The following is a 56,001-nucleotide window of genomic DNA, read 5'->3' on the forward strand; positions in this document are numbered from 1 at the left end:
ATCGTCATCGTGACGGAGGCGGCCCCGGCGTGGCGCAGCACGTTGGTGAACGCCTCCTGCACGATGCGGTAGGCGGCCCTGTCGACGTCCGCGGGCAGGTCCCTGCGTGTGCCGACCGTGACCGTCCGCACCGGCAGCCCCGCCGCCGCGGCCCGGTCCACCAGCCGGGGCAGCGTGGACAGCCCCACCTCCGAGCCGTCGGGATCGGCCTGGCGCAGGACGCCCAACGTGGCGCGGAGTTCGCGCATCGCCTCATGGCCCGACTCCTTGACCGCGAGCAGAGCCTGGCGGGTCAGCGCCGGATCACGCTCCAGCGACTGCAGGGCGACCGAGGTCTGCACGTTGATGACGGAGATGGTGTGCGTCAGCGTGTCGTGCAGCTCCTGGGCGATCCACAGGCGTTCCTCCCCGGCCCTGCGCAGCGCGGCCTCCTCCCTGGTCCGCTCGGCCTCGACCGCTCGCCGTTCCACCTCGCCCAGGTAGGCGCGCCGGTTCTTCGTCACCTCGCCGAACACCACCATCGCCACCAGCCAGCCGCTGAGCAGGCTGAGGCCACCGGGTTCCGGGTCGGGCTCGGCCAGCGCGACCAGGATCCCGATGCCGGCGACCAGCGTCACGGCGAGGCCGATCGCCAGGCGGCGCCGCCCCAGGGTGGCCGCCGTATAGATCGCGACCAGGGCGGGAACGAGGGCGAAGATTCCCGGATAACGCCAGCCGTAGTAGGCGGTGGCGCAGCCGACCGCGACCGCTCCCACCGGCACCGGAGCGCTTCGCCGCCAGGTGAGCGCCAGCGACGACACGACGATCAGCGTCAGGCCGAGCGAGTCCAGCGGGCGTTCCGTCAGACCGGAGCTGGACAACCTCCCGTAGGTGCCGGCCACTCCGAGCGTGAGCACGGCCGCCGTGAGCAGCGCGTCGGTGTTCCAGGGCTTCACGCTGTCACGCTAGGCCACCGAGTCCGCGCTGCCGACCCGCGGACGGATGAGGCCGCGCCTACATCCCTGGTCGTACTGGCGCTCCGTAGCGCCATGCCGTACGCCCCGGGAGGTACGGCGAAGCGCCGACCCCGGGCTGACGATCTTCCGGTCGTGGCGCGGCAGCATCAGGTCCATGAGCGTTTCACCTGGTCTGGCCCAGGCCGACCGTACTCGTGCGCCCGGCTGGATTGTCTGGCCGCTGCGGTCGGCCGCCGTGCTGCACCTGCTCGGCGTGCTCGCCCAGGCCGCCCTCGCCGGACTGTTCGTGACCGGCGACGTCGACATGCTCGCCTGGCATCGCACCAACGCCGGACTCACCCACGGCATGCTCTACCTCCAGCTGGTGGCCTCGATCCTGCTGTGGCGACCGGCACGGGGACCGGCGTGGCCCGCCCTGGCGGCGGCCGCGCTGGTGGCCGCCGAGACATTCCAGGTCATGGTCGGGCAGGACCGCGTCCTGGCGGTCCACTTCCCCCTCGGCATGGCCGTCTTCGGTGCCACGGCCGTGCTCACCCTCCTGGTCTGGCGGGTGACCCGGTGATCTCCCGCCGGGGCTTTCTCTGGATGGTGGGCGGGGCCGGGTTCGCGGCCACCGGATGCGGTGTCCTCACCGGCGAGGTCGCCGGGGAGAGCCTGACGAGCGCGTTGCCGTTGCCCGCCAGGTTCACCGTGCCGCTCCCCATCCCGGAAACCGCCGTTCCGGTACGGCCCGGGCAGTACGAGATCGTTCAGCGGGCCGCCAAGATGGAGATCATTCCCGGGACCACGACCGAGATCTGGGGGTACGGCGGCACGTTCCCCGGACCGACCTTCGACCTGCGCCGCGGCAGCCGTACCGTCATCCGGGTCCGCAACGAACTGCCCGTGCCCACCTCGACGCACCTGCACGGCGGCGTCACCCCCGCGCACTCCGACGGCTACCCCACCGACCTGGTGGTCGCCGAGGGCCGGGGATTCCGCCCGCACGGCGGCGACCACGCCCAGCACGACCTGTCGCAGTGGACCTTCCACCACGGGGCCAGGGACTATGTGTACCCACTGGAGCAGCGGGCCGCGACGCTCTGGTACCACGATCACCGGATGGACTTCACCGCGCCGCAGGTGTGGCGTGGCCTGGCCGGTTTCCTGCTGGTCAGGGACGAGGAGGATGACGCGCTGCCGTTGCCGAGGGGAGAGCGGGACATCCCCTTGATGATCTGCGACCGGGCCTTCGAGGAGGACGGCTCGTTCCGCTACCCGTCACTGGATCCGACGCTGCTGGTCCGCCCCGGCGTGCGGGACGCCTTCATGGCGGGAGTCGAGGGCGACGTCATCCTGGTCAACGGCGCCCCCTGGCCCTTCCTCGACGTCGACGCGGTCCGGTACCGGCTGCGGCTGCTCAACGCCTCCAACGCCCGCCGCCTCCGGCTGCGGCTGACCCCCGGCGGCCGGTTCGTCCAGATCGGGAGTGATCAGGGGTTACTGGCCACGCCTCTCGCGCACGACGAGATCACGATCTCCCCGGGGGAACGCTGCGACGTGATCGCGGACTTCTCCGGCTACTCTGCCGGCACCGAGGTGACCATGGTCAACACCCTGGGCGTGGGTGCGGCACGCGACATCATGCGGTTCCGCGTGCGGCGCGGCGCCCCGGACGACAGCAGGATTCCGGAACGACTTTCCCCGGTGGAGCCGGCCGGGGCGGCGGTCGCCGTACGCGCCTTCGACTTCCGCCGCACCGGCCAGGGCGGAGCCGGTGCCTGGACGATCAACGGGCGGCGCTTCCGGCCGGGGGAGCCGCTTGCCACCCCCCGGCTGAACACCAGCGAGATCTGGAGGTTCACCAGCGACTTCCACCATCCGGTACACGTCCATCTGGCGCGATTCCAGGTGCTCTCCAGGAACGGCCGGCCGCCCGCGCCGGCCGACGCGGGCTGGAAGGACACCGTGGACGTCCGACCCTACGAGGTTGTCGACGTCCTGGTCCGCTTCGAGGGCTACCGGGGGCGCTACATGATGCACTGCCACAACCTTGAGCACGAGGACATGGCGATGATGGCCGACTTCGAAGTGATCTGAACGTCCCCGCGCCTGTGCCCGAGGTACTCGATCGTGGTGGTGTCGAGGTCAGCCGACCACCTTTTCCACGAACGCGGTCACCCGGACCTGGGTGCGCTCGATCAGTTCCTCCAGGGTCCACGATTCCTCGAAGCGGCCGCCCACCTCGGGGACCTTCTTGCCGCGGACGTACAGGGAGCAGGCCAGGTCGGTGCACATGTAGACGCCGACCGAGTGGTGTTCCCTCGTGGCGGGACCGGCCTTGCGGGCGGTCAGCAGGGAGACGCCGTTGCCGGGGTGGGTGGTCTGGCAGAGCGAGCACATGGTGTTCTGCAGGATGCTGCGGCGCTGCGCGGAGGAGCGCAGCGTGATTCCGACCAGCCGGCCCTGGTGCTCGGTGACCAGATAGCTGCGGTCGGGGGCGGAGCCGTCCGACCAGCCGAGGAAGTCCAGATCCGGCCAGGGCTGCCCGGCCAGGTCGCGCGGCATCGGCAGCCGGTTGGCCTCACCTTTGGAGCAGTTGACGAAGGATGTGCGGATCTCCCGCTCGGTTACCGGTTTCACCCGGCGCACGTTACGTCACGGCCCCGACCGGGGCCAACTGTTTTTCCCCTGGTCAGCCGTCCAGGCCGGCCCGTGCGGGCCGACCTGGACGTCGTGATCAGACCAGGTCGAACCGGTCGAGGTCCATCACCTTGGCCCACGCCGCGACGAAGTCGTTCACGAACTTCTCCTTCGCGTCGTCGCTCGCGTAGACCTCCGCGAGCGCGCGCAGCTCGGAGTTGGACCCGAAGACCAGGTCGGCGCGGCTGCCGGTCCACTTGACCTCGCCCGTGGCGGCGTCGACACCCTCGAAGGTGTTGGCGTCCGCGGACGTCGCCTTCCACGTCGTGCCCAGGTCGAGCAGGTTGACGAAGAAGTCGTTGGTCAGCGACCCGGGGGTCGCGGTGAAGACGCCCAGCGAGGACTGCTGGTGGTTGGCGCCCAGCACGCGCAGGCCACCGACGAGGACCGTCAGCTCGGGGGCGCTCAGGGTCAGCAGGTTCGCCCGGTCGATCAGCAGGTACTCGGCCGGCAGCCGGTTACCCTTCCCGAGGTAGTTGCGGAACCCGTCGGCGATCGGTTCGAGCGCGGCGAACGACTCCACGTCGGTCTGCTCCTGGGAGGCGTCCGCGCGGCCCGCCGTGAAGGGAACCTCGACGTCGAAGCCGGCGTTCTTGGCGGCCTGCTCGACGGCCGCACCGCCGGCGAGCACGATCAGGTCCGCCAGCGAGACCTGCTTGCCACCGGTCTGGGCGGCGTTGAAGGTCTCCTGGATCCCCTCCAGGGTGCGCAGCACCGTCGCCAGCTGGTCGGGGTCGTTGACCTCCCACCCGCTCTGCGGCTCCAGGCGGACGCGCGCGCCGTTGGCGCCGCCACGCTTGTCGCTGCCGCGGAAGGAGGAGGCCGACGCCCACGCGGCGGACACCAGCTGGGACACCGACAGGCCCGAGGCGAGGACCTGGCCCTTGAGCGCGGCGACGTCCGCGGCGTCGACGAGCTCGTGCGTCACCGCGGGGATCGGGTCCTGCCACAGCAGCGTCTCGGCCGGGACCTCCGGGCCGAGGTAGCGCACGACCGGGCCCATGTCGCGGTGGGTCAGCTTGTACCACGCGCGGGCGAAGGCGTCGGCGAACTCCTCGGGGTTCTCCAGGAAGCGCCGCGAGATCTGCTCGTAGACCGGGTCCACGCGGAGCGCGAGGTCGGTCGTCAGCATCGTCGGAGCGTGGGTCTTCGACGGGTCGTGGGCGTCGGGGACGGTGCCCGCCCCGGCACCGTCCTTCGGCTTCCACTGGTGCGCGCCGGCGGGGCTCTTGCTCAGCTCCCACTCGTAGCCGTACAGGATCTCAAGGAAGCTGTTGTCCCAGGTCGTGGGAGTGTTCGTCCACGCACCCTCGAGACCGCTGGTGATCGTGTCGCCGCCCTTGCCGGTGCCGAAGCTGTTCTGCCAGCCCAGGCCCTGCGCCTCGATCGGGGCGGCCTCGGGGTCGGCGCCGACGTTGTCGGCCGGGCCCGCACCGTGGGTCTTGCCGAAGGTGTGACCGCCCGCGATCAGGGCGACCGTCTCCTCGTCGTTCATCGCCATCCGGCGGAAGGTCTCGCGGATGTCGCGGGCCGCGGCGAGCGGGTCCGGGTTGCCGTTCGGGCCCTCCGGGTTGACGTAGATGAGGCCCATCTGGACCGCGGCGAGCGGGTTCTCCAGCTCCCGGTCGCCGGTGTAGCGGCCGTCGCCGAGCCAGGTGGACTCGGGGCCCCAGTAGACGTCCTCGTCGGGCTCCCAGACGTCCGCGCGGCCGCCGCCGAAGCCGAAGGTCTTGAAGCCCATGGACTCCAGGGCGACGTTGCCGGCGAGGATCATGAGGTCGGCCCAGGAGAGCTTCTGGCCGTACTTCTTCTTGACCGGCCAGAGCAGGCGGCGGGCCTTGTCCAGGTTCCCGTTGTCCGGCCAGCTGTTGAGGGGGGCGAAGCGCTGCTGCCCGGCCCCGCCGCCGCCACGGCCGTCACTGATCCGGTACGTGCCCGCGCTGTGCCAGGCCATCCGGATGATGAACGGGCCGTAGTTGCCGTAGTCGGCCGGCCACCAGTCCTGCGAGGTCGACAGCACCTCCGCGATGTCCCGCTTCACGGCCGGGAGGTCCAGGCTCTTGAACGCCTCGGCGTAGTCGAACTCCTCGCCGAGGGGGTTGGCCACGACGGGGTTCTTGGCGAGGATCTTCAGGTTCAGCCGCTCCGGCCACCACTGCCGGTTGCCGCCGCCCTGAGTCGGGTGCGGGGCCCGCTCGTGCGCGACCGGGCAGCCACCCGCGCCCTCCGTCTTCGCGTCTACCACGATTGCATCATGATTCTCAGACATGGGAATCCTTCCAGACTAGATATCACGGTGTTCAGGAACTGCGGGCGCTGGAACAGCCGGGACACAGGCCCCAGTAGACGACCTCGGCCTCGTCGATCGAGAAGCCGTGGTCGTTGGAGGCGGCCAGGCAGGGCGCGTGACCCACCGCACAGTCGACGTCCGCGACGACACCGCACGACCGGCACACCAGGTGGTGGTGGTTGTCCCCGATACGTCCCTCGAACCTGGCCGGGTGGCCGGCCGGTTCGATGCGGCGTATGAGTCCCGCCGCGGTGAGCGTGTGGAGGGCCTCGTATACGGCTTGCAGGGAGATGTGGCCCACGCGGTCGCGCACGCCGGAGGCGATCTCCTCGACGTCCAGGTGGTCGCCGTTGCGGACGGTCTCCATCAGCGCGACACGGGCGGCCGTCACCCGCAGGCCGGCCCCGCGCAGCTCCTCGGCGGTGGTCGGAGTGTTGGGCGCGGTCATAGCCTCAACCTACCGCCATAAACACGAACTCTTCAAGACAATGAATAGTCCAAGTCTGGACTGTGGGGTTACCTTTGCTCCGTGGTGGTGTGATGTGCCCGGCGTGTACGACTGTGGGCGTTACCTTTGCCTTGTTGCGGCGCCGGCGCCGCCCGCACCCTGCTTGAGGGGATCACTCAACCGGGCCCAGGTGGACCTGGCCGCTCTCGTCGACGCGCCAGCCGGGGTTGTGGCAGATCTCCCAGACGACGCCGTTGGGGTCGGCGACGTGCCCGTGATAGCCGCCGAAGTCGGCACGCTGCGGGCTCTTGATCAAGGTGCCGCCCGCGTCGACGGCTTGCTGCACGACGGCATCGACCTCGGCCCGGGTGGCCACATTGTGGGACAGGGTGAGCCCGCCGAGTTTGCCGTCGGCCGGGGTGCCGTGCATGTCGGCCACGAAATGAGCGGTGTCGTAGAGCCCGAGCACCAGTCCGGGGGCCACCTGGAAGAAGATGATCTCGCCCGGCACGTCGAGCAGCGGCGTCCAGCCCAGGCCGCCGCGGTAGAACGCGCGAGCGGCGTCCAGGTCGGCCGCCGACAGGGTGATGAAGTGAACTCGCTGGTCCATGGTCAACATGCCTTTCCGGGTGAACGGGTTCGCTTACCGCCGGTCGCGCAACCGTCCGGCCGTCCTGATGCGCAGGGCAATGCCTGTGACCGGCAGCTCTGGTCGTGACGGCCGACAGTGTGGATCAAGCCGCCGCCGCCCGCGCGAGAAGCTCGGCGGCCAGTTCGCGCTGTTGTTCGGGATCCAGACGCATATGCACGGTGCCGACCGGCACCAGGATGATGTCCCCGGTGACCGGACAGGGCAGCAGATTGAGCGGGAGGGCCATGACATGCGATCCTGCCAGGCCCCACTGACAATTCCGCCCTGCCGCCGGGCCCGTGCCGCGGCAAAGTCGCCGGTCGGGTCGGCGTGGGACGGCGAGTCGTCCGCTGGCGGCGAATTCGGCCCGTGGCAGCCTTGGGTTTGTTCCAGAATCAGGGTCACTTGGGTGATGGCGTCATCTGCGAGCAGTTCCAGACCTCCGCGGGGCGTCGCCGCCGATCGCGTCGGAGGGAGGGTCAGTGGGGACGCCGTCCGAGCATCAAGCGTTCTGGATGGATGGCCGGGGAGACCGGGAGCGGGCGCACGCGGGGATCAGCCGCTATTCGGAGCTGGTCCAGGAGTACGTCGGGGCGTTCGCGGGTGTCTGGGGGGACGTCGCGCCGGTCGCGTTCGCCTGTGCGGCCTGGATGGTGGCCACGCCACCGCTCGCCGATCCGGGATTCGTCCGCTGGCATCGGCGGATTCTCTCCGCCGAGTGCGTACGCAACAGCTGGGACGGCACGCTGATCGCCCGGATCTCCATGGTCTCGCCGGCTCCGGCCGCCCTCACGGCTTCGCGGGCCTGGTGGCAGGACCGGGGATGGCACGGCTGGCCGGAGATCTTCGGCCAGTACGTGGAGCCCGCCGAGCGCGAACTGAGCAAGATCCCGTACCTACGCCCGGTCCTGCTGGTGGACGCGCCCCTTCCCCTCGACGACCTTCCCCCGGCCCCGGACGGCCCCGACGAGGGCCTGACCGAATCGGCACACCGGGCGCTGCTGGTCCTGGTACGAGAACTGAACGCCCTCGTCGAGCCGATCATCACCCAACTCGACCAGATTCCCTGATATGTCGGGAAGCCTTCCTGCCCGGCTGCTTCTGGCGCCGATGGTCGCTGATCGCGAGATCCCCGCCTCTCGGCTGCCGCGAAGACGCGCTGACCCTGAACAACGGCTGGCGGTCGCCCGCCCAGACCCGGGCGGGCGACCGTGGCGTCGGGCGCGAGGCCGCCACGCCGTCCGGCAGGGAGCCGTCACCGCGTTCGCCCGGGTCAGCCGGTCCCGCCGCCCGGCAAGAGCTGCAGGTCGGTGGTGACCGTGGCCAGCGAGGTGGCCACCGCGCGCAGGCGTTCGTGGACCTCCCGCTCGATGGCCTCGGCCCGGGCCCGAGCCTCGGCGATGATCACGTCTGCCTCGGCGCGGGCGGCGGCCACCAGCTCGGCGGCCTGTTCGGGGGAGGCCGCCCGGTGCCGCTCGTTCTCCCGGTGCAGTCGGGCGAGGGTGGCCTCCACCTGCCCGAGGAAGACGTCGACCTCCGCCAGGTCGTAGCCCTCGCGGAGGCGCACGGTGGTGAAGACCATGTTCCGCACGTCGTCGGCAGACAGCAGCTTGTGTCCGGTCATGGGATGGCCTTTCCGGTGTCGGAGATCGCGTCGAGCAGGGTGCGCCGCTGGCGGCGGGTCAGCTCGCCGAGGGTGTGGCGGGGGCCGATGCCGGTGGCCTTCAGCAGCGCGCTGACGTCGGCCTCCTCGTAACCGGGGAGGGCGCCGAGCAGCCAGGCGATGTAGGTGCCCCTGGTCACCAGGTCGGTGCGGTCCATCAGCTGGCTGAGGGACAGACGGCCGGAGGCGAGCGCCGCCCGCAGGTACCACCGGTCGACCGGGGAAGGGCTGGGGGTCGGCGTCGGCGTCGGGGCCGGTCTGGGGGTGGGCGACTGCACGGGGGTGCGGGCCATCGCGCCGCCGCCGGGGTGCGCGGCACCGGGCATCAAGTGCAGCAGACCCGTGACGGCGACCATCGCCCCCGCGGCGCCGCTCGCGATCCACAGGTACCGCCGGGGCAGCCGCCCGTTCTTCTGGCGGCTGGACAGCATCTGCAGCCCCACCACCGCCGTACGCAACAGGACACCGGTCACCATGCCGAGCAGGATCGGCACCAGGCGGCCGGGCAACGGGCGGATGGTGGCGATCACCACGCCCACCGCGGGGCTGGCGCAGGACAGGGCCAGCCAGGGCCCCAGCGGCTGGCGGGCCATGTCGAGCAGCGCGGCCAGCGCGAGCCCTTCACTGGCCGAGTGCACCATCAGGGCGATCACGATGACGGCCGAGGCGGAGACGGCCAGCGTCGCCCCCTCGATGGCGCGGTGCACGGCGAGCGCGGCGGCCGTGCCCATGCCGCCGAACAGCGCGGCGCTGACCACCTCCTTGACTCGGCGGTGCGCACCGGGGGAGTGCAGCCCGCGCCGGGCGGGGGTGAAGCCGCCTTGCCCGTGGCCGTGGCCGCCCCGGGTGAAATAGGTGACCACCACGAAGCCCATGGCGGTGGCCAGACCCACCCACCAGAGCGGCACGCCGTTGTCGGTGGCGTGATGCCAGGCGTCAGGAAGCAGGTCGGCCAGCGCGGTCACCAGCATCAAGGCGGAGGCGACGGCCAGCCAACCGCTCAGCCGCCGATGTTCGAGCCTGGCCAGCCAGGCGCCGCCGAGGGTGGACAGTGAGACCAGACCGACGGCCAGCCAGGCCGTGGTTCCGGAGGATAGGTCGTCCATAAGGCACCACCTCTACCAGCAATGATTACCCAGAGTTGATATCCAGTTACTCTGAGCTTACACGCGCTTGGCTATTCCGAGCGCAACTGGGTGGCGAGGGGGAACCGCGCGGCCCGCCGGGCGGCGGGGGCGGCCAGCAGGTTGTTGACGGCCAGCGCGACCGGTGCCGCCAGCAGTACGGCGAACAGGGCCAGCGGCGGGACGTACAGCAGCGGGGTGAGGTCGGCCACCACCCGCCAGAGCGAGCGGCCCAGCGCGATTCCGAGCGGCATCCCGACCAGCAGGCCGATCACGGCCAGCGTGGTGGCCTGGGTGACCACGGCCAGTCGGCACTGCGCACGGGTGAACCCGAGCGCCCGCAGTACGGCCACGTCCTGGCGGCGCCGCCGGATCGCGGTGGCCAGCGCGTGGCCGTTGGCGGCGATGGCCAGCAGCGCCAGGAACCCGCCGAGGGCCAGGGGCGGGACGAGAATGTTGCCGATCTGCTTGACCTGCATCGGCACCGCGGCCGGCTCCAGCCCGGCCGCCGTCCATTTGGCAAGGTCGGCCCCTGGACGCAGGGCGAACAGGCTGAAATGGAACTTGAAGTAGCCGTCCGGGAACAGACGCTGGAATCCGTCGCCGGTCAGCCAGCCGCCCACGGCGTACCCGTTGTGCGGGCCCTCGGGCACGAAGGCGATCCCGGTCACCTGGAGCGAACCGGTCGCCCGGCCCTTGACCGGCAGCAGGTCGCCGATCTTGGCTCCGATCTGCCGGGCCGAGTCCGGGGCCAGCGCGATCTCCCCGGGCGCGCCCGGCATCCGACCGCTGAGCACGACCACCGGGAACGGCTGCTCGTGGGTGAACACCGGAACCGAGGCCGAGCGGGTGGAGATCACCCCGACCCGGGTGTCGTTGATCGCACGTACGTCCGGGTCGCGGGACCACTCCGCCGGCGGCCGCGGGTTGAAGTCCTCCCCGCCCGCGCCGATCCAGCCCATCAACTGGAAGGTCTGCCCGAAACGGGCCGGATCCCCGGCCGCGTCCACGGCGCCCGCCCGGAACGTGAACGCGGCCAGCACCCCCAGCACGCCCACGATCGCCCCCGCCAGCGCCGGCCGTACCGGCACGGCGGTGCCGCCCCGCCCAGGCTCCAGTGCCAGCCGGATGCCGAGCACCACCGGCGTCGGCAGTCCGAGCCGATCCGCGGCCTTGGCGACGGCGGACGCCCGCCCCCGTCCCGCCCGCCGGGCGACCACGGCCAGCCCCGCCGACAGCGTGACCAGCACCACCATCAGCACGGCCACCGCCGCGAGCACCACCCCGTCCACCGACACCCCGGGGTACGGTTCCACCTCCTGCGCGCTGCCGATCGGAAACAGCGGCGAGACGGCCACGGCGGCCCCCGCGCCCAGCGCCACCCCGGCGATCGCCGCCAGCGCCGGACCGGTCACCGTGGCTGTCAGCGCCTGTCTGGGAGTCAGCCCGAGCACCCGCAACACCGCCAGATCCTCGGTGGAGGCCGCCGCGTACCGGACCACCGCCTGGCTGATCAGCACCATCGAGGCGGCCAGCGCGGCCAGCGCCATGCCGAGCAGCACGGTGCCCTCGAAGTCGCCCGCCTTCGCGTGCTTGGCGTTCATCGCGGCCATGTTGTTGATCTCGATGTCGTCCTGTCCGGTGAGCCTGGCGAAATCCCGCTGGAAGGCGGGTAGCCCGGCCTCGCCGTCGCTCAGCCTTACGACGGCGTTGTTCACCCCGCCCGAGTTCTGCATCAGCGCCGCATGATGTTTGACGGCGAACGCCCGAGTGGTGATCAGTTCTGTGAAGTTCAACATGATCGGCGTGCGGACGACCCCCACGATCCGCAACGGTTGCCGGGCCCCGTCCGGCAACTTGGCGACGACCTGATCCCCCAGCGCCAGCCCGGTCTCCGCCAGGAAAGGCTCCGGCGCCGTCGCCTCGTCCGGGCGCGTCTCGTCGGGTAGTCGTCCCGCCAGCACCACCGCGGTCTCGAGCGAGGACATGAACTCCACATCCGTCGACGGAAGCGTGACCGCAGCCTCCGGGTACCCCTCCAGCGTGATGTCGGCCAACAGGAAGGAACCGACCGCCGCCACCCCCGGCAGCCGCCGAACCGCGTCCCAGTCGAAGTTCTGCTGATTGGGCTGCACCATCGCCGTCACCGGCTGCGTGACCGCCAGCAGCCGATCCATCGCCGACATCCCCCGCCGCGCCCCCGCCGTGGTCGCCATCACCGCCCCCGCCCCCAGGGCCACCAGCACCCCAAGCGCGACCAACGACCGAACCCGCCGCCGCAGGTCCACCCTCAGCCACTCCCAGACAGCCGACACAGGACCTATTCACCCGCAGACCTGCTCACCTCGCCCAGGGGGTTAACCCCCAGGACCCACTACAGAGATCGCGACAAGTCGAACAGACCTGCACATCATGATCCGTACGGTAGGAAGACATCGTGACTGACGATCAGCGACAGCACGGTCGACCGCAGGGCCGCTCGCGTGTGACCCGCGCCGTGGGAATCCTGGTTGCCGCCCTGGCAGTCGGCGCGGGATTCGGCGCGGCAACCTCCCTCGTGAACGCCCTCTCCCACAGCTACGCCGATCTTGAAAGCCGCGCCTACACCACCAGCGGGTGGTCAATCGCGGAAATCATCAGCGTGCTACTCGACTCCGGCTGGGCCTGGGCGGGCTTGGCCGTCGCAGTGGGCTGGCTGGTCACACGCACCGAGGAGAACCGCCCCGCAGGACTGTTGCGGGGCGCTGCCGCCGGCGCTCTGGCCCTGCTTGCGGCCACGGCCGCCTACAGCGTCGTGGACACCATCCGCAACGGCATGGACTTCCCCTGGTACCAATCCGAACCACTCGTGTGGTGGTTCGCCAGCGTCATCTTCGGAGCGCCCTTGGGCGCCATCGGTGCATGCGTCAAACGACCAGGAGTGATCGGTCTGCTCGCCAGATTGACCGTCCCGATCGGCGCCACCGTACAAATGATTCTGCTGCCGCCCGGCAGAAACGAGGTGATCGAGACCATAGGAAAAACGATCGTATGGACGTTGGCCGCCACCAGTATCGGCTTCGCCGTCATCCGCTTCCTCCGCCTGGGTTGGACTCGCGGTTCTACGCGACGTGCTTCGTAGCCCCAGAACACCCTCGGTACCTTCACAAGGCCGACGATCCGCTGCGGGTCGTATCCACCTATCAGCGGGGGCGGTCGACTCGTGCCTCATTCCACACCGGTTCGGGGGTCTCATAGACGGTTCCGTCTGTTCCGAAGATGAGGAAGCGGTCGAAGTCGGCGGCGAACCAGCGGTCGTGGGTGACGGCCAGGACGGTGCCGGCGAAGGAGGTCAGGCCCTGCTGCAGGGCCTCGGCGCTGGCCAGGTCGAGGTTGTCGGTCGGTTCGTCGAGCAGCAGGAGGGTCGCACCGGACAGTTCCAGCAGGAGGATCTGCAGCCGGGCCTGCTGGCCGCCGGACAGGGTCTCGAAGCGTTGGTCCCGGGCCGGCGCGAGTTCGTAGCGGGCGAGCGCGGCCATGGTTTCGTCCAAGGCGCGGGCGTACCCGGTCATCACCAGTTCGGCGGGGGTGCGGCCGTACAGGTCGGGTCGTGTGTGGGTCTGCGCGAAGTGGCCGGGCACCACCCGGGCTCCCAGCCGTGCCGAACCGGTGTGCCGCACGGAGGGTGCAGTGCCCTCCGTCGCTTCGGCCAGCAGTCGGAGGAACTGAGATTTGCCCGAGCCGTTCGAGCCGAGGACAGCCACGCGTTCGCCGTACCAGATCTCGATGTCGAAGGGCCGCATCAGTCCGGTGAGTTCCAGGCCTGCGCAGATGACGGCGCGACTGACCATGCGGCGGCTGGCCGAGCGCCTCGGCACCGGCTCCACCACGCTTTACTGGCACGTGAAGACCAAGGACGACGTTCTCGATCTCGCCCTCGACGCGATCTTCGCGGCGGTCGAGATCCCGCGCTCGGGTGGTCGGGACTGGCGCGCCGACATCACCGCGCTGATCACCGGATGGCATGCCGCCCTGCTGGAACATCCCTGGTCGGCGGCGCTGCTCGGCCGTCCGATGCTGGGGCCCAACGTGCTTGCCCGCAGCGAGTTCCTGTACGCCACCCTGCTGGGGGCCGGGGTCACCGAGCCGCAGCTGACCGCCGCCGCCTACGGCCTGTCCAACTACGTCATCGGTTCGGCGCTCATGCAGGCGACGTGGACGACCCGCGAGGGCCAGGCCGTGCCGCAAAGCGCCCGTGATCACCTCTACGCCTACCGCGACCGCTATCCGGTCCTGGCCACTCACGGCCCCCTCGTCGTGGACAGCGACTGGGATACCACCTTCTCCGTCGGTCTTGCCTGGCTTCTCGACGGCATCCAGGCAGGCGCGGTCGATACGCGGTCGTCGGATACATAGTCGCGGGTGTGACTATGTCGGTGTGGCCCATGGGACGGGGCGGTGGGGCGGCCTAGATTTTTCGAGCATGAGGAGTGTGGAGAGGGATCTCGCTGGGCGTACGGCGCTGGTCACGGGGGCCGGGAGTGGGATCGGGCGGGCCTGTGCGCGGCGGCTGGCCGAGGCGGGGGCGCACGTGATCGTGGCCGATCTGAGGGGGGACGCGGCCGAGAAGGTGGCGGCGGAGGTCGGGGGGATCGCGGTGGCGGTGGATCTGGCCGAGCCGGGGTTTCTGGAGGGGATCCGGGATCAGGTGCCGGGGACGCCCGCCGGTGAGGATGTCCGGCTTTCGGTGGACATCATCGTCAACAATGCTGGATTTCAGCATGTGGCGCCTATCGAGGAGTTCCCACCTGAGGTTTTCGCGAAGATACTCAGGGTGATGGTGGAGGCGCCGTTCAAGCTGGTCAGGGCCGCCATGCCGTACATGAAGGAAGGCGGCTGGGGACGGGTGGTGAACATCTCCTCGGTGCACGGGATGCGGGCCTCGCCGTACAAGGCGGCGTACGTGACGGCCAAGCACGCGCTGGAGGGGCTGTCGAAGGTGATCGCGCTGGAGGGCGGCGCGTACGGGGTGACCTCGACGTGCGTCTGCCCGGCCTATGTACGGACGCCGCTGGTGGAGAACCAGATCGTGGCGCAGGCGGAGACCCACGGGATCGAGCCGGACGAGGTGGTGGAGCGGATCATGCTCCAGCCCGCGGCCATCAAGCGGCTGATCGAACCCGACGAAGTGGCCGAGATGGTCGCTTATCTTTGTGCCCCGCAGGGATCGTTCATCACCGGTGTGTCGATCCCGATCGACGGTGGATGGAGCGCGCGCTGACATGAACGTTTTCCTCGAACTGCTCGCCCGGGAGGCTTCGGCGGTGGAGTTCGAGGGGCCCGTGCTGGCGGCCAGGGCGGCGGGGGCGGACGCGGCCACCCTGGAGGCGCTGGACCAGGACAAGATCGCGGCGCTCCGGGTGCGGGCGCTGCTGCGGCACCGGGCGCGCCGGGAGACCGAGCTGTCGGCCCTGTTCGACACGGCGGGCGACCTGGCGGGGCTGCGCGATCTGGACGCCGTGCTCGAGGCGATCGTGCACCGGGCGCGGCAGTTGCTGGGGGCCGACATCGCGTACCTGACCTTGAACGACCCGGAGCGCGGGGACACGTACATGCGGGTCACCGACGGGTCGATCTCCGCGCGGTTCCGGCAGCTACGGCTGGCGATGGGCGCCGGGCTCGGCGGACTGGTGGCGCAGTCGGGAACCCCGTACACGACGCCGGACTACTTCGCCGACGAGCGGTTCCGGCACACGACCACCATCGACGAGGCGGTCCAGGAAGAGGGCCTGGTCGCCATCCTGGGGGTGCCGCTCCGGCTGGGAACCCAGGTCATCGGGGTGCTGTTCGCCGCCAACCGGACCGCGCGGCCGTTCGTGCGGGAGGAGGTCGCGCTGCTGTGCTCGCTGGCCGCGCACGCCGCCGTGGCCATCGACACGGCCAGGCTGCTGGGGGAGACCCGGGCCGCGCTGACCGAGCTGAGCGAGGCCAACACGCTGATCAGGGAGCACAGCGACCTGATCGAGCGGGCCGCGGGGGCGCACGACCGGATGACCGGTCTGGTACTGCGCGGGGGCGGGATCGAGGACGTCGCGGCCGTGGTCACCGAGGTGCTCGGCGGGCGGCTGACCGTGCTGGACGGGGAGGGGCTGCCGCTGGTCGGGCCGGCCGAACTGGACGACGGGGTGGCCGAGGCGGCTCGCTCCTCGCGCGCGCTCGGGCGTACCGTGCGGCGCGGGGATGCCTTCGTGGCCTCGGTGGACGTGGCGGCGGCGCCGCTCTGCACGCTGGTGCTCCGCACCGATCACCCGGTCGCCTCCGCCGACCAGCGCATCCTGGAGCGGGCCGCGCTGGTCACCGCGCTGCTGTTGCTGTTCCGGCGGAGTGTGGCCGACGCCGAAGGCCGGGTACGCGGCGAGCTGCTTGACGATCTCATCGCCCGCCCGGAACTGGACGGACTCTCCGACCGGGCCCGGCGGCTGGGCGTGCACCTGGAGCAGCCGCACGTGCTGGTGGTGGCCAGGCACGAGGGCGGCAGGGAACGGGCCGCGTTCTGGGCGTCCTCGCAGGCCGCGCTGACCGGGGGGCTGGCCACCGCGCGCGGCGACGAGGTGGTGCTGCTGTTGCCGGGGGACAAACCGGGTCTGCTGGCGCGGCGGGTCGCGGCCGAGCTCAGCCAGTCGCTCGGCTCCCCGGCCACCGCGGGAGGCGCGCTGGCGGGGGCGGTGCCGGAGGCGTACCAGGAGGCCGGAAGGTGCGCGGACGCGCTGCGCGCGCTCGGCCGGAGCGGCGACGGGGCGGGCGCGGCCGAGCTCGGATTCGTCGGGCTGCTCATCGGCGGCGGGCGGGACGTGGGGGCGTTCCTGACCGACGCGATCGGGCCGGTGGCCGACTACGACGAACGGCGCGGCACCCAGCTGATCCGGACCTTGGGCGCCTACTTCGGCACCGGATGTTCCCTGTCCCGTACGGCCGAAGCGTTGCACATCCACGTCAACACCGTCACCCAGCGGCTGGACCGGGTGGGGAGGCTGCTCGGGGAGGGCTGGCAGGAGCCGGAGCGGGCCCTGGAGATCCAGCTCGCACTGCGCGTGCACCGGCTGCGGCACCCGTGAGACTTCGCGTGTCCGCACGCCATCACGCCGAGTTCAGCTATGTGGACCGCCGCCATAGGAGTGGGACGCATTCGCCCATAAGTTAGCCCGAGGACGGCCGACGACGAAGGAGACGGCGGTATGCGAAACGAGCGGATCACCACTTCCCGCCTCGCCCAGAATGTACTCAGTGTCGAGGGCGCGGCCGGGGAAGCCGTGTTGTTCGTGCACGGGAACGTATCCTCGGCGGCGTTCTGGCGGGATCCGATGCTCGCGCTGGCCGACGGCTATCGGCCGCTCGCGGTGGATCTGCGCGGGTTCGGGGAGAGCGACCCGGCGCCGGTGGACGCCACCCGAGGGGTGCGGGACTACTCCGACGACGTGCTGGATCTGGTCGACACGCTGGGGCTCGACCGGGTGCACGTGGTCGGGTGGAGCCTGGGCGGCGGTGTGGTGCTGCAGGCCTTGCTGGACCGGCCGGAGGTGTTCGCGAGCGTGACCCTGGTCAACCCCGTCTCGCCGTACGGGTTCGGGGGGACCGAGGGGGAGGACGGAAAGCTGACCCATCCGGACGGGACCGGGTCGGGGGCCGGGGGCGCCAACCCGGACTTCGTGAAGCTGCTCGTCGAGGGGGATCGGGGGGACTCCTCGCCGCTGTCGCCGCGAAACGTGTTCCGGACCGCGTATGTCAAGCCGGGGGCGGTCATCGCGGACGAGGACTACTACGTGGAGTCCATGCTGACCACCCGGGTGGGGGAGGACCACTACCCGGGGGAGGCGGCGACCTCGGAGAACTGGCCGGGGGTGGCGCCCGGCACCAAGGGGGTCCTCAACACGATCGCCCCCACCCACTTCCGGCTGGATCTGGCGGCGGCTGCGGCCAAGCCGCCGATCCTGTGGATCCGGGGGGCCGATGACGTGATCGTCTCCGACACCTCGCTGTTCGACCTGGCCTACCTGGGGGTCCTGGGCGTGGTGCCCGGGTCGCCCGGGACGCCCGCGCAGCCGATGGTGAGTCAGACCCGGGCGGCGCTCACCGCGTACGGGCCGTTCACCGAGGTGGTGCTGGCCGACTGCGGGCACAGCCCGCACCTGGAGAAGCCGGAGGAGTTCCTGTCCGCGCTCCGCGCCCACCTCGCCGGAGCGGCGGCGTGATCCTGGCGCGGGCCGGGTGTGGTCCTCTGCCACCCGGCCTGCGCCGACTACTCGTCACGGGATGCGGGCGAGGTCGATGATCACGTACTCGTCGCCGAGCGGGTAGGAGAGCAGGCGGCCGTCGCCCATTCCCGGTTCCACGGCGACCGACTCGCCCTTGGCGTCGGACCGGATGCCGAGGTCGGCGGAGCGGCCGGTGCGCAGGTCGTACAGGTCCTGGCCGGAGGAGCGGGAGCGGCGCACGGTCATGAAGCGGTCGGCGGCCAGGCCGCCGTAGGAGGGGCCGGGCAGATCGCGGTCCTGGGTTCCGTCGCGGAGGCGGGCGAAGCCGGTGGAGCCGCCGGGGCGGATTCCGCTGCACATCGTGATCCCGCAGCGCACCATGATCTCGCCCGGGTTGGCCGCCGCCAGGGCGCTCTCGCCGGTCTCCACGTTGGTCAGGCGCTGGAAGGCGATCTCCCCGTTCGGGGTGCGGTGGCCTGGGGTGCCGGCCCATGGCCAGCGCAGCAGGTGCAGGCCCGCGCCGTTGGGGAGCGCCGTCGCCGTGCCGCCGTCGAGGGGGAGCGTGTAGACGCCGCCGTCGGCCATGGAGAACACGATCCGGTCGCCGACGATGGCGAGGTGGTCGCTGATGCCGCGGATCGGGGGGTCGGTGTGGATCTCGCTGGGCGCACCGCCTTCGACGGGAACCGACCAGAGCCGCATATTTCCTGACTCGTACGTCATCCAGATGATCCGGCCGCTCCCCGGGGTGAACCCGGAGGCGAACACCCCCTTCGGCGTGCTGATCGAGGCGATCTTGCGGCTGGTCCCGTCCACCAGGTCGTAGGCGTAGATCGCGTCGACCTTCTCGTGGCTCTCCCAGGTCTCCAGCAAGAGCGTCCGGTCGTCCAGGAAGACCCGGGGGCGGGCCTCGACATCCCCGGCGAGCTTGCGGGGCATGCGCCAGACCGCGTCAGGCCAGACCTGCTCGACGGTCTCCGTCGCCGGGGTCCAGGGCTTCGGCTCCGTGGCAGGGGAGGCCACCGCCTCCGACGGGCTCGCCGGTTCCACCGTGACGGGGCCCGGGCCGCGGATCACCACCCCCACCCCGATCGCCACCACCGCCACCGCGACCGCCGAGGTCAGCGCCTGCGCCCTGAGCCGGCGCCGCCGCGATCGGGACACGACCACCGTGGCGAGTCCACCGGGCGCGCGGGGGGCGCGGGTGGCGGCGTGGCCGAGCGTACTGCGAATGCGGTCTTCCAGATTCCCGTTCATCGGGCACCCCTCCTGCTGTCCGCCGGATCGGCGATGGTGGTACGGAGCCGGTTGAGGCCGTGCGAGGCGTGGCTGCGCACGGTGCCCCGGGAGATGCCGAGCACCCCGGCGATCTCGATGTCGGTGAGTTCCTCGTAGTAGCGCAGCACCAGGACGGCACGCTGCTTGGGCGGCAGCCCCGCCAGCGCCCGCCACAGCCCCTGCTCGCCGTCGGAGGGAAAGTCGGCGTGGTGCGTCTGCTCCGGCGGATCCCAGGCCAGGCGTTCCCTGCGCCGGAAACGCCAGGCGTTGACGTGCAGCCGCGCCATGATGACCCGGGTGTAGCGCTCCGGGTCCTGTTTGCGCCGCACCCGGGACCACGCCCGGTGCAGGCGGATCAGCGCCTCCTGGGTCAGGTCGGCCGCGTCGTGCGGGTTGCCGCTGAGCACGTACCCGTACCGGAGCAGCGCGTCCGCCCGCTCAGCGACGAAGTCCGCGAAGCGCGAGTCGTCATCCAATGTGTGCCTTTCGCCATCCGACACCATTGAGACGGCTTCACGGCCCGAACTGTTGAATCGCGGTCACAGGATCAGCTGCGTGGATGAGGAGTCGCTTGAGGTGGGTTTCTAGTAGCGGTAGTAGCCCAGGAGGTCGTCGACGGTGGTGATGTTGTCGATGCGGATTCGGGTGCCGGTGGCGTAGGCGTTGATCATTTTGGTGTGGCCGATGTAGATGCCGACGTGGTGGGTGCGTTTGGGGGTGCCGTAGAAGACCAGGTCGCCGGGGCGGGGGGTGGTGACGCGGTAGAGGCGTTTTAAGTGGGCGTCGGTGTTGCCGGGGCCGAGGACGTCGCGGCCGTGGGCGATGTGGTAGACCCAGCGGGCCAGGCCGGAGCAGTCCAGGCCGCGGGTTTTGCGTGCGGGGCAGGGTTTGATGTCGCCGCGGTAGCCCTTGCAGGTGCCGCGGGAGGGGCCGGGGGTTTCGGCGTGGCCGCCGCCCCAGGAGTACGGGAACCTGCCGAGCAGGGCGTAGGCGGCGGCGAGCACCCGGGATTCCGTGTTGTCCAGGATTGTTGAGCCGGGGACGACGAGCAGTCCTGCCGTGCCCAGTGCCAGCCACCACCGTTTCACGCCCCGGACGCTAGCCAGTTTTCCGGACAAGTGATCAAATTTCAGGCCACTTCTATTTCGAACTCGTACATGGAGGAGGTGCTACTGGCGAAGTCCTGGTCGTTGACCGTGGCGCCGTAGGTGGCGCCGCTGCTCCAGGCGCCGGCCACGTGGAGGCCGGAGTCGAGCAGGACCAGGGTGCCGGTGAGGGACGTGAACGAGGTGCCGCCCGGGTTGACGTTGGAGGCGCTGGCCTCGAAGTGGAGGGTGGTGGCGTCTTCCCTGGTGTACGAGCCGGTGAGCGGGAAAAGGTTGGCGTCGGCGTAGACGGTGAAGTTGCCGGAGCTGTTGAACTTCCATCGGGAACCGGCCAGCCGGGCCTGGCTGCCGGAAGTCCATTGGGGCTTGCCCTTCAGTTGGTCGAACTGGATCACGCTGCGCACGGCCAGTTCCACGGGCAGCGTGAGTTCTGCCGGTTTGCTGGGCTTCTTGGTGGGCTTGCGGACGGGCTTTTTGGTGGGAGCGGCGGCGGGCTTCTCGGTGGATCGCCCGGTTGGTTTCCGGGTCGGGGTCGGGTCCGCGTCGTCGCCTCCCCGGTTGTCGATCCGGTTGTCGGCCCGTTTGTCGACCGCTTGGACCTGGGTCGCTGTCGGGGCCGGGGACGGGACTTCGACAGGGGGCGGGGTGGTGGCCTCCGGGGTTACCACCGAAGGGGATTGGGAGAATATCGCGATCGTTTCTTCGGGGGGAGAACCACAGGCCGTGGCCAACGTGGCCAGCGCAATGACGATGCCGGTCCGGACGGTACTCGCCCGCCTGATTCCGCTCAACATGGCTACTCGAATCCGCCGCAGGACTTATACCGTTCCAATTTTTGGTTGGAGCGTGCCGCGCGCCGGTTAGCAATAACTACTGGCTATTGATCGCGCCCAAATGGTTACCCGTTGCTGCCAATAGGAGGATCAGCGCGGGGGACGGCGTAGCGGAGGTAGGCCATGCCGCCGATGGGGGCGGTGACGAAGCAGATGATCACGGCCCACAGCCAGCGGGGAAAGACCTGGACGTCCTCCTCCGGGGTGTCGCGGAGGTCGGTCAGGCAGTAAAGGCGACGGTCAGCGTCAGGAGTGCCAGGATTTCCGGACTCATCGGCTATCACCCCTTTATGTCCATTCTCACTATTAAGAACGTTAGCACGATTGAGAGTGTGTAACTAGAGTGGTAGAGGTGACCAGCGCTGATCTGCTCCTGCACCCGGTCCGGTTGCGGATTGTGCAGGCGTTTCTCGGAAACCGGGCGCTCACCACCGGCGACCTGATCGCCGAACTGCCGGACATCCCCCCGGCCAGCCTCTACCGGCACGTGTCCCGGCTGGTCCAGGCCGGTGTGCTCCAGGTGGTCGCCGAGCACAGGGTCCGCGGCGCGCTGGAGCGCACCTACGTGCTCCGGGTGGCCGCCGCGATCATCACCCCCGAGGAGGCCGAGACCATGACCACCGACGACCACCGCCAGGCGTTCATGGCCTTCGTCGCGGGGCTGCTCGCCGACTTCGACCGGTACGTGGAACGCGACGACGTGGACCCGATCCGCGACGGGGCCACCTACCGCATGGCGGGCATGTGGCTCGACGACGCCGAGTACGCCGACATGCTCCGCGACCTGCTCAAAGTGCTCCAGCCCCGCCTGGCCAACGCCCCCAAGAAGGGCCGCCGCCTGCGCATCCTCACCACCGTGCTGCTCCCCGGGGACAAGGCTGTATAGGGATAAGGCCGTATAGAACTATCCGGCGAAAACCGGAGCGGGCAGGCCGCGTGCGTCCGGATCGGTGAGCAGGACGTGGCCCGACAGCGGGGCCTCGGCGAGAGCTCCGGGGGTGAGGCCGATCCGGGCGGTGGTGATGGCGAGGGTGGTGTGGTCGGGGCCGATGAAGGCGCAGCGGGTGGGGCGGGGGACGGGGACCGGGAGTTCACGGTCGATGGTGCCGTCGGGGGCGTAGCGGGTGACGCGGGCGCCGTCCCACTTGCAGTTCCAGAGGAAGCCTTCGGCGTCGATGGTGAGACCGTCCGGGAACCAGGGGTGACCCTCGTCGGAGGCGAAGAGGCGGCGGGGGCCGAGGGTGCCGGTGGCGGGGTCGTGGTCGTAGGCGTGGATGACGCGGCGGAGGGAGTCGACGTGGTAGAGGGTGCGGCCGTCGGGACTCCAGGCGGGGCCGTTGGAGCAGATCACGCCGGTGAAGGCGCGGGTGACGGTGAGGTCGGGGTCCAGGCGGTAGAAGGAGCCGGTGGGGTCGGTTTCCGCCAGGTCCATGGAGCCGAACCAGAAGCGGCCGGCCGGGTCGGCGGCGCCGTCGTTGAGGCGGGTGCCGGGTAGGTCGGTCTCGACTTCGCGGACGACGTCCACGGTGCCGCGGTCCAGGTCGCAGAAGGCGATGGCGTGGCGGAGCGCGGCGACCAGGCCGCCCCCGGCGCGCAGGGCCACGCTGCCGACCGGTTCCGGCAGGTCGAGGGTGCGGATCTCGCCGTCCGGCCACTCCCTGGCGTACAGGCGGTGGCCGGGGATGTCCACCCAGTACAGGCGCCTGCCGTCCCACAGGGCGCTCTCGCCGAGCCGGCAGGGGGTCTCGCTGAAGACCTCGATCATGGGGCACGCTCCCGGTCGTAGCGAACACGACGATTATCCGGCTATCGGTGCGAGGTGATCCTTGGTGACGTGATGCAATGGATAGTCACGGAGAGTCACCAATCGGGGGAGGCGGCAGCATGGCGGACATGATGCGGGTGGTCGGGTTCCGGGAGAACGTGGCGGTGGACGCGGAGATGCCGATCCCGTCGCCGGAGGGCCACGACCTGTTGGTCCGGATCGAGGCGGTTTCGGTGAACCCGCTGGACGTCATTGAACGGGCCCGCCGCTCGGCCAAACCCGAACTGGGCATCCTCGGCTACGACGCGGCCGGTGTGGTGGAGGCCGTCGGCGGCCAGGCGGCCCTGTTCCAGCCCGGCGACGAGGTCTACTACGCCGGGTCGATCGCCCGCCCGGGCACCAACACCGAATACCACCTGGTGGACGAGCGCGTCGTCGGCCGCAAACCGGCCGGGCTGGACTTCGCGGCGGCGGCCGCCCTGCCGCTCACCACGATCACCGCCTGGGAGACCCTGCACGATCGGTTCCGGCTGGCCAGGGAGGCCACGGGCACCATGGTCGTGGTGGGCGCGGCCGGCGGGGTCGGCTCGATGCTGCTCCAGCTGGCCCGGCAGCAGTTCCCCGACCTGACCCTGATCGGCACGGCCTCCCGGCCGGAGTCCCGGGCCTGGGCCGAGGAGATGGGCGCCCATCACGTCGTCGACCACCACGGCGACCTCGCCGCGGCCGTCCTGGAGATCGCGCCGCAGGGGGTCGAGTACGTGTTCAGCCCGTACTCGGCCGGGAAACTCACCGCGTACGCGACGATGCTCAAACCGTTCGGCCAGGTCACGGCCCTCGACCAGGTGGACGCCCGGGCGTCGGAGTTGTTCGCCAAGAGCCTCACCTGGCACTGGGAGATGATGTTCTCCCGGCCCCTGTACGCGCCCGGCGACACCACCCACCACGACCTGCTCAACGTCGTCGCCGAACTGGTGGACGCCGGTCAGCTGCGCGGCACCATGACCAAACGCCTGGGGCCGATCGGCGCGGCCACCCTCGCCGAGGCACACCAGCTGATGGAGAGCGCGAGAAGCATCGGCAAGGTGGTGGTGGCGGGCTGGTGAGCGCCGTCACCCCTTGAAAGGTCACGTGTCAACTGATCTGACCATGCGTACCCACTGATCGTTAACTGGGCAGCCATGCCCGGGACAGGTCGCGTCACTAGCGTGCCCGCGAGTTCGTACTGAAAGGAAACGTCATGGTGATAAACCGAGTGCTGGCCGGCGCGCTGGCCGTGCTCGCGGGCGGAGCGCTGATCTCTGTCCTGGCTCCGGGCGACGCGACCGCCAACCGGTTCGGCGGGGAGCGGCCCCTCATCATCGGCCACCGGGGCGCGCCCGCCTTCCGGCCGGAGCACACCCTCCTGTCGTACGAGGCGGCGGCCAAGATGGGCGCCGACTACATCGAGCCTGACCTGGTCTCCACCAAGGACCACATCCTGGTGGCCCGGCACGAGAACGAGATCTCCGGCACCACGGACGTGGAGAACCACCCCGAGTTCGCCGACCGCAGGACCACCAAGGTGATCGACGGGTCGTCCGTCACCGGCTGGTTCACCGAGGATTTCACCCTCGACGAGCTGCGCACCCTGCGGGCCGAGGAGCGCATCCCCGACCTGCGCCCGGACAACACCGCCTACAACGGGCTGGCCGTGATCCCGACCTTCGACGAGGTCGTCCAGCTGGCCAAGAAGTACGGCGTGGGCGTCTACCCGGAGACCAAGCACCCCACCTACTTCGACTCCATCGGACTGTCCCTGGAGGAGCCGTTGCTTGAGGTGCTCAACCGGCACGGCTGGCGGGACAAGCGCTCCCCGGTCTTCCTCCAGTCCTTCGAGACCACCAACCTCAAGGAGCTGCGGACCAAGACCAAGCTGCCGATCATCCAGCTCATCAACGGCAGCGGCGCGCCGTACGACCTGGTGGCGGCCGGTGACCCCCGCACCTACGACAGCCTGATCACCCCGGACGGACTGAAGGAGATCGCCAAGTACGCCGACGGCATCGGCCCCGCCACCACCCGCATCATCCCCGTGGACGCCACCGGCAAGCTGGGCCGGCCCACCTCCCTGATCCGCGACGCCCACCGCCGCGGCCTGAAGGTCCACCCCTTCACCATCCGCGACGAGAACGCCCAGCTCCCGCTGGACTACCGCCTCGGCACCCCTGGCACCCCCGCCTACCCCCGGGCCACCGGCGACGTCATGGGCTGGCTGGAGCGCCTCTTCGAACTCGGCGTGGACGGCGTCTTCGCCGACGACCCCGGCCTGGCCCGCGCCACCCGCGACCGCCTGTTCGACCGCACCACCTGAGCCGGTTGTGAAGCGTGCGGGGGAATCCACCCCCGCACGTTCGCTACGTAGTTCTCCCCATATCGAGGAATTCGCGGGGAGTAGTCAATGATGCGGATTCGCAGGTTAACGCGGTGTTGCCTCGAGCTCCTCGTTCGGAGGCAGCGTGATGAAGAACTCCCGGCCGTTGCTGTAGCCGGTCACCGGGCGGCCGAGGCGGGTGGCGGCCTGGCTGGTCACCTCGCTGAACAGGTGTGCCACGTGCGGGTAGACGCTGACGCGGAAGCTCTCGCCGTTGGCGAGCTTCTCGGCGACGTGGGCGGCCATCGCGTGGACGAACCGGTGTTCCTCGTCGGGGGTGAGCGGTGTCGGCATGGCTGGGACCCTACCGCGCCACCGCGACGGGAGTGGGGCGGTGGCCCCAGGTCGCCCAGCGCCAGAGCCATTCGAGCGGGCCCTGGCGGTGATGGCGGAGCCAGAGGGTGGACAGGGCCCACTGGGTGGCGAGGATGGCGGCGATGGTGAGGTTGATCTTGACCGGCGGCCAGGCGGCCACCGGGCCCAGGGTGTGGGCGATGGCCAGGACGACGAGGCTGGCGGAGAGGTAGTTGGTCAGGGCCATGCGGCCCAGGGGGGCGAAGACGGCACGCAGGAACCGGCGCAGGGGGGTGTGCAGCAGGGTCAGCAGGGCGCAGACGTAGGCGGCGGCGACCAGCAGGCCGCCGAGGGCCAGGGCGTTGTGGGCGCCGGGGGCGTCGCTCGTCTGCCACCAGAGGACCGGGACGCTCAGCGCGGTGAAGATCAGGGCCAGGATGGCCGGTACCCGGGCCGAGGTCTCGATTCGGTCGATCACGCCGTACCGGGTCAGGGCCGAGCCGAGCAGGAGCAGGCCGGGGACCAGGGTGAAGCCGCCGCCGGCGGAGAAGATCAGGGAGGCCGCGAGGAGGACGGCGGCGAGGGCGGCCACGGCCTGCCGGGGGAGCCAGGTCGAGGGGAACAGGATCACCAGGCCGATGACGGCGTAGATCGTCAGGATGTCGCCCGGCCAGATCAGGAACATGTGGACCAGGCCGATCGCGAGCAGGGTGAGCAGGCGGCGGAGCAGGATCAGGCGGGGCCGTGGGGCGCGCTCCGCGGCCGATCTCAGCAGGAGTGAGAAGCCGACGCCGAAGAGCAGGGAGAAGATCGGGAAGAAGCGCCCGCCGATGAGAAGCGCCTCCCACCCGCCCGATTGGACGTCGGTACGGACAACGGAGTGGTCCAGGTTGGCTATGGGCAGGATGTTGGCGACCAAAATGCCGCAGAGGGCGAATCCGCGGATGACGTCGAGGGCGGCGATACGGGGGCGTCCGGGGGAGGCCGTGGTGTCGCGGGGTTTCAGGGCCGCGGTGTGATCTTCGGTGGACATGGGCTCATCCTGCGGAAATCACCCGGTTCCCGGCATAAGCCGAAAGCACAATCCTGAACCGTACTTTCGACCGGTAGCCGGAAGTGCATGCCTACGTGAAGCCCCTCAAAACGCCGTGACCCCGCCGTTGGCGGGGTCACCTGGGCCTCAAGGGTCTGGGTGGGTTACCACCAGTTGCTGTTGTCCGGGCCGAGCAGCCACATGCGGTCGTAGGTCGGGTAGGCGTAGTCCAGCGTGATCTGGTTGGAGTCCGGGCCGACCGACCCGACGGACATGGCGAGCTGCAGGTTGGTGACCGGGCGCCAGATCCACCAGCGGTGGGTGTTGCCGCCCTTGGTCTCCAGGCGCAGACTCCACTTCTGGAGGTCGGAGCCGTCGCAGGTGCGGACCACGACCGCCTCGCCCCGGGCCGGGGTGTCGTCGGCCGGCTGGAGGCACTTGTCGGCGGCGCGGTTGCGCAGGGTCATGGTCCACGTCCGCTTGCGGTGGCTCCAGGTTCCCTCCGCGTCCCACGCCTCGCTGAGGAAGGCGTCGCGGGTGATGCCGCGCGTGGTCATCACGGCGGTTCCGTCCGCGGTGGCGTCGCTGACGAGCAGCAGGCGGCTGCCGTCCATCCGGTTGACCAGGTCCTGGTTGACGAAGGTCATGGGTTTGATGGTGGTGTCGGCGCTCGCCGGCGTGGCGGTGGCCGTCAGGGCGGCCAGCACCGCGGCGAAAGCCGGGACGAATATGTGTCGCATGGCAGGGCGCTCCCTTCCAGGTTGTGAACACAATCAGTGATCACTAACGTACATGGAGTGACCATGATGGTGTGGGAGCGAGCGGCTACGGCCCTCCGAGTCTCCCGCAAACCCCGAAATGTCGCCCCTGCGCGATTTAAATTCGGGCTGTATCGATAAAAGCTCGTAAAACCGGTTTCTTGTGCTGATTGGAGCTTCACCCATGCCGTTGCGCTCGTACGGTGTGCTCGCCGGCCGCCCTGTGGACCGGCGCCGGGAGGGAAAGACCGACACCCCGCACTACCAGATCCACCTGCGCGACAACGCGGGCACCGACTACCGGATCGCCGTCAACGTGCTCTCCCAGGAGGCGCCCTCCGAACTGCTCTACCTCGCCGACGAGAACTTCACCCACCCGCTCACCGCGCTGCTGCCCGCCCCGGGCAGCGGCTGGACGCCGCTGGCCTCCCGCCCCGGCCAGGCGAGCCTGGACTACATCCGCGGCAACCTGTTCGACCCCGCCGGCATGCGCCCGCTCCCGCCCGACCTCCCCGGCGTCGACAACGACCTGGCCGACAAGCTCGACCACTACGTCGAGCGCGCCACCAACGACCCCGCGTCCGCCCTGTACGTCTTCGGCGAGCGCTGGGGCCCGGAGGCCACCACCCGCGACAAGATCTTCGGCTTCCTGCCCGGCAACGGGGTGCACGACGTGCACATGAATCAGGGCAACAGCGACCGGTTCCGCCGGGACGACGGGGTCTGGCAGGACGGCGGCCTGCTCCTGCACTTTCCCGGCGAGAACCGGTGGATCGCCATCTTCCTGGCCTTCCAGTCCCAGGCCTGGCACACCGACGACACCACCGGCCACGCCCTCGTGACCGCCCCGTCCCGGCCGGTCCCCGGCGACCTGCCGCTCCGCATCGCCGCCGCGCTGGTCAACCCCGTCGGCCCCGCCCCCGAGCGGGAGACCGTCACCCTGCTCAACGCCTCGCCCGACACGCTCACCCTGGACGGCTGGCGCCTCGCCGACCAGGCCAAACGCACCCTGCCGCTGACCGGCGCCATCGCCGCGGGGGAGACCCTGCGCCTGTCGGTCGCCGACGCCCTGCAGTTGGGCAACAGCGGCGGTGCCATCACCCTGCTCGACCCGGCGGGTCTCAAGGTGCACGGCGTCTCGTACACCAAGGACCAGGCCAGGCGCGAAGGGTGGACCGTCACGTTCTGACCGAGTCCAGGACCTCCAGGTAGTGCCGGTTGTACATGACACCGAGCACGTTGCCGAAGGGGTCGACCACCGCCGCGGTCACGAACCCCTCCCCCCGTGCGGTCAGCGGCAGGTACGGCTTGGCCCCCATCGTCAGCAGCCGGTCCAAGGCCCCTTGCACATCGTCCACGTGCCAGTGCAGGACGATGCCGCCACCGGGCTCGCCGGGCGGCGCGTAACGCCGGTCGACGAGCCCGAGTTCGGCCTGGTAGTCGCCGATCCGGAACTCGTAGTACGCGGCGGGCTCGCCGTTCCCCGGCCGTTCGAAGTACGGCTGCACGCCCAGCAGTTCCGCGTACCACTCCTTGGCGGCCTCCAGGTCCTCGGCCCAGAAGTTGACGGTGGCCGGTCCTCGCAACATGGTGTGCTCCTCTCTGTGGTACTGGCACGCTAGGAGCCATTGCGGAACCTCCGATTCCGCAATGAAGGGGGAACGCGGAAATGCTGGAAACCTCGGTGCGCCTGCTCCGCCTGCTCGCCCTGCTCCAGTCCCGCCCCGACTGGCCGGGCCCCGAACTGGCCGGACGCCTGGAGGTCACCACCAGGACCGTGCGCAACGACGTCGAGCGCCTCCGCCTGCTCGGCTACCAGGTCCACTCCACTCCGGGTGCGGCGGGCGGTTACCGGCTGGGCGCGGGCCGGGCGCTGCCGCCGCTGGTTCTGGACGACGAGGAGGCGGTGGCGGTGGCGGTCAGCCTGCACGCGGCGGCCTCCGGCACGGTGACCGGCATCGAGGAGACCTCGCTGCGCGCCCTGGCCAAGCTCCAGCAGCTGCTGCCGTCCCGGCTCCGCCACCGCATCGACGCCGTACGGGCGGCCACCGTGTCGGTGGCGGGCCGTGGCCCCACCGTGGACGCCGGCACGCTGGCCCTGATCGCCGCCGCCGTCCGCGACCACGAGCAACTTCGCTTCGACTACCGTGACCGGGACGGCACCGCCGGGCCGCGCACCGCCGAACCGCACCGCCTCGTCTACACCGGACGCCGCTGGTACCTGCTGGCCTGGGACACCGCCCGCGCCGACTGGCGCACCTTCCGCGCCGACCGCATCCAGCCCCGCACCCCGAACGGCCCCCGCTTCACCCCCCGCCAACCCCCGGAGGACGCCGCCACCCACGTCCTCCGCGGCGTCGGCTCCACCGCCTGGCGTCACCAGGCCCGGGTCCGCCTGCACGCCCCGCTCGACCGGCTCGCCGAGGTGCTCCCGCCCACCGCCGGGCTGCTGCACGAGGACGGCGTCCTGGAAACCGGCGGCGACTCCCTGGCCAACCTCGCCGCCTTCCTGGGCACCCTGAACGTGCCCTTCACCGTGCTGGATCCGCCCGAACTCCGCGAACTGCTGCACAGCCTGGCGGTGCGGTACGCCTGCGCCTAGCCGGATCTGAGCTGCTGAGGCACGGGCGCGTCGAGGAATTCCAGCAGGTCGGCGACCTTGTGGTCCAGTTCCACGCCCACGGCGGCGATGGCCGGGTCGTCGAAGCCGCCGAACTGGCGGCTCGGCTGGTCGATGGCGAAGCGGGTCACGCCGCCGGCGTCCTCGTAGAGGGTGGTGCGGAGGGGCGCGTACTCCATGACGGCCGGGTTGTGGTGGAACATGCGCTGGGCGATCGTGTGGTTGCCCATCAGGTACTGCACGCTCCGCCAGCGGTCCCCGGACAGGCGCAGCAGCGCGGTGTTGTCGAAGGACCAGTAGATGATGAAGCCGTGCGGGGCGTTCCGCTCGGTGGCCCTGAGCACGGCGGGCCAGTCGGCGTCCTCCCGGATGAGCCGCTCGAACACCGGCTGGTCCAGGGCCGGGACCGCCGCTTCGTACCGCTGCCGGAACTCCTCGAACGGTACGCCGGTGTCCACGGTCAGCCGATGGGCCTCGTAAGCGACATCTGTCACGTTGTTTGACGGCATGGACATAACTCCCCCTTTTACTCCATAAACGCCCACGCCTCGGCGACATGTTTCACCGGAATCTCCCCCATAAGCGGTAGAGGGATATGATCTCAGCGGATTTCGTGCGACGTGTTCGACGTCGGCCGCATTGGTGCTTTCGTGCCGAGGCCGGCAGCCCTGCCCAAGGTGACGAAGCGAGGGAGCACCCCCGTGGCTGATGAGAACGTGGCCGACAGGAACACCGCGCGGCCGGGGCAGGTGACGATCGACACCTCGCGGCCCCACTCGGCCCGGGTCTGGAACTACCTGCTGGGCGGCAAGGACAACTACCCGATCGACCGCACCGCCGGCGACCGGGTGCTCGGCGTGTTCCCCGGCATGGTCGACATCGCCCGGCAGTCGCGGTACATGCTCACCCGGGTGGTGCGCCACCTGGCCGAGGACGCGGGCATCCGGCAGTTCCTGGACATCGGCACCGGCCTGCCCACCGTGGACAACACCCACGAGGTGGCCCAGCGCATCGCCCCCGGCTCCCGGATCGTGTACGTCGACAACGACCCCCTGGTGCTGGTGCACGCCGAGGCCCTGCTCACCAGCACCCCCGAGGGCGCCACCGCCTACATCCAGGCCGACGTGCGCGACCCCGGCTACATCCTGGAGCAGGCGGCCAAGACCCTGGACTTCGAGCGGCCGACCGCGCTCATGCTGATGGGCATCATGGGCCTGGTCGCCGACGACGCGGAGATCCGCGACATCATCGCCCGCCTGCTCGACGCGCTGCCCTCCGGCAGCTACCTGGCCCTGTACGACGGCACCGACACCGACCCCGCGTACGTCAAGGCGCTGACCGGATACAACGGCGGCAGCGGCGCGGTCCCCTACAAGCCCCGCAGCCCCGAAGTGATCCGCCACTTCTTCGACGGCCTGGAACTGCTCGAACCGGGCGTCGTCTCGGTGGTCAACTGGCGCCCGGACCCGGACCCGTGGGGCGCCGCACCGGAGGTGGCCTGCTGGGGCGGCCTCGCCCGCAAGCCCTAGTCTCCGGCGCCCGGCCGCCCTCATCGCCGCTCTCGGCACCCCTAGGAAGCCCGCTCCGGCCGATCCCACCGCCACCGTCGCCAGTCCGACTGCCGGTCAGGACCAAGGCGGGCCCCATCGGTGCGGCAGGGTGGCTGTTGCTGCGCCGCCGCGGCGTTCAGTCCTCCGCTCGGGACAGCCTGTCGGCCAGGCGGATCGGCTCGGGCTGGCGGTAGGCGGGGGTGACGCGGAGCACGTTGGCGGTGGCGTTTTCCAGGCTGATGCGGTGGCCCTGGGAGACGTAGACGGGCTTCACGCCGGTCTGGGTGCGGAGCGCGCGGCCCACCGTCGTGCCGTCCAGGAGGAGAGGGGTCCAGCTGCCGCGTTCGAGATCGGGCGGCTGGTGGGTGCCCACGAAGCTGGTCTTGGCCACGCCGACGGTGGGGAGCCCGGTCAGCACGCCCAGGTGGCAGGCGAGGCCGAAGCGGCGGGGGTGGGCCAGGCCGTACCCGTCGCAGATCAGCAGGTCGGGCTGGACGGTGAGGTGGTCGAGGGCGGCGAGCAGCGGGGGCAGCTCGCGGAACGCGAACAGGCCGGGAATGTACGGGAATCGCGCCTTCTGGCGGGCCGTGGCCTGGTCGACGACCCGCAGGTCCGAGTCGAGCACCACGATCGCACCGGTGACCTCGTCCGAGTGGGCCGCGTACCCGACGTCCAGCCCCGCCACCAGCTCGGCCGACTCCGGTCCGGGGGTGGTCAGGTCGACGAGGGGGCGCAGGCGTTCCTGGACGGCCTCGGCCTGGGAGGCGGTGGTCGGCCAGTCGCCGCTGAGCTGCCCGATAGAAAGATCGCCCACCGCAGCAGAAAACCGCAGCCATCAGGAAGCGTCAAACCGGGCGTCGTCACGTGCCCCCGTAGTAGGCGGCGGCCTGGGCGCGGCTTTGCAGCCCGAGTTTGGTGAGGACGCGGCTTACGTGGGTTTTGGCTGTTGGTTCCGCGATGTCTAGTTCGCGGGCTATTTCGGCGTTGGAGAGGCCGCGACCGAGGCAGGTGAGGACCTGGCGTTCGCGGGTGGTGAGGACGGCGGGGTCGGGGCGGTCGGCGGGGCGGGTCCGGGCGAAGGCGGTGATCAGGCGGCGGGTGACCGAGGGGGCGATGAGGCCGTCGCCGCGGGCGACCACGCGGATGGCCTCCAGCAGGGCGGGGGCGTCGGTGTTCTTGAGCAGGAAGCCGGCGGCGCCGGCGCGGAGCGCGCCGAAGACGTATTCGTCCTGGTCGAAGGTGGTGAGGATGAGGACGTCCGTGATGCCGTTGAGGGCGGCGGTGGCGGCGATGCCGTCCAGGCGGGGCATGCGGATGTCCATGAGGACGACGTCGGGGCGGGTCTGGGTGGCCAGCTCGACGGCGGCGCGTCCGTCGGCCGCCTCGCCGACCACCTCGATGTCGGGGGCACCGCCGAGGATGAGCAGCAGGCCCGCCCGGACGGCCGCGTGGTCGTCCGCGACCAGCACCCGGATCATGAGATCTCCTCCCTGGCGGGCAACTGGGCGCGGGTGCGCCAGCCGCCCTGGTGCGGCCCCGCCTCGAAGCTGCCGCCGATGAGTTCGGCGCGTTCGCGCATCCCGACCAGGCCCGCGCCCGCGCCCGGCAGGCGGTATTCGTGCTCGCCGACCTGGTTGTCCACGGTCAGGGTGACACCGGCCGGGTGGTAGTCGATGGTGACACCGGCGGGAGTCCTGCCGTGTTTGAGGGCGTTGGTGAGGGATTCCTGGAGGATCCGGTACCCGGCGAGGTCGACGGCGGCGGGGAGTTCGCGGGTTTCGCCGGTGATGGTGAGGGTCGCCGGGAGGCCGGAACGTTCGACCAGTTCGGGGGCGTCGGCGAGGCGGCGCCGGGTCGGTTCCCCGTCGTCGGCCGGGTCGGCCCGGAGCAGGCCGATCATGGTACGCATTTCCGCCATGCCCTGGACACTGTTCTCCCTGATCGACTCCAGGACCGCTTGCACGGCCTGGGGTTCCAGATCCGGGCGGGAGAGCACGCCCGCGGACTGGATCGCGATCGCGCTGAAGTGGTTGGCGACCAGGTCGTGGAGTTCCCGGGCCATACGGGTCCGCTCCTCGGTGATCGCGATCCGGCGGTCGAGCTCCGCCAGGCGGGCGATCTGCTCGGCCCTGGTCCGCTCGGCCTCGGCCTGGTCGCGGTGCTGGCGCACGATGATGCCCGTGACGACGGCCAGGGGTCCGACCAGGGCGGCCTGGACCCCGATGATCGCGCTTGCCCGCCAGTCGTGGGCGACATATCCGGCGACGGCGGCGATGACCAGGGTGAGCACCGAGGTGACGCGCAGGAGCGCGCGGGACAGTCTGGCTGGGCCGTACAGGACGGCGGCGTAGATGTTGTCGGTGAATATCAGGATCGTGCCGAGGGACGGGCCGAGCGCGATGTCACCCACCAGGGCGATCACCCCGAGGACGAGCACCAGGACCGGCGCGCGGCGCCGGAGCGCGACTCCCGTGCAGGCGATCGCGAGGGGTACGGCGAGCAGGCTGGGCGGCGCCCCGCCCGGCATGACCACCCCGGCCGCGAGCAGCACCAGGCCGCCCGCGAAAAGCGCGACGGCCACCCCGATGTCCTGCCTGACGAAGGCCACGTCCCCTATCTCACCATCTGACGTACATCGAAGGATGTATCGCGATTCGTTCCCGCCGACGAGGAGGACGGCCCGGCGGCCCCCGAGCATGGACAGCAAGCCAACGACAGGAGGGGCTGGCGTGCTTGCTCTGATCATCGCGTGTGAGATCGGTTTCTGGGTGGTCCTCGGGCTCGGCCTGCTGGCCAGGTACGGCCTGCGCATGCCCCGGCTGAGCGCGTTCCTGCTGCTCTGCGTCCCGCTGATCGACCTGGTGCTGCTGGTCGCCGGGGTGATCGACATGCGGTCCGGAGCGGTGGCCACCTGGCAGCACGGGCTGGCCGCGACCTACCTCGCGTACTCGGTGGTCTTCGGCCACCGGACGATCCGCTGGGTGGACGCCCACGTGGCCCACCGGTTCGCCGGCGGCCCGCCCCCGTGGAAGCCCCCGCCCGGCGGCCCCGCCCGGGTCCGCTACGAGTGGGGTTTCTGGCTGCGCATCGTCCTCGCGTACGGCCTCGCCTGCCTGCTCCTCTTCCTCGCCATCTGGATGGTCGGCGACGCCTCCCGCACCGAGGCCCTGTCCGCCTTCATGCTCGGCGCCCTGAAGGTCCCCCTGATCGCCGCCCTCTGGCCGCTCAGCTACACCCTCTTCCCCAAGAAGGTCACGTCCGAGATTCAGTGAGCTCCTTGAGCTCATGGCCGCGATGATTCCTCCGCGATGATTCCTGGGTCGCTCCGGCTGGGTTCGCCGTTCTCCACGTGGCCGGCGAGACGGCGGGTGGCGGTGGGGGAGGTGACCGTGAGGTCGTACCAGCCGGTGAGGGGGACGGGGTGGGTGACGGAGGTGTCCGGCGTCAGGTGGTAGGTGGCCGGGGGTGTGGTGCCGTACCCGTCGGTGATGGTGATCTCGCAGGGGGCGCCGGTGATTACAAGGGTGCCGGAGCCGAGGGTGGTTTCGAGGTCGCCGGGCTGGCCGGTGAAGGTGCGGAGGAAGCCGTTGGGGCCGTGGACCGTCAGGTCGTACGGGCCTGCGGGCCAGGTGGCCGTGAGGGATTTGCCGGATTCGACGGTGTAGGTCCAGGGGCCGCCGTCCGGGGAGGTCACGTAGAAGACGGCGCCTGCCGGGCCGCGGCTCTCGAACTCGATCGTGAAGGCGCCGTCCGGCGTGGTCCGGCCGTCGGCCCGCAGGTCGTACGGGAGGGCGCGGGCGGGCCGCAAGCCCGGCTCCTGCCTGGGCAGGGCGGGGTCGGCGGGCAGCGGGGAGACATGGTCGGGGTGGCGCTCGCGGTCCCGTGGGGCCATGGCGGTGGTGTCGGGCAGGGGAAGCGGCCCGAGATCGGCGCGGGTGAAGTCGAAGGCCGAGGTGAGGTCGCCGCAGACGGCCCGCCGCCAGGGCGAGATGCCCGGCTCGTACACCCCGAAGCGCGCCTCCATGAACCGGATGATCGAGGTGAGGTCGAACACCTCGGAACACACCCAGCCGCCCCGGCTCCACGGCGACACCACGATCATCGGAACCCGGACCCCCAGCCCGTACGGCCCGTTCAGGAAGTCCCCGCCACCCGTGTAGATCTCGCCGGTCACCGGCACCGTGGACGCCCCGCGCTCCGGCGAGGCGGCCGGATAGGGCGGCACCACGTGGTCGAAGAACCCGTCGTTCTCGTCGTAGGTGACCAGCAGCACGGTCCGGCTCCAGACCTCGGGGTTGGCGGTCAGCGCGTCCAGGGTCTGCGCGATGTACCAGGCGCCGTAGTCGGCGGGCCAGTTCGGATGCTCGCTGTAGGCCTCCGGCGGGGCCAGCCACGACACCTGCGGTAACCGCCCGTTCAGCACGTCGGCCCGGAAGTGGTCGAACAATCCCTCCCCGGCCTTGGCGTTGGTCCCCGTCCTGGCCTTCTCGTAGAGCGGGTCGCCGGGCCCGGCCTCCCGGTAGGAGGTGAAGAACAGCAGCGAGTTGCTGCCGTAGTTGCCGATGTAGGGCGCGTGATGGGTCCAGCCCCAGTTGCCCGCCGCGTCCAGCCCGTCGCCGACGTCCTGGTAGATCTTCCAGGAGATCCCGGCCCGCTCCAGCCGCTCCGGATAGGTCGTCCAGCCGTACCCGAGCTGGTCGTTCTGGAGCACGGGCCCGCCGCCGTTCCCGTCGTTTCCGGTGTGACCGGTCCACATGTAGAAACGGTTGGGGTCGGTGGGCCCGAGCACCGAGCAGTGGAAGGCGTCGCAGACGGTGAAGGCGTCGGCCAGCGCGTAGTGGAAGGGCAGGTCCTCCCGGGTCAGATAGGCCATGGTCCCCGGGGTCTTCGCCGGAATCCACCGGTCGTACCTGCCCTCGTTGAAAGCGACGTGACCGCTGTTCCACTCGTGGTCCAGTTCCTCCAGGAACTTCCCGCCGAGCGGCCCGCCGTCCGGCCGGAACGGCAGCACCTCCCGGGCGCCGTCCGACTGGTACCAGACCGGTTTCCCGCTCGGCAGCACCACCGGCCGGGGATCCCCGAACCCCCGCACCCCTCCAAGCGTCCCGAAATACTGGTCGAAGGACCGGTTCTCCTGCATCAGCACGACGATGTGCTCGACATCGTCGATGGTGCCGGTACGGACGTCAGGACCGATCGCCGCCGCATTGGCGACACTGTCGGAAAGTTCCATGATTCCCTCTCTGTCGGGATGATCCTGACATCAAGGGCGCGCGACTACCGGCTGAAGCCCGCGGTCAGGCCGCTGAGCAACTGGCGGCGGCCCACCGCGTACAGGACCAGGATCGGCAGGGTGGTGAGCACGACGGAGGCGAGTACGGCCGGGACGTTCACGCTGTACTGGCCCTGGAAGGCCCACAGGGCGAGGGGGAGGGTGCGCTTGTCGGGGCTCTGGGTGAGGATCAGCGGGAGCAGGAAGCCGTTCCAGATGGTCAGCGCGTTGTAGATGGACACCGTGACCACGGCGGGGCGGGTCAGCGGGAAGGCCAGCCGCCAGAGGATGGCCCACTCGGTGGCGCCGTCCATGCGCATCGACTCGAACAGTTCCTTCGGGACGTCGCGGATGAAGTTGGTCAGGACCAGCACCGACAGCGGGATGGCGAAGGCGATCGACGGGAGGATCATCCCGAGCAGGCTGTCGTACAGGTGCAGCCGGATGATGATCAGGTAGACCGGGATGATCGTCGCCTGGAGCGGGATCGCCAGGCCCATCAGGAACAGGCCGTTGACCAGGCGCAGGAACCGGCCGGTGCCGTTGCGCACGATCGCGTACGCCGCCATGAAGGACGCCAGCACCGCGGGGATCACCGCGCCCAGCGTGACGATCAGGCTGTTGACGAAGTACCCGATGAACCCCGCCTCGATGACCAGCTGGTAGTTGTGCAGGGTCGGCTCGGCGGGCGGCGCCAGCGGGTTGGAGGCGTAGTAGCCGCTCTGCTCCTTGAAGCTGGTGATGACGATCCAGTAGATGGGGATGATCACGATCGCCAGCCAGAGCCAGCCGGCCAGGCCGGCCGGCCAGTTCCGGTGGCCGCCGACCACACCGGCGCGGCGGGCGGCCCTCCGGCGGCCCCCGCCGGCCTCGGCCTGCTCGCGGGTCAGGGTCGTGGCCATCTCAGACGCCCTCCTGCTGACTGTGCGCGGCGTCCCGGCCGCCGATCCGGCGCAGCACCAGCGCCAGGGTGAGCCCGACCAGGACGAGGATGACGGCGATCGCGCTGGCCGGCCCCATCAGGTTGGCCTGCCAGCCCCGCTTGTACATGTCCAGCGCGAGCACCCGGGTGGCGTCCCCCGGCCCGCCCGCCGTCAGCACGAAGATCAGGTCGAAGAAGGTCAGCGAGCCGACCACCATGAGGGTGGACGAGGTGATGATCGTGTACTTCAGCTGCGGCAGCGTGATGCTGAAGAACCGGCGCACCCGCCCGGCCCCGTCCAACTCGGCGGCCTCGTACATGGAGCGGGGGATCTGCCGCACCCCGGCCTGGTAGATCAGCGAGTGGAACGGGATGAACTGCCAGGACACCACGAAGATCACCACACCGAAGGCCAGCTCGGGCACCCCCAGCCAGTCCTGGACCAGCAGGTCGATGCCCAGCCCGGCGCCCAGCCCGAAGTTGGGGTCCAGCAGCGCCTTGTACGCGATGGCGATCGCCGCCGAGCTGAGCAGCAGCGGGATGAAGTACACCACCGCCAGCACCGCCCGGTACCGCTGGGCCCCGGCCAGGAACACCCCGAGCAGGATGCTGGCCGGGGTCTGCACCGCCCAGGACAGGGCCATCACCAGGAACGTCACCCAGAGCGCGTGCGGCAGCCCCGGATCGCTCAGCACCGCCTGCCAGCTGCTGAACCCGGCGAACAGGATCTCCCCGCCGATCCCGTCCCAGGAGGTGAAGCTGAGCGCGAGCACCCCGATCAGCGGGATCACCGCGAAGCCGACGAAGAACACCAGGGCCGGCACGGCCAGCCACGCGAGGCCGCCAGGGCGGCGGCCCCCCGTGGCCGGGCGCGTGGCCGCTGCGGTGGAGGTGCTCACTTGCCGATGACCGCGTTCATGTTGGACGCGAACTGCTCGGGCGTGATGGACAGCTGGAACAGCTGGGCGATGTTGTCCAGCAGGGTCTCGGCGGCGGTCGGGCTGAGCGCCTGGTCCCAGGACTGGCCGAACGCCTTGGCGTTGCTGGCGATGCCGTACTGGAACTGGAGCCACTCGGGGTCCTTGGCGGCGGCCAGGGCGCTCTCGGTGCCCTTGACGATCGGCACCGAGCCGGTGTCGATCCACTGCTTGACCTCTTCGTCGGAGAGCACCGCGGTGGCGAAGAACTTCTTGGCGGTCTCCTTCTGCTCCGGCGTGGCCTTGGAGTAGATGGACAGGTACTGGCCGGGGTTGCCGACGGTGTTGCTGGGGTCGCCCTTGCCGCCCGTCACCGGCGGGAAGTTCATGTAGCCGAGGTGGCCGCCGGAGACGAAGTCACCGCCGTCCAGCGACATGCTGCCGTAGGTCCAGGTGCCGTGCAGCATCATCGCCGCCTTGCCGGTGTACAGCAGCGCCTGGTCGGCGTTGGAGTCGGCGGTGATGGAGGAGAAGCCCTTGATGAAGCCGTCGGCCTTGATCAGGTCCTGCACCATGGTGAGGGCCTTGATGGAGTCGGGGTTGGACCAGGCGTCCTTCTGGGCGTCGAAGACGGCCTGGAAGACCTCGGGGCCGCCGACCCGGTCGAACAGGAACTCCAGCCACATCATGTTGGTCCAGCGGGACTGGCCGCCTAACGAGAAGGGCGCGATGCCCGCCTTGTTGAACTTGGGCACCAGGGCCATGATGTCGTCCCAGGACTGCGGGGGCGCCGCGCCGATCTGGTCGAAGACCTTCTTATTGTAGAAGAGCACGATCGGCTGCACCGCCTCGGCGGGCATCGCGTAGATCTTGCCGTCGATGGTGGCGGCGCCGAACGAGGACGGGAAGAGCCGGTCCTTCACGGCCGGGTTCTGGTCGAACCACGGGGTGAGGTCGTCGACCTGGCCGGCCTGCACATAGCTGCGGAGCGTGCCGCCGCCCCAGCCCCAGATGACGGTGGGCGCCTGCCCGGCCCCGAGCGCGGTCTTGATCTTCGTCTTGTACGCGTCGTTCTGGAACGTGGTGCCGGTGATCGGGGTGTTCGGGTTGGCCTTGTTGAACCGTTCGACGGAGCCGGTCCGGATGCCTTCCTGCGGCTGGGTGCTCAGGTACCAGTAGGTGGCCCCGGCGGCTTTCGCGCCACCGCTCGCGCCGCCGCCCGAGGGGGCGGGGCCCGCGGTTCCGCACGAGGCCAGCGCGGCTCCGACGGGAACGCCCAAGGCGAGGCTGAGGAAGGTGCGGCGAGATGGTGTTCTGGGCTCCACGCTGATCTCCGTACTCCAGTGCCGCGACCGCGACCGCGGCGAGTTGATCACGGATGCGATGGTCAGCCGTCGTGGATCAGCATCCTCCTTGCCGTCGTGCCAAGAGCCGGTCCACCGAAACATTGCGACATGACCGCGCGTGATGGAATCTAAGTTTCGGTGGAAGTGGTGTCAATAGGCCACCTCACAGCATTCGGGGTGGTCCAGATAGAACGGGATTGAACTGGTGTTTTGTGACGGATAAGGTCGGGCGCGCAGGTCACTGCAGGGTCTCGAAATATTTCGAAAACCTCCGACACAACATCATGAGGAGAGCTGGATGATCACTCCAGACCGCAGGTGGCAGGACCCGACCCTTCCGGTGGCCGACCGGGTCGAGGCGCTTCTCGACGAGATGACGCTGGCGGAGAAGATCGCCCAGCTCGGCAGCCGGTGGGTCGGCAACGAGACGCCGGCCACCGAGCAGCCCGACCCGGACCCCGCCGGCACCCACAACGTCGCCCCCCTGCAGGACGTGCTCGCCACCGCCGGCAAGCTCACCTTCGAGGAGGCCGTCCGGCACGGCCTCGGCCACCTCACCCGCGTCTTCGGCACCAGGCCGGTCACCCCCGCGGAAGGCGTCGCCGAGCTGGCCAGGCTCCAGCGCGTCATCGTCGGCAACTCCCGGCTCGGCATCCCGGCCCTGGCCCACGAGGAGTGCCTGACCGGGTTCACCACCTACGGCGCCACCGTCTACCCGACCGCCATCGCCTGGGGCGCCACCTTCGACCCCGAGCTCGTCGAGCGCATGGCCGCCGCGATCGGGCGGGACATGCGCGCGGTGGGCGTGCACCAGGGGCTCTCCCCGGTGCTGGACGTGGTGCGTGACTACCGGTGGGGCCGGGTCGAGGAGACCATCGGGGAGGATCCGTACCTGGTCGCCCTGCTCGGCACCGCGTACGTGCGGGGGCTGGAGAGCGCGGGGATCATCGCCACCCTCAAGCACTTCGCCGGCTACTCGGCCTCCCGCGCCGCCCGCAACCACGGGCCGGTCCCGATGGGGCGCCGCGAGCTGCTGGACATGATCCTGCCGCCCTTCGAGATGGCCGTCACGCTCGGCGGGGCCCGCTCGGTGATGAACTCCTACTCCGACGTGGACGGCCTGCCGGCCGCCGTCGACCACTGGCTGATGACCGAATTGCTGCGCGAGGAGTGGGGCTTCACCGGCACCGTCGTGTCCGACTACTGGGCCATCCCGTTCCTGGAGACCATGCACCAGGTCGCCGCCGACAGCGGCGACGCGGGCCTGCAGGCGCTGCGGGCCGGCATCGACGTGGAGCTGCCGGAAACCATCGGCTACGGGCCGCACCTGGCCGAGCGGGTCGCCGGCGGCGAGCTGCCGGAGTGGGTGATCGACCGGGCCGCGCGCCGCCTGCTCACCCAGAAGGCGCAGCTCGGCCTGCTGGACGGGGACTGGACGCCGGAGGGCGACGGCACGGTGGAGCTGGACTCGGCCGCCAACCGCGCGCTCGCCCGCGAGCTGGCCGAGCGCTCGGTCATCCTGCTCGACGCCGGTACGGCGCTGCCCCTGATCAGCCCCGAGCGGCCGATGCCGAAGAAGATCGCCGTGGTCGGCCCGGGCGCCGACGACCCCCGGATCTTCATGGGCTGCTACTCCTTCCCCAACCACGTGCTGCCCCGCCACCCCGAGCTCGGGCTCGGCTTCGAGGTGCCCAGCCTGCTGGCCGGGCTGCGGGCCGAGCTGCCGGAGACCGAGATCACGCACGCGCCCGGCTGCGAGGTGCGCGGCCTGGACAGGTCCGGCTTCGCCGCGGCGGTCGCCGCCGCCCGGGCCGCCGAGCTGTGCGTCGCCGTGGTCGGCGACCGGGCCGGCATGTTCGGGCAGGGCACCTCCGGGGAGGGCTGCGACGCCGAGGACCTGCGGCTCCCCGGCGTGCAGGAGGACCTGCTGATCGAGCTGGCCGCCACCGGCACGCCGCTCGTCGTGGTGGTGGTCTCCGGCCGCCCGTACGCGCTGGGCGAGGTGCACCCCCGGGCCGCCGGGCTCGTCCAGGCGTTCATGCCTGGAGAGGAGGGCGCCGGGGCGATCTCCCGTATAATTTCGGGACGTGTCCAGCCGGGAGGCAAGTTGCCGGTACAGATTCCGCGTAAGGCGGGCGGGCAGCCGGGCACGTACCTGCAGCCGCCGCTGGGAACCGACAGCCAGGGCATCAGCAACCTCGACCCGACGCCGCTGTTCCCGTTCGGCTACGGCTCCGCGTACACCACCTTCGAGGTCGGCGAGCTGCGGATCAGTGATCTGGAGGTCGCCACCGACGGCGAGTTCGCGGTGACGGCGCGGGTGCGCAACACCGGCCCGCGGGCGGGCTCCGAGGTCGTCCAGCTCTACCTGCACGACGTGCTCGCCCAGGTCACTCGTCCGGTGCGGCAGCTGACGGGGTTCGCGCGGGTGTGGCTGGAGCCCGGGGAGAGCAAGGACGTGCGCTTCCTGGTGCACGCCGACCGCACCGCCTTCACCGGGCGCGATCTGCGCCGCATCGTCGAGCCCGGCGACCTGGAGGTGCTGGTCGGCACCTCCGCCGACGACCTGCCGTGCCGGGGGCTGGTCCGGTTGACCGGGCCGGTGCGGGAGGTCGGCGCCGGGCGGCGGCTGGTGACGCCGGTGGAGGTGAGCCCGGTGCCAGACGCGGCCGTGCTCGATGACACCGTGCTCGGCGCGGTCCTGCTTGATCCAGCCGGGTGACGGAGGGAGACAGATGCCGGTCAGTTCTGGGCGGGCCACCTTGGCCACGGTCGCCGCCTCGGCGGGCGTGTCCGTCGCGACCGTCTCCAAGGTGCTCAACGGACGCAGCGACGTGGCGCCGGAGACGCGGTCCCGGGTGCAGTCGCTGCTGGCGCAGCACGACTACGTGGTGTCGGCGTCCCGCCGGGCGGAGGGGGCGGGGCAGGACACCGTGGAAGTGCAGTTCGACAAGGAACTCAACGCGTACTCGACCGAGATCATCCAGGGCGCGGCCGAGGCGGGGGCCGAACTCGGCGTGGGCGTCGTGGTCAGCATCCGGCGGCAGGCCGACCGGCCCGCCGCCTGGGCGCGTGACCTGGCCGGCGCCGGGCGGCGGGCCCTGATCGCGGTGACCAGCGAGCTGACCGCCGGGCACCTGACCGCGCTGTCCCGGGCCCGGCTGCCGCTGGTCATGATCGATCCGCTGAACCTGCTCCGGGCGCGGGTCACCAGCATCGGCTCGACCAACTTCGCCGGCGGGCTGGCCGCCACCCAGCACCTGCTCTCCCTGGGACACCGGCGCATCGCCTACATCGGCGGCCACGCCACCGCGGCCTGCCACCAGGCCCGCATGCACGGCTACCGGGCCGCGATGGAGGCCGAGGGCGCGCCGGTGCCGCCGGAGTACGTGCAGACCGGGCACTTCCAGTACGAGGACGGGGTGGTGGGCGGCGCCACCCTGCTCGGCCTGCCGGAGCCGCCCACCGCCGTCTTCGCGGGCAACGACGCGACCGCGCTCGGCGTCGTGGAGGCGGCCAGGTCGCGGGGGCTGCGCGTCCCCCGCGACCTGAGCGTGGTCGGCTTCGACGACACCCAGATCGCCCCGACGGCCTCGCCGCCGCTGACCACCGTCCGCCAGCCACTGCGCGAGATGGCGGGGGTCGCGCTCCGCACGGCGCTGCGGCTGGCGGCGGGCGAGAAGATCGAGTCCCACCACGTGGAACTGGCCACCACGCTGGTGGTGCGCGGGTCCACGGCCCCGCCCGTCGGCCCGGCGCCCTCCCGATAGGCACGCCGGTCAGGGCACCACCTCGACGTTGGCCATCATGCCCCGGTCCTTGTGGCCGAGGACGGAGGAGTGGAGGGGGTACTTGCCGAGGTAGTCGCTGAAGCGCAGCCGGAGGACCACCTCGCCCCGGACGGGCAGCCGCACCGTGTCCTGCCAGTTGCGGGCCCGATACTCCCGGCCGTTCACGCTCATCACCTGGAAGTCGTTGACGTGGGCGTGCAGGGTCTGCTCCTGGTCGGACCGGTTGACCACCCGCCACTCCTGGACGGTGTTCAGCCGGGCCTGGACGTCGATCCGATGCCGGTCGAACTCCTTGCCGTTGATGAGGAACCGGTTGGTCCTCCCGTCCCGCGACAACGTGATCGTGCGCTGCTCGGCGAGCGTCGCGTCGCGCAGATCCTCGAAGGTCGCAAACTTCTCCGGAATGGCCGCCCTCGGGACGGGATGACCGGCGGACACCAGGGTCGCCAGCGTGCGCTCCGGCTGGGCGTCCCCGTCCCCGTCCCCGTCCACGTCCTCGCCGGTCCGGTACGGCAGCGCGACCAGTTCGGTGGCTCCGGCGGGCGGTCCCTGGACGAGCACGTCGAACCTGCTGCCCGGCGGAATCTGCAGCGTGTCGGCGCTCCAGACCTCGGTGACCGGGTTGGCGTCCTGGGCCAGCACGTGGAAGCGCACCCCCCGCAGCCGCACCCGGTAGTCGGTGTTGGCGCTGATGTTGGCCAGCCGCCACAGCTGGGTCTCGCCGGGCCGGATCGGGATGGCCGGGTTGACCAGGCCGTTCACCGTGCGGGTGGCGTCACCGATGGCCGGGACGGCGTTCCCGCGCACCTGGAAGTCCTTCAGCGCGATCAGGCGTTCGGTGACGTTCCGCAGGCCGAGCGGCAGGTACTGGTCAAGACCGTCGATAACGATCATGCCGGACAGCCCCGCGAGCACCTGCGTCTCCGAGTACGGGTGGGCGTGCGAGCGGTACCAGTACGTGCCCGGGGTCAGGTTCTTCGGCAGCCGGTAGATATAGGTGAAGGTCTCCCCGGGCTTGACCCGCAGGTACACGTTGTCGGAGTTCCCGGACGGCGAGACGTGCCACCCGTGGGTGTGCAGGTTGGTGTACTGGTCCAGCCGGTTCTCCAGGGTCAGGTGCAGCCGGTCGCCCGGGCGCAGCCGCAGCGTCGGCGGCATGTAGGCACCGTTGTAGGTCATCGCCCGCACGTCCCGCCCGCCCAGCCGCACCACCCGGGCCTCCACCACCAGCCGCGCCTTCAGCTCACCGTTCCGGCTGACCAGCTCGACGGGCTCCCGGAAGGCGGGCTGCGCGGGCGCGCCCCCGGGGCGGCCCGGCGTGGCCCGCCCACACCCGGCCGCCACGACCAGTGCCGCGACGACGATCGTCACCCTCCGTGACTGACGCATGCCGCGTGCATGCCCGTCCGCCGCGCCCTCCAGACCGCCTTTTCACGAGATTTGACCTTTCCTCCGGGCAGCCGTTGTCGGGTCTCAGGATGGCGGCAGGTGTTCCTGGGCCCAGTGGGAGATCTGTTCGAGGGCGGGCATGAGGGCCTGGCCGTTGGGGGTCAGGGCGTAGGAGACCGTCACCGGGGGGCCCTCGTCGACGGTGCGGGTGATGAGGCCCGCTGCGGCGAGTTCGCAGAGGCGGTCGGAGAGGACCGAGTCGCTCACGCCGGGGATGGCGCGGGAGAGTTCGCGGAATCCGGCGGGGCCGGTGCGCAGGCTGCCGAGCATGACGGCGTTCCAGCGTTTGCCGAGCAGGGCGAAGGCGCGCGTCAGCGCGGCGTCGCTGCGGACGCACTCGGCGGAGCTGGAAGGGGTCAGGCGCACGGTGCCGATTCTAGTTCGTTGGCTAGCACTCGGGTTGTGGCTAGTTTTTTCCTAGTGACTAGTATGCTCACTGCTGCATCTCGATTGCGAGTGAGGACAGAGACAATGAGCGACAAGATCTCCGCGGCCCGTCCGAGCGTCGTCGTGCTCGGCGGGGGATATGCCGGGTTCAACGTGGCCAAGGCGCTCGACGACATCGCCGACGTCATCCTGGTCGACCCCTCCGACGTGTTCATGCACAACGTCGCGTCATGGCGCGCCCTGGTCGAGCCGGACTGGCTGGACCGGATCTTCTGGCCGTTCGACCGGCTGCTGGCGCACGGGCGCTTCCTCCGTGACCAGGCCGTGGCCGTGGACGGGCGGCAGGTCACGCTCGCCTCGGGAGAGCGGCTGGAACCCGACTACCTGGTCCTGGCGACCGGCTCGTCCTACCCGTTCCCGGCCAAGGCCGAGGTGCCGGACGCTGAGCGCACCCGGGCCAGGCTCAGGGACGCTCACCAGGCCCTGCGCGACGCCGAGCGGGTGCTCGTGGTCGGGGCGGGGCCCGCCGGTCTGGAACTCGCCGGAGAGATCAAGGCGTACTTCCCCGGCAAGCACGTGACCATCGCCGACCTGGGCGCCGACATCCTGCCCGGCCCGTTCGACCAGGAGCTCCGCGAGGAGCTGAAGGCCCAGCTGGACCGGCTGGGCGTGGAGCTCAAACTCGGCAGCCCGCTGACCGAACTGCCGAGCGCGGAGCCCGCCACCGCCGCCCCGATCGCGGTCAGCACGGTGGCCGGTGACAAGCTCACCGCCGACATCTGGTTCCGCTGCTTCGGCGTGGTTCCCCGTACCGGCTACCTGACCGGGGCGCTGGCCGAGGCCCGGGACGAGCGCGGTTATGTGCGGGTGGACGAGTACCTGGGCGTGAGCGGCCTGGACCGCGTCTACGCCGTCGGCGACATCGCCGCGGTCGACCGGGACACCGCCGGCGCGGCGGGCGCGCAGGCCGAGTTGGTGGCCGCCAACATTCGCGCCGAGATCACCGCCACCGGCGAGCCGGCTGCCTACCAGCCGAGGCCGCCCGCGGTGATCGTGCCGCTCGGTCCTGAGGGCGGTGCCGGCCAGTTCCCCGGCCAGGGCGTGTTCGGCGCCGAGCAGGCGTCCGCCATCAAGGGCCAGGCGCTGTTCGTGGACCGGTACGCGGCGGCGTTCGACCAGTCCTAGAGCAGCAGCTTGGCCGGGGTGATGGGCAGGTCGCGGATGCGGCGGCCGGTCGCGTGGTAGACGGCGTTGGCGACCGCGGCGGCGGTGCCGACGATGCCGATCTCGCCGATGCCCTTGGCGCCCATCGGGTTCAGCTCGTCGTCCTCCTCGTCGAGCCAGACGGCGTCGATGCGCTCGATGTCGGCGTTCACCGGCACGTGGTACTGGGCCAGGTCGCGGTTGGTGAAGCCGCCGAACTCCAGGTCGGTGACGGTCTGCTCCATCAGCGCCATGCCGATGCCCATGATCATGCCGCCGATGAACTGGGACCTGGCCAGCGTGGCGTCCACGATGTGCCCGGCGGCGAACACGCCGAGCATCCGGGAGATCCGCACCTCGCCGGTGTCGGCGTCCACCCGGACCTCCGCGAACTGCGCGCCGAAGGCGTGCCGGGCCAGGTTAGGGAGGGTGCGCAGGATCTCGGTGGTGTCGGCGAAGCCGTGCTTGCCGTCCCGGAGCAGGTCCTGGCAGGCCAGGGTGACGGCGGTGCCCCAGGAGGCGGTGCCCATGGAGCCCCCGGCCAGCGAGGCGTGCGGCAGGTCGCTGTCGCCCAGCTCGATCCGTACCAGGTCCGGGTCGACGTCGAGGGCGGTGGCGGCGATGCGGGTGAGCGCGGTGCGCGCGCCGGTGCCGATGTCGGCGGCGGCGATGCGCACCACGTACCCGCCGTTCTCGATGGAGGCGCTGGCCTGGGACGGCAGCCGCCGGGCCGGGTAGGTGGAGGAGGCCACCCCGGTGCCGACCAGCCGGCGTCCGTCGCGGCGGGCGCCCGGCGCCGGGTCCCGGTCCTGCCAGCCGAACCGGCGCGCGCCCTCGCGCAGGCAGGCGACCAGGTTGCGGGAGCTGAACGGCAGGCCGCTGGCGGGCTCGGCGTCCGGGTCGTTGCGCACGCGCAGTTCGACCGGGTCCAGGCCGGCGGCGACGGCCAGTTCGTCCATGGCCGACTCCAGGGCGAACATGCCGGGGCACTCGCCGGGGGCGCGCATCCACGACGGGGTGGCCACGTCCAGCCGTACCAGGCGGTGGGCGGTGCGCAGGGACGGCGTGGCGTACATGATCCTGGTCGGGGAGGCGGTCTGCTCGGCGAACTCCACCAGCGTGGAGCTCTGCTCGGCCACCTCGTGCTCCAGCGCGGTGATCCGGCCCTCGGCGTCGGCGCCGAGCCGGATGCGCTGGATGGTCGGGGTGCGGTAGCCGGTGACGTCGTACATCTGGTGGCGGGTCAGCGCGACCTTGACCGGCCGGCCCGCCGCCCGCGCCGCCAGGGCGGCCAGCACGGCGTTCGGCCGGGGCGTGCCCTTGGACCCGAAGCCGCCGCCCACGTGCCGGGACACCACCCGGACCCGTTCCGGCCGCAGGCCCAGCGCCTGGGCGACGATGTTCCTGGCGTAGGTGACGCCCTGGGAGGCGTCGAAGAGGGTCAGGTCGCCCGCGCCGCTCCACAGCGCCACCGTGGCGTGCGGCTCCATCGGGTTGTTGTGCGTGGCCGGGGTCGTGTAGGTCGCCTCCACGGTGACCTCCGCCGCCGCGAGCCCGGCCGCCACCTGGCCCTTCTCGGTGTCGGTCGGCAGGTCGGGGTTGACCTTCTCCGGCTTGTACAGGCCGGGGTGGTCGGCGCGGAGCCGTACGTCGTGGGAGGCGGGCTCGTAGGCCACCCGGACCGCGCCCGCCGCGGCGCGGGCGTTGTCGTAACTGTCGGCGACCACGGCGGCCACGAACTGTCCCCGGTAGGCGACCTCCCGCCGCTGGAACAGCGCCAGCTCGGGATCGGCCTCCGGGCTCAGCTCCGGCGGCTCCATGCAGGACAGCACGGTCAGCACGCCCGGCATGGCCAGGGCCGTCGTGGTGTCGATGCCGGCGACCCGGCCGTGGGCGATCTCGGCCTGCACCGGATAGCAGTAGGCGAGGCGCTTGACCGGGTACTCGGCGGCGTAGGTGGCGCGGCCGGTGACCTTGTCGCGGCCCTCGATGCGGATCACGGCGTCAGCTCCAGCAGGGTGCGGACGATGAGGTTGCGGGCCAGCGGCACCTTGTAGGCGTTGCGCGGCAGCGGCTCCGCCCCCTCCAGCTCGGCCTCGGCGGCGCGCAGGAACGCCTCCTCCCCGGCGGGGGCGCCGCGCAGCACGCGCTCGGCCCGCTCGGCCCGCCACGGCACGTGCGCGACGCCGCCGAGCGCGATCCGGCAACCTGCCACGGTCCCGCCCGGGGCGACGTCCAGTACGGCGGCGATGGAGACCAGGGCGAACGCGAACGAGGCGCGCTCGCGCACCTTGCGGTAGAGGGAGGCGCCGGGCGGTGGGGCGGGCAGCGTCACGGCGGTGACCAGCTCGCCGGGCTCCAGCACGGTGTCGCGCTGCGGCTCGTCGCCGGGCAGCCGGTGCAGCCCCGGCATCGGCACCACCCGGGTGCCGCCGGGCCCGGTGACGTGCACCCTGGCCTCCAGCGCGACCAGGGCCACGGCCAGGTCGGACGGGTGGGTGGCCACGCAGGCGGGGGAGTGGCCGAGCACGGCCAGGTTGGCGTGGTCGCCGGCGATGGCCGGGCAGCCGGAGCCGGGACGCCGCTTGTTGCACGGCTTGGACACGTCCTGGAAATACGGGCAGCGGGTGCGCTGCAGCAGGTTCCCCGCGACGGTGGCCATGTTGCGGACCTGCCCGGACGCCCCGGCCAGTACGGCCCTGGCCAGCATCGGGTAACGCTCGCGCACCAGCGGATGGGTGGCCAGGTCGCTGTTGCGGACCGCCGCGCCGACGCGCAGCCCGTCGCCCTCTGGTTCGATGCCGGACAGCGGCAACCGGCTCACGTCCACCAGGGCCTCGGGCTCGGCGACGCCCAGCCGCATCAGGTCCACCAGGTTGGTGCCGCCGCCCAGGTACATCGTGCCCGGCCGGAAACGCGCCACGGCGTCGGCCGGGTCGGCGGCCCGGGCGTACCCGAACGCCTTCACCGGGCCACCGCCGCGATCGCGGTCACGATGTTCGGATAGGCGCCGCACCGGCACAGGTTGCCGCTCATGCGCTCGCGGATCTCCGCCGCCGTCAGCTCCGGCTCGCCGGTGAGCTCCTCGGTGACCGCGCTCGGGCCGCGTTCGGCCAGCATGCCGACGGCCGAGCAGAGCTGGCCGGGGGTGCAGTACCCGCACTGGAGGGCGTCGTGCTCCAGGAAGGCCGCCTGGAGCGGGTGCAGTTGCCCGTCCCCGGCCAGGCCCTCCACGGTGGTGATCTCCGACCCCTCCTGCGCGACCGCCAAGGCCAGGCAGGACAGCGCCCGCCGCCCGTCGATCAGCACCGTGCAGGCGCCGCACTGGCCGTGGTCGCAGCCCTTCTTCGAGCCGGTCAGCTCCAGCCGCTCGCGCAGCAGGTCGAGCAGCGAAATGCGCGGGTCCACGACCACCGTGTGCGGTACGCCGTTCACCTCCAGGGTGATCTCCATGAGGGCACGCGTACCCGGGCTCTGCACCCCCAATCCCGCGCACCGGCCCCTGTGCCAACCCTTTCCTCCTCGCCTACCTGCGCATTTATCAGGGCACTTTGGGGCAATCATCGACCGGTGATTGCCCTCACCCGCCGATCCTGAAGAGGTCAGGACAACCCCGAGCGGAGTGGACGACATGTCGCACCATCTCGACTCACTTCTCGCCCGTCAGGACCCTCGTTGTCCGGACGCGGGGATTTGACCACCTCGAAGCCCTTGGAGGCCTTTCCTTATGTCGCCGCCGCGCCCTGACCCGGCCGCCTGAAAAGCCGGTGCGGTATTCGCGGGCTGTTGCGAATGGCGCGTTGTAGGAAATCTTCACCCTCTTGTAGGTTTCTGGAAGGTATCTGCATGGGGGGACCGTGACTAGTTTGATCATTGGAGTGGACGGCGGGGGCACCAGTACCCGGTGTATGGTCGTCGACGAGACCGGAGAGGTGGCGGGGCGCGGGCGTGCGGGGGGCACGAACGTGGTCTCCGTGGCCGATCCTGCCGCCAATGTGGTGGCCGCGTTGCGGGCCGCGATGGCTGGGCTTGATCCGTCCCGTGTGGTCGGAGGTGTACTCGGTCTGGCGGGTTCCGGGGCTGATCGGGCCCGGCGGATGGCGGGGGAGTCCTGGCGGTCGGCCGGGCTGCCGGGCGTGCCCGAGGTGGTGGCGGATGTGCTGGTCGCCTTCGCCAGCGCGACCGCGGAGCCGGATGGGGCGGTCCTGCTGTCCGGCACGGGCGCGGTGGCGGCCCGGATCGCGGGCTGGCAGGTGGTGCGGGTCGCCGATGGTCGTGGTTGGTTGCTCGGTGACGAGGGTTCGGGTGTGTGGATCGGCAGGAGGGCTGTCAAGGCGGCGTTGAAGGCGCTGGACGGCCGTGGCGGGCCGACCGTGCTGGGCGAGCGGCTCGCCGAGCTCGGGACCTCGGCCGATGCGCTGGTCTCCACCGTGTATGCCCGGGTGGCCGAGTCCGGTCCCGCCTGGCTGGCCGGGTTCGCTCCGCTGGTGGACGAGGCCGCCCGCGAGGGTGACGCGGTGGCCTGCGCCATTCTCGACGAGGCCGCGCGCCGCCTGATCGCCACCGCTGGGGCGCTGGGCCCGTCCGAGGGGCCGCTGGTGCTGGCGGGTTCCCTGCTCACCCAGCCCACCGAGCTGGCCCGGCGGGTGCGCGCCGAACTGGGCGCCGCCTGCCCCCTGTCGGCCGGGGACGGCGCCGCGGGGGCTGCCGCGCTCGCCTTGCGAACCGTGTATCCCTCGGCTGAGCTGCATCGACGGGTGATCGGGGCAGCCGGGTGAGCCTTGAGCGCATGGCGATGAGCGTGCTCCAGCCGGGCTTCGACGGGACCGAGCCACCGGACTGGCTGCGGCGGGCGCTCGGGGACGGGCTGGGCGGGGTCGTGCTGTTCGCCCGCAATCTTCTCGACCAGGAGCAGACGGCGCAGGTGGTGGCCGCGCTGCGCGGCGAGAGCCCGGACGTGGTCGTGGCGGTGGACGAGGAGGGCGGCGCGGTCACCCGCCTGGAGGCCAGGACCGGGAGCTCGTGGCCGGGCAACCGGGCGCTGGGCGTCGTCGACGATCCGGTCACGACCGGGCGGGTGGCCCGCCAGATCGCCCGCCTGCTCGCCGTCGCCGGGATCACGCTGAACTACGCGCCCGTGGCGGACGTCAACTCCAATCCGGCCAATCCCGTCATCGGCGTACGGTCCTTCGGGCCGGATCCCGAGCTGGTGGCGCGGCACACCGTGGCGTGGATCGAGGGGCTCCAGGGGGCGGGGGTGGCGGCCTGCGCCAAGCACTTCCCCGGGCACGGCGACACGGTGACCGACTCGCATCTGGCGCTGCCGACCGTGCACGCCTCGCGGGAGGTCGTCGAGCACCGGGATCTGCCGCCGTTCCGGGCGGCCATCGCGGCGGGCGTACAGGCGGTCATGTGCGGGCATCTGCTGGTGCCCGCGCTGGACGACCAGCCGGCCACGCTGAGCCGTGCCGTGATGACCGGGCTGCTCAGAGAGGAACTCGGTTTCGGGGGCCTGGTGGTGACCGACGCCATCGAGATGCGCGCCGTGGCCGCCTTCCACGAGCCCGGCGAGATCGCGGTCCGCGCGCTGGTCGCGGGCGCGGACGCCGTCTGCGCGGGCATCTCCTCGCCGGACGGATCCAGCGTGTACGCCCTGCGGGACGCCATCGTGGCGGCCGTACGCGGGGGACGCCTGCCGGAGGAGCGGCTGGCGGAGGCGGCGGCCCGCGTACGCGCCCTGGTGGCCTGGCACGCGGAACGGGCCAGGCAGCGGGCCGAGGTCGCCAGGGACCCCGACGAGGACCTGGGCCTGCGGGCCGCCGAGGCCGCGCTGCGCGTGGTGGTCGGCGAGCACGCGCGTCCGGTGCTGGCGAGGGCTCCGCTGGTGGTGGAGATGGCGGCGCGGTCCAGCCAGGCGGTCGACGGCATCGGCCCGCCGGGGGTGGCGCGGGCGCTGGCCGAGCTGCTGCCGGGCACGGTCGAGGTGTCGGTGGACGCCGGGGGAGCGCTCCCCGACCTCAGCGACCGGGACCGGCCTGTGGTGCTGGCGGTACGGGACGCCGCCCGGCACGCCTGGATAAAAGAGCTGCTGGGAGAGGCGCTGCGGCAGCGGCCGGACGCGGTGGTGGTGGAGACGGGCCTGCCGGGGCCGCCCGCCGGGGCGGTGCATGTCGCCACCCATGGGAGTTCCCGCGCCTCGGCCCGTGCCGCGGCGCGCTGGCTCACCAACTGAGAAACCCCCTGATAAGAGAGAAGTTGAACCCCCGTGAGCGGACCTACGGCCGCGAATCTGGTGGCGAGCGTGCGCGCGGTGCTGCCTTCGCTGACCCCCTCGGCGCGGGCGATCGCCCGCCTGATCCTGGATGATCCCGCGATGGTGGCCAGGAGCACGATCACCGAGCTGAGCGTGGTCTCCGGCACCAGTCAGGCCACCATCGTGCGTACCGCGCGTGCCCTCGGCTTTTCCGGATACTCCGAGCTGCGGCTGGCGCTGGCGGCGGCTTCGGCGCGCGGCGAGCCGGACCGGCTGGTGCCCGGGGACCTGGCCCCCGGTGACCCGCTGGCCGACGTGATCGCCAAGGTGACGCGGGCGGAGTCCGACGCCTTGGCGGACACGGCGGCGCAGCTGGCGCCGGAGATGCTCGGCGCGGTCGTGCAGGCCCTGACGGACGCCCGGCGGGTGAACGTGCTGGGGGTGGGCGCGTCCGGCCTGGTGGCGGCGGACATGGCGCAGAAGCTGATGCGGATCGGCCTCGCCGGTCACGCGTTCACCGACGTGCATCTGGCCCTGACGGCGGCGGCGCTGGCCCAGCCGGGGGACGTCTGGGTGGCGGTGAGCTGCACGGGCGAGACGGCGGATGTGGTGGAGCCGGTCAGGACCGCAGGGGAGGCGGGCGCCACGACGGTGGCCATCACCAACAACCCCCGTTCCTCGCTGGCCGGTCTGGCCGACCACGTGCTGGTCTCGGCGGGCCGGGAGACCGCTTTCCGGCCGGGCGCGCTGGCGAGCCGGATCAGTCAGCTGTTGATCGTGGACTGCATTTTCGTGGGGGTCGCGCAGGGCACATTCGCGATCTCCGACGCCGCGCTGAAGGCGACGAAGGGTGCGCTCGACAGGTACGGTGGAAGGCGTATCCGCAGCTAAAGGGGCATTGGTAAAAATAACCTTCGCGGATGCCATGGCGAGGGAAACAAATTGACACTGCCTGTCGCCCCACGTAAGGTCCTGGCAATCGGCAACCAGGAGTAGTTCATGAGACGACTCGCGGTGATCACGGCCCTGGCGGTGATCGCGACCGCCACCGCGTGCCGCGGGGTGGGGGACTCCGGCGATCTTGGGGTTTACACCACGGTCGACGGCGCCAAGCAGATCGACGCCACCGCGCCGATCAATCCCTTCAATCCGCAGGGCAACACGTTCCTGGGCTATGACGCGATGTCGCTGGCCTGGCCCAAGAACGATCCGGTCGATCCCAACAGGTTCTATCCGGGCTTGGCGGCGAGCTGGACGGTGACCCCCGATCAGGGTGAGGTCGTCGTCCACCTCCAGCCGAAGGCCCGGTGGTCCGACGGCAAACCGGTCACCAGCGAGGACGTGCGCACCTCGATCGGCCTGGCCTACACCCAGGGCGGCACGGCGTACGCGGTGGATCCCAAGGCGGCGGGCGCGGCGGCGGATGTGAAGGTGGTGGACGCCAAGACCATCAAGGTCACCCAGGGCGCCAACAAGAGCAACACCTTCCTGCGCAACGTGCTGTCCACCGTGATCGTGCCCGCGCACGTCTTCGGCGGCCTGCTGCCCGCGAACTTCTGGAACACGCTCGCGGCGGCCAGGGGCACCGGGACGGCGGCCGAGCAGGCCAAGGCGCAGATCACCGGGCTGGCGCAGAAGGTCATCTCCTTCGCCCCCCGTGAGGACGTCTCGGCCGGTCCTTTCGTGCTGAAGCGGGTGAACCCGGGTGAGGCGCTGCTGGTCAGGAACAAGTACTTCTACGCCCCCGAGAACATCGCCCCCGACCGGGTCAAGGTGCTCAACTACACCGGCAACCAGCAGATCTGGAACTACCTGATCTCCGGCACGCTGGACAGCGCGCCCTTCACGGCCGTGCCGTCCGCGGTGCTCAAGCGCATCCGGCAGACCCAGGGCAACGAGGTGCTCAAGGGCTTCTCGCCGGTCGCGGTCTCGCTGGCCTTCAACCAGAGCCAGAAGCCGTACGACAACGTGCACGTGCGCCGGGCGCTGGCGTACCTGATCGATCGCGCCCAGGTCACCCGGGTGGCCTCGCCGGAGGCGGGCATCCCCGCGCAGACCACCACCGGCATCCACGAGACCTCGGCCAAGTCCTGGCTGGGCGACGGGATCACCGACCTGGACGCCTACCGGGTGGACCCGGCCAAGGCCGTCCAGGAGTTGGAGGCCGCCGGGATGACCAGGCAGGGCGGGCGCTGGGCGATGCCGGACGGCGCGCCGTGGAAGGTGGAGATCCACGTCCCGGCCTCGTTCTCCGACTGGGTCGCCGCCGCCAAGTCCATCACCAGCCAGCTGAACGACCACGGCATCGACGCGACCGTGATCACGGCCGCGGACTACCCGCTCTACCTGGACGAGCTGGCGGCGGGCAAGTACGGCATCGGCTTCTGGCTGATGGCGCTCGGCCCCTCGCCGTACAACATCTACCAGCGCGTCTTCGGCCCGGCCAACGGCTGGCAGATGCTGGCGGGGCAGCTCACACACGCGGCGCCCGGCACCCAGGGCAACTGGATGGGCAGCCCCGAGACCGTCGACGGGGTGAACCCGGGCGTGCTCACCGGCGAGCTGAACGTGGCGGGCCCGGACCGGCAGCGGGAGATCGTCGGCACCCTGGCGAAGGTCACCAACCGGGACCTGCCCATCATCCAGCTCTACGACTACGTCAACACCCAGTTCGTCAACAGCAACCGCTACACGGGCTGGCCGGCCACCGACAGCGACGTGCTGCGGCTCTCGGCGGGCGTGTGGATGCAGCTCGGAATGATCAAGAAGAAGGTGGACCGATGAAG

The 56,001-nt window shown here is 70.9% G+C and carries 56 protein-coding genes and 1 pseudogene (2 of these 57 only partly in view); 23 read left to right on the top strand and 34 right to left on the bottom strand.

From position 1 onward, the window contains the following. Positions 1-935 carry the 5' portion of a sensor histidine kinase gene (locus KIP79_RS49145; protein ID WP_214102835.1) on the bottom strand. It extends 196 nt beyond the left edge of the window, so only the first 935 of its 1,131 coding nucleotides appear in the window; it begins with the start codon at positions 933-935; the stop codon falls past the left edge of the window. A 9-nt stretch (positions 936-944) separates the two neighbouring features. Continuing rightward, positions 945-1,112: a hypothetical protein gene (locus KIP79_RS01585; RefSeq protein WP_214102836.1), complete on the bottom strand. Its 168-nt coding sequence runs from the start codon at positions 1,110-1,112 to the stop codon at positions 945-947. Here KIP79_RS01585 and KIP79_RS01590 point away from each other — a divergent pair. Continuing rightward, the gene (locus tag KIP79_RS01590) at positions 1,111-1,518 is read left to right on the top strand and encodes a hypothetical protein (protein ID WP_214102837.1); all 408 of its coding nucleotides are present in this window, start codon (positions 1,111-1,113) and stop codon (positions 1,516-1,518) included. The two genes, KIP79_RS01585 and KIP79_RS01590, sit on opposite strands and share 2 nt — an antisense overlap. Beyond that, on the top strand, positions 1,515-3,035 hold the full coding sequence (locus KIP79_RS01595) for a multicopper oxidase family protein (protein WP_214102838.1): 1,521 nt from the start codon (positions 1,515-1,517) through the stop codon (positions 3,033-3,035). The genes KIP79_RS01590 and KIP79_RS01595 overlap by 4 nt, the downstream gene beginning before the upstream one ends. 48 nt (positions 3,036-3,083) lie before the next feature. On the opposite strand, the gene KIP79_RS01600 is transcribed toward KIP79_RS01595, so the two are convergent. The 5 genes from KIP79_RS01600 to KIP79_RS01620 all read right to left on the bottom strand — a co-directional run bounded on the left by KIP79_RS01600 (position 3,084) and on the right by KIP79_RS01620 (position 7,254). Continuing rightward, complete coding sequence (locus tag KIP79_RS01600) at positions 3,084-3,578, bottom strand: FBP domain-containing protein (protein ID WP_214102839.1); 495 nt, start codon at positions 3,576-3,578, stop codon at positions 3,084-3,086. Positions 3,579-3,675: 97 nt separating this feature from the next. Then, entirely contained in the window at positions 3,676-5,907 is a 2,232-nt protein-coding gene (gene katG, locus KIP79_RS01605; RefSeq protein ID WP_214102840.1) for a catalase/peroxidase HPI, read from the bottom strand. A gap of 31 nt (positions 5,908-5,938) precedes the next feature. Continuing rightward, complete coding sequence (locus tag KIP79_RS01610) at positions 5,939-6,376, bottom strand: Fur family transcriptional regulator (RefSeq protein WP_214102841.1); 438 nt, start codon at positions 6,374-6,376, stop codon at positions 5,939-5,941. Between the two features lie 172 nt (positions 6,377-6,548). Continuing rightward, the gene (locus tag KIP79_RS01615) at positions 6,549-6,986 is read right to left on the bottom strand and encodes a VOC family protein (RefSeq protein ID WP_214102842.1); all 438 of its coding nucleotides are present in this window, start codon (positions 6,984-6,986) and stop codon (positions 6,549-6,551) included. A gap of 124 nt (positions 6,987-7,110) precedes the next feature. Further along, positions 7,111-7,254: a hypothetical protein gene (locus KIP79_RS01620; protein WP_214102843.1), complete on the bottom strand. Its 144-nt coding sequence runs from the start codon at positions 7,252-7,254 to the stop codon at positions 7,111-7,113. Between the two features lie 235 nt (positions 7,255-7,489). On the opposite strand from KIP79_RS01620, the gene KIP79_RS01625 reads away from it, so the two are divergent. Then, entirely contained in the window at positions 7,490-8,077 is a 588-nt protein-coding gene (locus tag KIP79_RS01625) for a hypothetical protein (RefSeq protein WP_308169508.1), read from the top strand. Between the two features lie 203 nt (positions 8,078-8,280). Here the strand turns inward: KIP79_RS01625 and KIP79_RS49150 are convergent, their stop codons facing one another. The 3 genes from KIP79_RS49150 to KIP79_RS49155 all read right to left on the bottom strand — a co-directional run bounded on the left by KIP79_RS49150 (position 8,281) and on the right by KIP79_RS49155 (position 11,407). After that, positions 8,281-8,631, bottom strand: a complete 351-nt coding sequence (locus tag KIP79_RS49150) for a DivIVA domain-containing protein (RefSeq protein ID WP_214102844.1) — start codon at positions 8,629-8,631, stop codon at positions 8,281-8,283. Beyond that, positions 8,628-9,776: a hypothetical protein gene (locus KIP79_RS01635; protein WP_214102845.1), complete on the bottom strand. Its 1,149-nt coding sequence runs from the start codon at positions 9,774-9,776 to the stop codon at positions 8,628-8,630. Before KIP79_RS01635 ends, KIP79_RS49150 begins: the two co-directional genes overlap by 4 nt. Before the next feature lie 71 nt (positions 9,777-9,847). Next, the gene (locus tag KIP79_RS49155) at positions 9,848-11,407 is read right to left on the bottom strand and encodes an FtsX-like permease family protein (protein ID WP_443611853.1); all 1,560 of its coding nucleotides are present in this window, start codon (positions 11,405-11,407) and stop codon (positions 9,848-9,850) included. An 824-nt stretch (positions 11,408-12,231) separates the two neighbouring features. Here KIP79_RS49155 and KIP79_RS01645 point away from each other — a divergent pair. Beyond that, a complete protein-coding gene (locus KIP79_RS01645; protein ID WP_214102847.1) occupies positions 12,232-12,915 on the top strand; it encodes a hypothetical protein in 684 nt (227 codons plus the stop codon). A 61-nt stretch (positions 12,916-12,976) separates the two neighbouring features. On the opposite strand, the pseudogene KIP79_RS01650 reads toward KIP79_RS01645, so the two are convergent. After that, positions 12,977-13,627, bottom strand: a pseudogene (locus KIP79_RS01650) (ATP-binding cassette domain-containing protein); the annotation flags it as partial. On the opposite strand from KIP79_RS01650, the gene KIP79_RS01655 reads away from it, so the two are divergent. The 4 genes from KIP79_RS01655 (at position 13,605) to KIP79_RS01670 (ending at position 18,022) form a co-directional block, all read left to right on the top strand. Further along, positions 13,605-14,189 (top strand): TetR/AcrR family transcriptional regulator, encoded by a 585-nt coding sequence (locus tag KIP79_RS01655; RefSeq protein WP_250212489.1) that lies wholly within the window; start codon positions 13,605-13,607, stop codon positions 14,187-14,189. The pseudogene KIP79_RS01650 and the gene KIP79_RS01655 overlap by 23 nt on opposite strands. A 67-nt stretch (positions 14,190-14,256) precedes the next feature. Continuing rightward, the gene (locus KIP79_RS01660) at positions 14,257-15,054 is read left to right on the top strand and encodes a 3-hydroxybutyrate dehydrogenase (protein ID WP_214102849.1); all 798 of its coding nucleotides are present in this window, start codon (positions 14,257-14,259) and stop codon (positions 15,052-15,054) included. Position 15,055: 1 nt separating this feature from the next. Beyond that, the gene (locus KIP79_RS01665) at positions 15,056-16,888 is read left to right on the top strand and encodes a helix-turn-helix domain-containing protein (RefSeq protein WP_214102850.1); all 1,833 of its coding nucleotides are present in this window, start codon (positions 15,056-15,058) and stop codon (positions 16,886-16,888) included. A gap of 120 nt (positions 16,889-17,008) precedes the next feature. Next, a complete protein-coding gene (locus KIP79_RS01670; protein ID WP_214102851.1) occupies positions 17,009-18,022 on the top strand; it encodes an alpha/beta fold hydrolase in 1,014 nt (337 codons plus the stop codon). Between the two features lie 54 nt (positions 18,023-18,076). Here KIP79_RS01670 and KIP79_RS01675 read toward each other — a convergent pair whose 3' ends face one another. From KIP79_RS01675 to KIP79_RS01695, 5 genes are all read right to left on the bottom strand, one after another. Then, positions 18,077-19,282 carry a TolB family protein gene (locus KIP79_RS01675; RefSeq protein WP_214102852.1) on the bottom strand — a complete coding sequence of 402 codons (1,206 nt, stop codon included), beginning with the start codon at positions 19,280-19,282 and terminating at the stop codon, positions 18,077-18,079. Beyond that, positions 19,279-19,779 carry a SigE family RNA polymerase sigma factor gene (locus KIP79_RS01680; RefSeq protein ID WP_214102853.1) on the bottom strand — a complete coding sequence of 167 codons (501 nt, stop codon included), beginning with the start codon at positions 19,777-19,779 and terminating at the stop codon, positions 19,279-19,281. The genes KIP79_RS01675 and KIP79_RS01680 overlap by 4 nt, the downstream gene beginning before the upstream one ends. A 108-nt stretch (positions 19,780-19,887) precedes the next feature. Beyond that, positions 19,888-20,391 carry a C40 family peptidase gene (locus KIP79_RS01685; RefSeq protein ID WP_308169509.1) on the bottom strand — a complete coding sequence of 168 codons (504 nt, stop codon included), beginning with the start codon at positions 20,389-20,391 and terminating at the stop codon, positions 19,888-19,890. Between the two features lie 41 nt (positions 20,392-20,432). Beyond that, positions 20,433-21,077, bottom strand: coding sequence for a hypothetical protein (locus tag KIP79_RS01690; RefSeq protein WP_214102854.1), 645 nt, complete (start codon positions 21,075-21,077; stop codon positions 20,433-20,435). Between the two features lie 230 nt (positions 21,078-21,307). Further along, on the bottom strand, positions 21,308-21,526 hold the full coding sequence (locus KIP79_RS01695) for a hypothetical protein (protein WP_214102855.1): 219 nt from the start codon (positions 21,524-21,526) through the stop codon (positions 21,308-21,310). 68 nt (positions 21,527-21,594) lie between these two features. Here KIP79_RS01695 and KIP79_RS01700 point away from each other — a divergent pair, with 68 nt between their 5' ends. Beyond that, on the top strand, positions 21,595-22,128 hold the full coding sequence (locus tag KIP79_RS01700; RefSeq protein WP_214102856.1) for a helix-turn-helix domain-containing protein: 534 nt from the start codon (positions 21,595-21,597) through the stop codon (positions 22,126-22,128). A gap of 18 nt (positions 22,129-22,146) precedes the next feature. Here the strand turns inward: KIP79_RS01700 and KIP79_RS01705 are convergent, their stop codons facing one another. Continuing rightward, the gene (locus KIP79_RS01705; RefSeq protein WP_214102857.1) at positions 22,147-23,007 is read right to left on the bottom strand and encodes an SMP-30/gluconolactonase/LRE family protein; all 861 of its coding nucleotides are present in this window, start codon (positions 23,005-23,007) and stop codon (positions 22,147-22,149) included. Positions 23,008-23,126: 119 nt separating this feature from the next. Between KIP79_RS01705 and KIP79_RS01710 the strand changes: the two genes are divergently transcribed. Together KIP79_RS01710 and KIP79_RS01715 are read left to right on the top strand one after the other, a co-directional pair. Continuing rightward, positions 23,127-24,113: a zinc-binding alcohol dehydrogenase family protein gene (locus KIP79_RS01710; RefSeq protein WP_214102858.1), complete on the top strand. Its 987-nt coding sequence runs from the start codon at positions 23,127-23,129 to the stop codon at positions 24,111-24,113. Positions 24,114-24,247: 134 nt separating this feature from the next. Beyond that, the gene (locus KIP79_RS01715) at positions 24,248-25,360 is read left to right on the top strand and encodes a glycerophosphodiester phosphodiesterase (protein ID WP_214102859.1); all 1,113 of its coding nucleotides are present in this window, start codon (positions 24,248-24,250) and stop codon (positions 25,358-25,360) included. Positions 25,361-25,465: 105 nt separating this feature from the next. Here the strand turns inward: KIP79_RS01715 and KIP79_RS01720 are convergent, their stop codons facing one another. The 3 genes from KIP79_RS01720 to KIP79_RS01730 all read right to left on the bottom strand — a co-directional run bounded on the left by KIP79_RS01720 (position 25,466) and on the right by KIP79_RS01730 (position 27,487). Continuing rightward, complete coding sequence (locus KIP79_RS01720) at positions 25,466-25,714, bottom strand: hypothetical protein (RefSeq protein WP_214102860.1); 249 nt, start codon at positions 25,712-25,714, stop codon at positions 25,466-25,468. A gap of 10 nt (positions 25,715-25,724) precedes the next feature. Further along, the gene (locus tag KIP79_RS01725) at positions 25,725-26,747 is read right to left on the bottom strand and encodes a DUF418 domain-containing protein (RefSeq protein ID WP_214102861.1); all 1,023 of its coding nucleotides are present in this window, start codon (positions 26,745-26,747) and stop codon (positions 25,725-25,727) included. A 164-nt stretch (positions 26,748-26,911) separates the two neighbouring features. After that, positions 26,912-27,487, bottom strand: a complete 576-nt coding sequence (locus KIP79_RS01730) for an RICIN domain-containing protein (RefSeq protein ID WP_214102862.1) — start codon at positions 27,485-27,487, stop codon at positions 26,912-26,914. A gap of 202 nt (positions 27,488-27,689) precedes the next feature. Between KIP79_RS01730 and KIP79_RS01735 the strand changes: the two genes are divergently transcribed. Beyond that, positions 27,690-28,694, top strand: coding sequence for a DUF2278 family protein (locus KIP79_RS01735; protein ID WP_214102863.1), 1,005 nt, complete (start codon positions 27,690-27,692; stop codon positions 28,692-28,694). On the opposite strand, the gene KIP79_RS01740 is transcribed toward KIP79_RS01735, so the two are convergent. Beyond that, positions 28,684-29,094, bottom strand: a complete 411-nt coding sequence (locus tag KIP79_RS01740; protein WP_214102864.1) for a VOC family protein — start codon at positions 29,092-29,094, stop codon at positions 28,684-28,686. The genes KIP79_RS01735 and KIP79_RS01740 overlap by 11 nt on opposite strands. Positions 29,095-29,174: 80 nt before the next feature. Between KIP79_RS01740 and KIP79_RS01745 the strand changes: the two genes are divergently transcribed. Next, entirely contained in the window at positions 29,175-30,107 is a 933-nt protein-coding gene (locus KIP79_RS01745) for a helix-turn-helix transcriptional regulator (RefSeq protein WP_214102865.1), read from the top strand. On the opposite strand, the gene KIP79_RS01750 is transcribed toward KIP79_RS01745, so the two are convergent. Further along, the gene (locus tag KIP79_RS01750) at positions 30,104-30,619 is read right to left on the bottom strand and encodes a DUF302 domain-containing protein (RefSeq protein WP_214102866.1); all 516 of its coding nucleotides are present in this window, start codon (positions 30,617-30,619) and stop codon (positions 30,104-30,106) included. The two genes, KIP79_RS01745 and KIP79_RS01750, sit on opposite strands and share 4 nt — an antisense overlap. 207 nt (positions 30,620-30,826) lie before the next feature. Between KIP79_RS01750 and KIP79_RS01755 the strand changes: the two genes are divergently transcribed. Continuing rightward, on the top strand, positions 30,827-31,654 hold the full coding sequence (locus KIP79_RS01755; protein WP_214102867.1) for an SAM-dependent methyltransferase: 828 nt from the start codon (positions 30,827-30,829) through the stop codon (positions 31,652-31,654). A gap of 157 nt (positions 31,655-31,811) precedes the next feature. Here KIP79_RS01755 and nfi read toward each other — a convergent pair whose 3' ends face one another. The 3 genes from nfi to KIP79_RS01770 are packed head-to-tail and all read right to left on the bottom strand — an operon-like array spanning position 31,812 to position 34,283. Next, complete coding sequence (nfi, locus tag KIP79_RS01760; protein WP_214102868.1) at positions 31,812-32,489, bottom strand: deoxyribonuclease V; 678 nt, start codon at positions 32,487-32,489, stop codon at positions 31,812-31,814. Between the two features lie 46 nt (positions 32,490-32,535). Further along, complete coding sequence (locus tag KIP79_RS01765) at positions 32,536-33,153, bottom strand: response regulator (protein ID WP_214102869.1); 618 nt, start codon at positions 33,151-33,153, stop codon at positions 32,536-32,538. Beyond that, entirely contained in the window at positions 33,150-34,283 is a 1,134-nt protein-coding gene (locus KIP79_RS01770; protein WP_308169510.1) for a sensor histidine kinase, read from the bottom strand. The genes KIP79_RS01765 and KIP79_RS01770 overlap by 4 nt, the downstream gene beginning before the upstream one ends. A gap of 121 nt (positions 34,284-34,404) precedes the next feature. Between KIP79_RS01770 and KIP79_RS01775 the strand changes: the two genes are divergently transcribed. Continuing rightward, on the top strand, positions 34,405-34,947 hold the full coding sequence (locus KIP79_RS01775; protein WP_308169511.1) for a hypothetical protein: 543 nt from the start codon (positions 34,405-34,407) through the stop codon (positions 34,945-34,947). Positions 34,948-34,958: 11 nt separating this feature from the next. On the opposite strand, the gene KIP79_RS01780 is transcribed toward KIP79_RS01775, so the two are convergent. From KIP79_RS01780 to KIP79_RS01795, 4 genes are read right to left on the bottom strand one after another with little or no spacing between them, the layout of a single operon-like run. Then, positions 34,959-36,908 (bottom strand): phosphocholine-specific phospholipase C, encoded by a 1,950-nt coding sequence (locus KIP79_RS01780; protein WP_214102871.1) that lies wholly within the window; start codon positions 36,906-36,908, stop codon positions 34,959-34,961. A gap of 44 nt (positions 36,909-36,952) precedes the next feature. After that, positions 36,953-37,849: a carbohydrate ABC transporter permease gene (locus KIP79_RS01785; RefSeq protein ID WP_214102872.1), complete on the bottom strand. Its 897-nt coding sequence runs from the start codon at positions 37,847-37,849 to the stop codon at positions 36,953-36,955. 1 nt (position 37,850) lies between these two features. Continuing rightward, on the bottom strand, positions 37,851-38,768 hold the full coding sequence (locus tag KIP79_RS01790; RefSeq protein WP_308169512.1) for a carbohydrate ABC transporter permease: 918 nt from the start codon (positions 38,766-38,768) through the stop codon (positions 37,851-37,853). Then, positions 38,765-40,111, bottom strand: coding sequence for an extracellular solute-binding protein (locus KIP79_RS01795; protein ID WP_308169513.1), 1,347 nt, complete (start codon positions 40,109-40,111; stop codon positions 38,765-38,767). The genes KIP79_RS01790 and KIP79_RS01795 overlap by 4 nt, the downstream gene beginning before the upstream one ends. Positions 40,112-40,430: 319 nt before the next feature. Between KIP79_RS01795 and KIP79_RS01800 the strand changes: the two genes are divergently transcribed. Together KIP79_RS01800 and KIP79_RS01805 are read left to right on the top strand one after the other, a co-directional pair. Beyond that, positions 40,431-42,854 (top strand): beta-xylosidase/alpha-l-arabinosidase, encoded by a 2,424-nt coding sequence (locus KIP79_RS01800; protein ID WP_214102873.1) that lies wholly within the window; start codon positions 40,431-40,433, stop codon positions 42,852-42,854. A gap of 13 nt (positions 42,855-42,867) precedes the next feature. Beyond that, the gene (locus KIP79_RS01805) at positions 42,868-43,902 is read left to right on the top strand and encodes a LacI family DNA-binding transcriptional regulator (protein WP_214102874.1); all 1,035 of its coding nucleotides are present in this window, start codon (positions 42,868-42,870) and stop codon (positions 43,900-43,902) included. A 9-nt stretch (positions 43,903-43,911) separates the two neighbouring features. On the opposite strand, the gene KIP79_RS01810 is transcribed toward KIP79_RS01805, so the two are convergent. Together KIP79_RS01810 and KIP79_RS48875 are read right to left on the bottom strand one after the other, a co-directional pair. Beyond that, positions 43,912-45,312, bottom strand: a complete 1,401-nt coding sequence (locus tag KIP79_RS01810; RefSeq protein WP_214102875.1) for a multicopper oxidase family protein — start codon at positions 45,310-45,312, stop codon at positions 43,912-43,914. Positions 45,313-45,396: 84 nt separating this feature from the next. Next, entirely contained in the window at positions 45,397-45,738 is a 342-nt protein-coding gene (locus KIP79_RS48875; RefSeq protein ID WP_214102876.1) for a winged helix-turn-helix transcriptional regulator, read from the bottom strand. 105 nt (positions 45,739-45,843) lie between these two features. On the opposite strand from KIP79_RS48875, the gene KIP79_RS01820 reads away from it, so the two are divergent. Next, positions 45,844-46,944, top strand: a complete 1,101-nt coding sequence (locus tag KIP79_RS01820) for an NAD(P)/FAD-dependent oxidoreductase (protein WP_214102877.1) — start codon at positions 45,844-45,846, stop codon at positions 46,942-46,944. On the opposite strand, the gene KIP79_RS01825 is transcribed toward KIP79_RS01820, so the two are convergent. Genes KIP79_RS01825 through KIP79_RS01835 form a run of 3 tightly spaced genes read right to left on the bottom strand, consistent with a single transcriptional unit; the run spans position 46,941 to position 50,415 of the window. Further along, positions 46,941-48,962, bottom strand: coding sequence for a xanthine dehydrogenase family protein molybdopterin-binding subunit (locus tag KIP79_RS01825; RefSeq protein WP_214102878.1), 2,022 nt, complete (start codon positions 48,960-48,962; stop codon positions 46,941-46,943). The two genes, KIP79_RS01820 and KIP79_RS01825, sit on opposite strands and share 4 nt — an antisense overlap. Next, on the bottom strand, positions 48,959-49,930 hold the full coding sequence (locus KIP79_RS01830; RefSeq protein ID WP_214102879.1) for an FAD binding domain-containing protein: 972 nt from the start codon (positions 49,928-49,930) through the stop codon (positions 48,959-48,961). Before KIP79_RS01830 ends, KIP79_RS01825 begins: the two co-directional genes overlap by 4 nt. Further along, positions 49,927-50,415, bottom strand: coding sequence for a 2Fe-2S iron-sulfur cluster-binding protein (locus KIP79_RS01835; protein ID WP_214102880.1), 489 nt, complete (start codon positions 50,413-50,415; stop codon positions 49,927-49,929). Before KIP79_RS01835 ends, KIP79_RS01830 begins: the two co-directional genes overlap by 4 nt. Positions 50,416-50,819: 404 nt before the next feature. Between KIP79_RS01835 and KIP79_RS01840 the strand changes: the two genes are divergently transcribed. The 5 genes from KIP79_RS01840 to KIP79_RS01860 form a co-directional block, all read left to right on the top strand. Further along, the gene (locus tag KIP79_RS01840; protein WP_214102881.1) at positions 50,820-51,740 is read left to right on the top strand and encodes an N-acetylglucosamine kinase; all 921 of its coding nucleotides are present in this window, start codon (positions 50,820-50,822) and stop codon (positions 51,738-51,740) included. Continuing rightward, a complete protein-coding gene (locus KIP79_RS01845) occupies positions 51,737-53,194 on the top strand; it encodes a glycoside hydrolase family 3 protein (RefSeq protein WP_308169514.1) in 1,458 nt (485 codons plus the stop codon). Before KIP79_RS01840 ends, KIP79_RS01845 begins: the two co-directional genes overlap by 4 nt. 33 nt (positions 53,195-53,227) lie before the next feature. Further along, a complete protein-coding gene (locus KIP79_RS01850; protein ID WP_308169515.1) occupies positions 53,228-54,106 on the top strand; it encodes a MurR/RpiR family transcriptional regulator in 879 nt (292 codons plus the stop codon). A gap of 108 nt (positions 54,107-54,214) precedes the next feature. Continuing rightward, positions 54,215-55,999 carry an ABC transporter substrate-binding protein gene (locus KIP79_RS01855; protein ID WP_214102882.1) on the top strand — a complete coding sequence of 595 codons (1,785 nt, stop codon included), beginning with the start codon at positions 54,215-54,217 and terminating at the stop codon, positions 55,997-55,999. Further along, positions 55,996-56,001: the 5' end (the start) of an ABC transporter permease gene (locus KIP79_RS01860; protein WP_214102883.1), read on the top strand. Its footprint extends 999 nt past the window's final position; only the first 6 of its 1,005 coding nucleotides appear in the window; it begins with the start codon at positions 55,996-55,998; the stop codon falls past the right edge of the window. Before KIP79_RS01855 ends, KIP79_RS01860 begins: the two co-directional genes overlap by 4 nt.

Origin of the sequence: Acrocarpospora catenulata, assembly GCF_018476525.1 — a bacterium.
GTDB lineage: Bacteria > Actinomycetota > Actinomycetes > Streptosporangiales > Streptosporangiaceae > Acrocarpospora > Acrocarpospora catenulata.

Coding starts and splice junctions, on each gene's coding strand:
- KIP79_RS01590 (WP_214102837.1), top strand. CDS start 1,111: ATGAGCGTTTCACCTGGTCTGGCCCAGGCCGACCGTACTCGTGCGCCC.
- KIP79_RS01585 (WP_214102836.1), bottom strand. CDS start 1,112: ATGGACCTGATGCTGCCGCGCCACGACCGGAAGATCGTCAGCCCGGGG.
- katG (WP_214102840.1), bottom strand. CDS start 5,907: ATGTCTGAGAATCATGATGCAATCGTGGTAGACGCGAAGACGGAGGGC.
- KIP79_RS01610 (WP_214102841.1), bottom strand. CDS start 6,376: ATGACCGCGCCCAACACTCCGACCACCGCCGAGGAGCTGCGCGGGGCC.
- KIP79_RS01615 (WP_214102842.1), bottom strand. CDS start 6,986: ATGGACCAGCGAGTTCACTTCATCACCCTGTCGGCGGCCGACCTGGAC.
- KIP79_RS01620 (WP_214102843.1), bottom strand. CDS start 7,254: ATGGCCCTCCCGCTCAATCTGCTGCCCTGTCCGGTCACCGGGGACATC.
- KIP79_RS49150 (WP_214102844.1), bottom strand. CDS start 8,631: ATGACCGGACACAAGCTGCTGTCTGCCGACGACGTGCGGAACATGGTC.
- KIP79_RS01635 (WP_214102845.1), bottom strand. CDS start 9,776: ATGGACGACCTATCCTCCGGAACCACGGCCTGGCTGGCCGTCGGTCTG.
- KIP79_RS49155 (WP_443611853.1), bottom strand. CDS start 11,407: ATGGCCGCGATGAACGCCAAGCACGCGAAGGCGGGCGACTTCGAGGGC.
- KIP79_RS01655 (WP_250212489.1), top strand. CDS start 13,605: ATGACGGCGCGACTGACCATGCGGCGGCTGGCCGAGCGCCTCGGCACC.
- KIP79_RS01660 (WP_214102849.1), top strand. CDS start 14,257: ATGAGGAGTGTGGAGAGGGATCTCGCTGGGCGTACGGCGCTGGTCACG.
- KIP79_RS01665 (WP_214102850.1), top strand. CDS start 15,056: ATGAACGTTTTCCTCGAACTGCTCGCCCGGGAGGCTTCGGCGGTGGAG.
- KIP79_RS01670 (WP_214102851.1), top strand. CDS start 17,009: ATGCGAAACGAGCGGATCACCACTTCCCGCCTCGCCCAGAATGTACTC.
- KIP79_RS01675 (WP_214102852.1), bottom strand. CDS start 19,282: ATGAACGGGAATCTGGAAGACCGCATTCGCAGTACGCTCGGCCACGCC.
- KIP79_RS01705 (WP_214102857.1), bottom strand. CDS start 23,007: ATGATCGAGGTCTTCAGCGAGACCCCCTGCCGGCTCGGCGAGAGCGCC.
- KIP79_RS01710 (WP_214102858.1), top strand. CDS start 23,127: ATGGCGGACATGATGCGGGTGGTCGGGTTCCGGGAGAACGTGGCGGTG.
- KIP79_RS01715 (WP_214102859.1), top strand. CDS start 24,248: ATGGTGATAAACCGAGTGCTGGCCGGCGCGCTGGCCGTGCTCGCGGGC.
- KIP79_RS01720 (WP_214102860.1), bottom strand. CDS start 25,714: ATGCCGACACCGCTCACCCCCGACGAGGAACACCGGTTCGTCCACGCG.
- KIP79_RS01725 (WP_214102861.1), bottom strand. CDS start 26,747: ATGTCCACCGAAGATCACACCGCGGCCCTGAAACCCCGCGACACCACG.
- KIP79_RS01730 (WP_214102862.1), bottom strand. CDS start 27,487: ATGCGACACATATTCGTCCCGGCTTTCGCCGCGGTGCTGGCCGCCCTG.
- KIP79_RS01735 (WP_214102863.1), top strand. CDS start 27,690: ATGCCGTTGCGCTCGTACGGTGTGCTCGCCGGCCGCCCTGTGGACCGG.
- KIP79_RS01740 (WP_214102864.1), bottom strand. CDS start 29,094: ATGTTGCGAGGACCGGCCACCGTCAACTTCTGGGCCGAGGACCTGGAG.
- KIP79_RS01745 (WP_214102865.1), top strand. CDS start 29,175: ATGCTGGAAACCTCGGTGCGCCTGCTCCGCCTGCTCGCCCTGCTCCAG.
- KIP79_RS01765 (WP_214102869.1), bottom strand. CDS start 33,153: ATGATCCGGGTGCTGGTCGCGGACGACCACGCGGCCGTCCGGGCGGGC.
- KIP79_RS01780 (WP_214102871.1), bottom strand. CDS start 36,908: ATGGAACTTTCCGACAGTGTCGCCAATGCGGCGGCGATCGGTCCTGAC.
- KIP79_RS01785 (WP_214102872.1), bottom strand. CDS start 37,849: ATGGCCACGACCCTGACCCGCGAGCAGGCCGAGGCCGGCGGGGGCCGC.
- KIP79_RS01800 (WP_214102873.1), top strand. CDS start 40,431: ATGATCACTCCAGACCGCAGGTGGCAGGACCCGACCCTTCCGGTGGCC.
- KIP79_RS01805 (WP_214102874.1), top strand. CDS start 42,868: ATGCCGGTCAGTTCTGGGCGGGCCACCTTGGCCACGGTCGCCGCCTCG.
- KIP79_RS01810 (WP_214102875.1), bottom strand. CDS start 45,312: ATGCGTCAGTCACGGAGGGTGACGATCGTCGTCGCGGCACTGGTCGTG.
- KIP79_RS01820 (WP_214102877.1), top strand. CDS start 45,844: ATGAGCGACAAGATCTCCGCGGCCCGTCCGAGCGTCGTCGTGCTCGGC.
- KIP79_RS01835 (WP_214102880.1), bottom strand. CDS start 50,415: ATGGAGATCACCCTGGAGGTGAACGGCGTACCGCACACGGTGGTCGTG.
- KIP79_RS01855 (WP_214102882.1), top strand. CDS start 54,215: ATGAGACGACTCGCGGTGATCACGGCCCTGGCGGTGATCGCGACCGCC.